Source organism: Williamsia limnetica, assembly GCF_003217475.1.
In the GTDB taxonomy this organism is placed as follows: Bacteria; Actinomycetota; Actinomycetes; order Mycobacteriales; family Mycobacteriaceae; genus Williamsia; species Williamsia limnetica.
Genome location: NZ_QJSP01000007.1, coordinates 1 through 57,671, shown reverse-complemented (window position 1 = coordinate 57,671; position 57,671 = coordinate 1). Strand labels below are relative to the sequence as shown.

The 57,671-nt window shown below is 66.1% G+C and carries 47 protein-coding genes and 1 pseudogene (1 of these 48 running past the window's edge); 25 read left to right on the top strand and 23 right to left on the bottom strand.

Annotated features, from left to right (window positions below):
• Nucleotides 1-41, bottom strand: the start of a protein-coding gene (locus DFR67_RS12775; protein ID WP_110469933.1) for a GNAT family N-acetyltransferase. Its footprint begins 613 nt before the window's first position; 41 of the gene's 654 nt are visible here — the first part of the coding sequence; its start codon is at nucleotides 39-41; its stop codon lies off the left edge, out of view.
• Between the two features lie 101 nt (nucleotides 42-142).
• Between DFR67_RS12775 and DFR67_RS12770 the strand changes: the two genes are divergently transcribed.
• From DFR67_RS12770 to DFR67_RS12735, 7 genes and pseudogenes are all read left to right on the top strand, one after another.
• Nucleotides 143-898: a thioesterase II family protein gene (locus tag DFR67_RS12770; protein ID WP_110469932.1), complete on the top strand. Its 756-nt coding sequence runs from the start codon at nucleotides 143-145 to the stop codon at nucleotides 896-898.
• A 10-nt stretch (nucleotides 899-908) separates the two neighbouring features.
• Nucleotides 909-2,198: pseudogene (locus DFR67_RS12765) on the top strand (beta-ketoacyl [acyl carrier protein] synthase domain-containing protein); the annotation flags it as partial.
• Between the two features lie 91 nt (nucleotides 2,199-2,289).
• Nucleotides 2,290-5,406 (top strand): nocobactin polyketide synthase NbtC, encoded by a 3,117-nt coding sequence (gene nbtC, locus DFR67_RS12760; RefSeq protein ID WP_110469930.1) that lies wholly within the window; start codon nucleotides 2,290-2,292, stop codon nucleotides 5,404-5,406.
• Between the two features lie 145 nt (nucleotides 5,407-5,551).
• On the top strand, nucleotides 5,552-6,262 hold the full coding sequence (locus tag DFR67_RS12755; protein ID WP_110469929.1) for an MTB12 C-terminal domain-containing protein: 711 nt from the start codon (nucleotides 5,552-5,554) through the stop codon (nucleotides 6,260-6,262).
• 76 nt (nucleotides 6,263-6,338) lie between these two features.
• Complete coding sequence (locus tag DFR67_RS12750) at nucleotides 6,339-12,257, top strand: non-ribosomal peptide synthetase (protein ID WP_245937915.1); 5,919 nt, start codon at nucleotides 6,339-6,341, stop codon at nucleotides 12,255-12,257.
• An 8-nt stretch (nucleotides 12,258-12,265) separates the two neighbouring features.
• Nucleotides 12,266-16,918 carry a condensation domain-containing protein gene (locus DFR67_RS12740; RefSeq protein ID WP_110470102.1) on the top strand — a complete coding sequence of 1,551 codons (4,653 nt, stop codon included), beginning with the start codon at nucleotides 12,266-12,268 and terminating at the stop codon, nucleotides 16,916-16,918.
• Nucleotides 16,919-17,143: 225 nt separating this feature from the next.
• Entirely contained in the window at nucleotides 17,144-18,055 is a 912-nt protein-coding gene (locus tag DFR67_RS12735; RefSeq protein WP_110469928.1) for a DMT family protein, read from the top strand.
• 18 nt (nucleotides 18,056-18,073) lie between these two features.
• Here the strand turns inward: DFR67_RS12735 and DFR67_RS12730 are convergent, their stop codons facing one another.
• The 3 genes from DFR67_RS12730 to DFR67_RS12720 are packed head-to-tail and all read right to left on the bottom strand — an operon-like array spanning nucleotide 18,074 to nucleotide 21,131.
• Complete coding sequence (locus DFR67_RS12730; protein WP_211325042.1) at nucleotides 18,074-19,447, bottom strand: SagB family peptide dehydrogenase; 1,374 nt, start codon at nucleotides 19,445-19,447, stop codon at nucleotides 18,074-18,076.
• Nucleotides 19,444-20,418 carry an ABC transporter substrate-binding protein gene (locus DFR67_RS12725; protein ID WP_110470100.1) on the bottom strand — a complete coding sequence of 325 codons (975 nt, stop codon included), beginning with the start codon at nucleotides 20,416-20,418 and terminating at the stop codon, nucleotides 19,444-19,446. Before DFR67_RS12725 ends, DFR67_RS12730 begins: the two co-directional genes overlap by 4 nt.
• 17 nt (nucleotides 20,419-20,435) lie before the next feature.
• A complete protein-coding gene (locus DFR67_RS12720; protein ID WP_110469927.1) occupies nucleotides 20,436-21,131 on the bottom strand; it encodes a siderophore-interacting protein in 696 nt (231 codons plus the stop codon).
• A gap of 99 nt (nucleotides 21,132-21,230) precedes the next feature.
• Between DFR67_RS12720 and DFR67_RS12715 the strand changes: the two genes are divergently transcribed.
• Entirely contained in the window at nucleotides 21,231-21,425 is a 195-nt protein-coding gene (locus DFR67_RS12715; protein ID WP_110469926.1) for a hypothetical protein, read from the top strand.
• Nucleotides 21,426-21,535: 110 nt separating this feature from the next.
• Nucleotides 21,536-21,976, top strand: coding sequence for a MarR family winged helix-turn-helix transcriptional regulator (locus DFR67_RS12710; protein WP_110469925.1), 441 nt, complete (start codon nucleotides 21,536-21,538; stop codon nucleotides 21,974-21,976).
• Between the two features lie 24 nt (nucleotides 21,977-22,000).
• Here the strand turns inward: DFR67_RS12710 and DFR67_RS12705 are convergent, their stop codons facing one another.
• Nucleotides 22,001-22,804 carry an exodeoxyribonuclease III gene (locus tag DFR67_RS12705; protein ID WP_110469924.1) on the bottom strand — a complete coding sequence of 268 codons (804 nt, stop codon included), beginning with the start codon at nucleotides 22,802-22,804 and terminating at the stop codon, nucleotides 22,001-22,003.
• 196 nt (nucleotides 22,805-23,000) lie between these two features.
• On the opposite strand from DFR67_RS12705, the gene eat reads away from it, so the two are divergent.
• From eat to eutC, 3 genes are read left to right on the top strand one after another with little or no spacing between them, the layout of a single operon-like run.
• Nucleotides 23,001-24,401 carry an ethanolamine permease gene (gene eat / locus DFR67_RS12700; RefSeq protein ID WP_110469923.1) on the top strand — a complete coding sequence of 467 codons (1,401 nt, stop codon included), beginning with the start codon at nucleotides 23,001-23,003 and terminating at the stop codon, nucleotides 24,399-24,401.
• 7 nt (nucleotides 24,402-24,408) lie between these two features.
• Entirely contained in the window at nucleotides 24,409-25,830 is a 1,422-nt protein-coding gene (locus tag DFR67_RS12695; RefSeq protein WP_110470099.1) for an ethanolamine ammonia-lyase subunit EutB, read from the top strand.
• Entirely contained in the window at nucleotides 25,830-26,561 is a 732-nt protein-coding gene (gene eutC, locus DFR67_RS12690) for an ethanolamine ammonia-lyase subunit EutC (RefSeq protein ID WP_110469922.1), read from the top strand. The genes DFR67_RS12695 and eutC overlap by 1 nt, the downstream gene beginning before the upstream one ends.
• Before the next feature lie 79 nt (nucleotides 26,562-26,640).
• Here eutC and DFR67_RS12685 read toward each other — a convergent pair whose 3' ends face one another.
• Complete coding sequence (locus DFR67_RS12685) at nucleotides 26,641-27,210, bottom strand: hypothetical protein (protein ID WP_110469921.1); 570 nt, start codon at nucleotides 27,208-27,210, stop codon at nucleotides 26,641-26,643.
• Nucleotides 27,211-27,329: 119 nt separating this feature from the next.
• Between DFR67_RS12685 and DFR67_RS12680 the strand changes: the two genes are divergently transcribed.
• The gene (locus DFR67_RS12680) at nucleotides 27,330-27,752 is read left to right on the top strand and encodes a protein-tyrosine phosphatase family protein (RefSeq protein ID WP_425451275.1); all 423 of its coding nucleotides are present in this window, start codon (nucleotides 27,330-27,332) and stop codon (nucleotides 27,750-27,752) included.
• Nucleotides 27,753-27,781: 29 nt separating this feature from the next.
• Here the strand turns inward: DFR67_RS12680 and DFR67_RS12675 are convergent, their stop codons facing one another.
• Together DFR67_RS12675 and DFR67_RS12670 are read right to left on the bottom strand one after the other, a co-directional pair.
• The gene (locus tag DFR67_RS12675; protein ID WP_110469919.1) at nucleotides 27,782-28,756 is read right to left on the bottom strand and encodes a GNAT family N-acetyltransferase; all 975 of its coding nucleotides are present in this window, start codon (nucleotides 28,754-28,756) and stop codon (nucleotides 27,782-27,784) included.
• 60 nt (nucleotides 28,757-28,816) lie between these two features.
• Nucleotides 28,817-29,428, bottom strand: a complete 612-nt coding sequence (locus DFR67_RS12670) for a peptide deformylase (RefSeq protein WP_110469918.1) — start codon at nucleotides 29,426-29,428, stop codon at nucleotides 28,817-28,819.
• Between the two features lie 152 nt (nucleotides 29,429-29,580).
• On the opposite strand from DFR67_RS12670, the gene napA reads away from it, so the two are divergent.
• From napA to DFR67_RS12650, 4 genes are all read left to right on the top strand, one after another.
• Nucleotides 29,581-29,931 carry a nucleoid-associated protein NapA gene (gene napA, locus DFR67_RS12665; RefSeq protein ID WP_110469917.1) on the top strand — a complete coding sequence of 117 codons (351 nt, stop codon included), beginning with the start codon at nucleotides 29,581-29,583 and terminating at the stop codon, nucleotides 29,929-29,931.
• 67 nt (nucleotides 29,932-29,998) lie between these two features.
• Nucleotides 29,999-30,505, top strand: a complete 507-nt coding sequence (locus tag DFR67_RS12660) for a LytR C-terminal domain-containing protein (RefSeq protein WP_245937913.1) — start codon at nucleotides 29,999-30,001, stop codon at nucleotides 30,503-30,505.
• Between the two features lie 105 nt (nucleotides 30,506-30,610).
• On the top strand, nucleotides 30,611-31,291 hold the full coding sequence (gene sodC, locus DFR67_RS12655) for a superoxide dismutase[Cu-Zn] (RefSeq protein WP_110469915.1): 681 nt from the start codon (nucleotides 30,611-30,613) through the stop codon (nucleotides 31,289-31,291).
• A 27-nt stretch (nucleotides 31,292-31,318) separates the two neighbouring features.
• Complete coding sequence (locus DFR67_RS12650; RefSeq protein ID WP_110469914.1) at nucleotides 31,319-32,455, top strand: glutamate--cysteine ligase; 1,137 nt, start codon at nucleotides 31,319-31,321, stop codon at nucleotides 32,453-32,455.
• 72 nt (nucleotides 32,456-32,527) lie between these two features.
• Here DFR67_RS12650 and DFR67_RS12645 read toward each other — a convergent pair whose 3' ends face one another.
• The 7 genes from DFR67_RS12645 to DFR67_RS12615 are packed head-to-tail and all read right to left on the bottom strand — an operon-like array spanning nucleotide 32,528 to nucleotide 40,386.
• A complete protein-coding gene (locus tag DFR67_RS12645) occupies nucleotides 32,528-33,913 on the bottom strand; it encodes an ABC1 kinase family protein (protein WP_110469913.1) in 1,386 nt (461 codons plus the stop codon).
• 33 nt (nucleotides 33,914-33,946) lie between these two features.
• A complete protein-coding gene (mnhG, locus tag DFR67_RS12640) occupies nucleotides 33,947-34,279 on the bottom strand; it encodes a monovalent cation/H(+) antiporter subunit G (RefSeq protein WP_110469912.1) in 333 nt (110 codons plus the stop codon).
• Nucleotides 34,269-34,550: a monovalent cation/H+ antiporter complex subunit F gene (locus DFR67_RS12635; RefSeq protein ID WP_110469911.1), complete on the bottom strand. Its 282-nt coding sequence runs from the start codon at nucleotides 34,548-34,550 to the stop codon at nucleotides 34,269-34,271. Before DFR67_RS12635 ends, mnhG begins: the two co-directional genes overlap by 11 nt.
• Entirely contained in the window at nucleotides 34,550-35,296 is a 747-nt protein-coding gene (locus DFR67_RS12630) for a Na+/H+ antiporter subunit E (protein WP_211325041.1), read from the bottom strand. Before DFR67_RS12630 ends, DFR67_RS12635 begins: the two co-directional genes overlap by 1 nt.
• A 1-nt stretch (nucleotide 35,297) precedes the next feature.
• Nucleotides 35,298-36,908 (bottom strand): Na+/H+ antiporter subunit D, encoded by a 1,611-nt coding sequence (locus tag DFR67_RS12625; protein WP_110469909.1) that lies wholly within the window; start codon nucleotides 36,906-36,908, stop codon nucleotides 35,298-35,300.
• The gene (locus DFR67_RS12620) at nucleotides 36,905-37,501 is read right to left on the bottom strand and encodes a Na(+)/H(+) antiporter subunit C (RefSeq protein ID WP_110469908.1); all 597 of its coding nucleotides are present in this window, start codon (nucleotides 37,499-37,501) and stop codon (nucleotides 36,905-36,907) included. The genes DFR67_RS12625 and DFR67_RS12620 overlap by 4 nt, the downstream gene beginning before the upstream one ends.
• A complete protein-coding gene (locus tag DFR67_RS12615) occupies nucleotides 37,498-40,386 on the bottom strand; it encodes a Na+/H+ antiporter subunit A (RefSeq protein ID WP_110469907.1) in 2,889 nt (962 codons plus the stop codon). Before DFR67_RS12615 ends, DFR67_RS12620 begins: the two co-directional genes overlap by 4 nt.
• A gap of 292 nt (nucleotides 40,387-40,678) precedes the next feature.
• On the opposite strand from DFR67_RS12615, the gene DFR67_RS12610 reads away from it, so the two are divergent.
• Nucleotides 40,679-41,101 (top strand): hypothetical protein, encoded by a 423-nt coding sequence (locus tag DFR67_RS12610; protein WP_110469906.1) that lies wholly within the window; start codon nucleotides 40,679-40,681, stop codon nucleotides 41,099-41,101.
• A gap of 93 nt (nucleotides 41,102-41,194) precedes the next feature.
• On the opposite strand, the gene DFR67_RS12605 is transcribed toward DFR67_RS12610, so the two are convergent.
• The 5 genes from DFR67_RS12605 to DFR67_RS12585 all read right to left on the bottom strand — a co-directional run bounded on the left by DFR67_RS12605 (nucleotide 41,195) and on the right by DFR67_RS12585 (nucleotide 47,835).
• Nucleotides 41,195-43,420: an AAA family ATPase gene (locus tag DFR67_RS12605; RefSeq protein WP_110469905.1), complete on the bottom strand. Its 2,226-nt coding sequence runs from the start codon at nucleotides 43,418-43,420 to the stop codon at nucleotides 41,195-41,197.
• Between the two features lie 29 nt (nucleotides 43,421-43,449).
• Nucleotides 43,450-44,391 carry a CDP-alcohol phosphatidyltransferase family protein gene (locus DFR67_RS12600; RefSeq protein ID WP_110469904.1) on the bottom strand — a complete coding sequence of 314 codons (942 nt, stop codon included), beginning with the start codon at nucleotides 44,389-44,391 and terminating at the stop codon, nucleotides 43,450-43,452.
• Nucleotides 44,388-45,101 carry a phosphatidylserine decarboxylase gene (locus DFR67_RS12595; protein WP_110470098.1) on the bottom strand — a complete coding sequence of 238 codons (714 nt, stop codon included), beginning with the start codon at nucleotides 45,099-45,101 and terminating at the stop codon, nucleotides 44,388-44,390. Before DFR67_RS12595 ends, DFR67_RS12600 begins: the two co-directional genes overlap by 4 nt.
• A gap of 158 nt (nucleotides 45,102-45,259) precedes the next feature.
• Complete coding sequence (gene moeA / locus DFR67_RS12590; protein ID WP_110469903.1) at nucleotides 45,260-46,486, bottom strand: molybdopterin molybdotransferase MoeA; 1,227 nt, start codon at nucleotides 46,484-46,486, stop codon at nucleotides 45,260-45,262.
• Nucleotides 46,486-47,835 (bottom strand): dipeptidase, encoded by a 1,350-nt coding sequence (locus DFR67_RS12585; protein ID WP_110470097.1) that lies wholly within the window; start codon nucleotides 47,833-47,835, stop codon nucleotides 46,486-46,488. Before DFR67_RS12585 ends, moeA begins: the two co-directional genes overlap by 1 nt.
• Nucleotides 47,836-47,972: 137 nt before the next feature.
• Between DFR67_RS12585 and DFR67_RS12580 the strand changes: the two genes are divergently transcribed.
• A complete protein-coding gene (locus tag DFR67_RS12580; protein ID WP_110469902.1) occupies nucleotides 47,973-48,779 on the top strand; it encodes an HAD-IIA family hydrolase in 807 nt (268 codons plus the stop codon).
• 10 nt (nucleotides 48,780-48,789) lie between these two features.
• Here the strand turns inward: DFR67_RS12580 and DFR67_RS12575 are convergent, their stop codons facing one another.
• Genes DFR67_RS12575 through DFR67_RS12565 form a run of 3 tightly spaced genes read right to left on the bottom strand, consistent with a single transcriptional unit; the run spans nucleotide 48,790 to nucleotide 51,622 of the window.
• Nucleotides 48,790-49,254 (bottom strand): SRPBCC family protein, encoded by a 465-nt coding sequence (locus DFR67_RS12575; RefSeq protein WP_110469901.1) that lies wholly within the window; start codon nucleotides 49,252-49,254, stop codon nucleotides 48,790-48,792.
• A gap of 40 nt (nucleotides 49,255-49,294) precedes the next feature.
• On the bottom strand, nucleotides 49,295-50,419 hold the full coding sequence (locus DFR67_RS12570; RefSeq protein ID WP_110469900.1) for an acyl-CoA dehydrogenase family protein: 1,125 nt from the start codon (nucleotides 50,417-50,419) through the stop codon (nucleotides 49,295-49,297).
• A gap of 30 nt (nucleotides 50,420-50,449) precedes the next feature.
• Complete coding sequence (locus DFR67_RS12565) at nucleotides 50,450-51,622, bottom strand: acyl-CoA dehydrogenase family protein (RefSeq protein WP_110469899.1); 1,173 nt, start codon at nucleotides 51,620-51,622, stop codon at nucleotides 50,450-50,452.
• A 133-nt stretch (nucleotides 51,623-51,755) separates the two neighbouring features.
• Here DFR67_RS12565 and DFR67_RS12560 point away from each other — a divergent pair, with 133 nt between their 5' ends.
• The 6 genes from DFR67_RS12560 to DFR67_RS12535 all read left to right on the top strand — a co-directional run bounded on the left by DFR67_RS12560 (nucleotide 51,756) and on the right by DFR67_RS12535 (nucleotide 57,444).
• Nucleotides 51,756-52,418, top strand: coding sequence for a TetR/AcrR family transcriptional regulator (locus DFR67_RS12560; protein ID WP_110469898.1), 663 nt, complete (start codon nucleotides 51,756-51,758; stop codon nucleotides 52,416-52,418).
• 78 nt (nucleotides 52,419-52,496) lie between these two features.
• A complete protein-coding gene (locus tag DFR67_RS12555; protein ID WP_245937912.1) occupies nucleotides 52,497-53,324 on the top strand; it encodes an AraC family transcriptional regulator in 828 nt (275 codons plus the stop codon).
• A 187-nt stretch (nucleotides 53,325-53,511) separates the two neighbouring features.
• Nucleotides 53,512-54,525: an iron-siderophore ABC transporter substrate-binding protein gene (locus tag DFR67_RS12550; RefSeq protein ID WP_110469897.1), complete on the top strand. Its 1,014-nt coding sequence runs from the start codon at nucleotides 53,512-53,514 to the stop codon at nucleotides 54,523-54,525.
• Nucleotides 54,526-54,581: 56 nt separating this feature from the next.
• On the top strand, nucleotides 54,582-55,583 hold the full coding sequence (locus tag DFR67_RS12545) for a FecCD family ABC transporter permease (protein WP_110470095.1): 1,002 nt from the start codon (nucleotides 54,582-54,584) through the stop codon (nucleotides 55,581-55,583).
• Nucleotides 55,580-56,638, top strand: coding sequence for a FecCD family ABC transporter permease (locus DFR67_RS12540; RefSeq protein ID WP_110469896.1), 1,059 nt, complete (start codon nucleotides 55,580-55,582; stop codon nucleotides 56,636-56,638). Before DFR67_RS12545 ends, DFR67_RS12540 begins: the two co-directional genes overlap by 4 nt.
• Entirely contained in the window at nucleotides 56,635-57,444 is an 810-nt protein-coding gene (locus DFR67_RS12535) for an ABC transporter ATP-binding protein (protein ID WP_110469895.1), read from the top strand. Before DFR67_RS12540 ends, DFR67_RS12535 begins: the two co-directional genes overlap by 4 nt.
• The last annotated feature ends 227 nt before the right edge of the window (nucleotides 57,445-57,671 follow it).

Here is a 57,671-nt window from a genome sequence, read left to right as displayed (position 1 = left end):
CCGACGTCGACTATTTCACGTTTCAGGACGTGCGAGGTCATGGCGGTGGCGCTCCGTTCACGTGCATGCGGTCAGTGAAAGAAAGCCTACGTCAAGGCCTCGCGGCCTCCGCAATACCGCCGAACATGAGGAGCACCACCCAATGTCACGTGATCTCGGATGGATCAGGCAATTCCACAAGCCCACCTCGGCTGACAACTCGCCGCTGCTGATCTTCCCGCACGCGGGCAGCGGTGCCTCGACCTACCGGACGTTCTCCAAGCAACTGAGTGCAGATTTCGATGTCGCAGTCGTCCAGTATCCCGGTCGGCAGGACCGCGCCCTGGTGGCGCCTGCGCACACCCTGCCCGAACTCGCCCGCGGCGCGTTCGATGAGTTTCTGTCGTCTCGCTGGAATCGGCAGGCCCCGATCACGGTCTTCGGCCACAGCATGGGTGCGATCGTGGCGTTCGAGTTCGTCCGGCTCGCCGAGGCGGCCGGCGTGGACGTACGGCTGCTGGGGGTCTCGGCTGCGGTGGCACCGTCACAGGTCGAGAATCTGCCGCCGCACCCCACCGAGGATCAGGAGTTGCTCGCACATCTGTCGGCGCTCAACGGTACCGGCGGTGATGTGCTGGCCAGCGCCGATCTCATGCGGATGGCGCTACCGGTGATGAAGATGGACTACCGCGCCTTCGACGCGTACTCATGCCGGGTCGACGTCACCGTCGGTGCCGAGATCCAGGCCATGGGCGGAGCGCAGGACCCCTTCATCAAACCCCGCGAGTTGTACGGGTGGTCCGCCCACACCACAGGAGAAAGCGGGGTGAGCGTCTTCGACGGTGGTCACTTCTATCTCGACGACAACCGCGAATCGGTCGCCGAACTCCTCGCGCCCCAACCCTCGATACATCGATAGGACCCGCGATATGACCGACGACACAACCGATCCCATCGTCATCTCCGGTATGGCGGTGGAGGCGCCCGGCGGCATCGACGACCTCGGATCGTTCTGGGATGCGCTGCGCGGTGGACACGAGCTGATCGGGGCGTTTCCCCGCAACCGGGACTGGGATATCGAGGAAGTACTGGCACTCGACCGCGTCGAGGGATGGGCGGGTGTCACAGACGCCGGTGGTTTTTTAGATGCTGCAACGGAATTCGATCCGCTTTTCTTCGGGATCAGCCCGCGTGAAGCGATCGCCATGGATCCGCAGCAGCGGGTGGCACTGCGGGTTGCCTGGCGTGCCCTCGAGCACACGGGCATCAATCCCGGTGCACTCGACGGCGCAGAAGTCGGCTGCTACATGGGGGTCTCGATCAGTGAGTACGGACCGCGCGCCGCGGCGGTCAACGAGTTCAGCGGGCACCGCATCGCCGGTACTGCCTTGGGAGCCGCGAGCGGTCGGATCTCACACAGCCTCGGGCTCGTCGGCCCCTCGGTCAGCGTCGACACCGCGTGTGCGTCGTCGCTGACCGCGCTGCACCTGGCCGCGGGCGCGGTCCGAGGTGACGAATGCGACTGGGCGATCGCCGGTGGTGTCTGCGTGATGGGTTCGCCTGCCGCCTTTTACGAGTTCTCGAAGAACAACGGTCTGGCCGCGGACGGGCACTGCCGTTCCTACGCCGCGAATGCCACCGGCACCCTGTGGGGTGAGGGCGCAGGCGTCGTCATCGTCGAGCGCGAATCCCGGGCCCGAGCCATGGGACACCGGGTCTACGGCAGGGTCGAGGCAACCCGCATCAACCACAACGGCAAGGGCATGCCGATCGTGGTGCCCAGCGCCTCCGCACAGGAGAAGCTGATCCGCAAGACGCTCGCGGCAGCTCAGATCGATCCCGCCGACGTGGGTCTGGTCGAAGGACACGGGACCGGGACCCCGCTCGGCGATCCGATGGAATTGACCGCGCTGCAGAACACCTATGGCGCCTCCGGAGCGACCGACGTGAAGCTCGGATCCGTGAAGTCGAACGCCGGGCACGCTCAAGCAGCATCTGGCATGTTGGGCCTGATCAAGGTGCTCCTGTGCGGCGACCACGGCCAGATCGCACCGAGTTTGTTCGCCGACGACCCGACCGACAAGATCGACTGGGACGCCTCGGCCCTGCGACTGGCCGATGGGCTGGATCACTGGACACCCACCAACGGAATGCGTTACGGCGCCATCTCGTCCTTCGGAGTGTCCGGTACCAATGCGCACGCGATCATCGGCATGCCCGTGCCGACCGATGCACGATTTCGCAGTCCGGCCGGCGAGGCGAAAGCCGAATCCAGTGAGCGTGAATCGGCCACTACCGAGGAGGTTTCACATGCCTAGGTACGAACTGCCCGACGGCCGTGCCCCGGTACTGGTGTCGGCTGACACAGCGGAGTTGTTGCGGGCAGAAGCTGCGGCGCTCGCCGCCTATCTGCACGGGCACCAGGACGTGCAGATCCATGACGTCGCGTCGATGCTCATGCGGACCAGGGTCATCCGGCGGCACCGTGCGCTGGTACTGGCCACCGATCACACGCAACTGACCGAGGCGCTGGAATCGCTGGCCGGTGGCGTGGACCACACCGACGTGATCGTGGGACGAGGTGCGGCCGCCAGGCGTACCACCGGATTCGTGTTCCCGGGCCAGGGCAGCCAACGACCGGGTATGGGCTCGTTGTTCTACGAACTCTCGCCGGTGTTCCGGCGATCGGTCGACACCAGCAACGCCCTCTTTCAGGACCTGTATGACATCTCACCCCGCGACTACCTGCTCGGCGCAGAATCCGACGAGCGCGAGGACATCCGAATCGTGCAGCCGGCGTTGCTGATGCAGATGGTTGCGCTCGCGCAGATGTGGCGATCGGTGGGGGTCGAACCGGCGAGCACGGTCGGGCACAGCCAGGGTGAGATCGCCGCAGCGTACATCTCGGGAGCGATGTCGCTGACCGACGCCATTCACGTCGTGACCAGCCGGGCGAACCTGGTGGTCGAGTTCTCGCCGACAGGCTATTCGATGGCCGTGGTCGCGATCGATCGCGATGAGTGTGAAGCGATGCTCGCGACCAACTCGGGTTGGGCTGAACTCTCGGTGGTGAACTCGCCGCACATCCTGTGCATCTCGGGTGACCGCGGCACGGTGATCGAGATGGTGGAGGCCCTCGCCGCGGAAGGAAAATTCGCCAAGGAGATCCGGGTCGACTATCCGGCACACACGTCGATCGTGGCCAAGTTCCGGACGAAGCTCGCGGAGGCGATCGGTGACAAGCTGGAGAACCAGACGTTCCTCGAGACGGACATCGGTTGCCTCGGCGGTACGCTCGGCAAGCCGGTCACGACCGATTACCTGCTCTCCGACTACTGGTTCTGGAACCTTCGTAACCCCGTCCGGTTCGACCTGGCTATCGGGGCGGCCGTCACCGCTGGTGCCGACACCTTCATCGAGGTCGCCGAGCACCCGACCCTGATGCTGGCCATCGGCGAGAACCTCAGCGTGGCCGCCCCCGACGCCACCATTCCGGTGATCGGGACCTCGCGCCGCAGCTCCGTCGACCTCGGCGAGTTCACGAAGAACCTCGCCACGGTCGCCGTCAACGACACCGGATACCGTTGGGAGGCACTGGCTGTCCCGGACGACGGGGCGATCCCTTTGCCACTGAGGGACTTTCCGGCCGTGCAGATGAAGGCAACGTCTCTGTGGGCGTCTCACCGGGCTCCCGGCGAAAAACGGCGTGGTCCGGTGGCGCCGCCCGCGGGTATCCGGGATGAGCCGCGCAGGATCGTAGAGACCTGGACGCGTCTGCAACGACGCAAACTCGGTCCGCCGCGCTCCTTCCTCGTCATCGATCACGCTGGTGAGCGCAGCGACCTCGCTGCCGGCCTCGTGGCGTCGGCGCCCGATCACGGTGCGACCGCCTTCGCATACGGCGCGAATGTCGCTGAGGGAACGTTCGATTCGGTGGTCGTCGTGCTACCGGAACTGGCCGGCATCGACCTTCCCGTCGCGGTCACCGAGTTGGCCAAGTTCTTCGGGAATACGCAGTGGCTGCCCGACGTCGCGACGGGCGCCGCAGAATGCTGGCTGGTCACGACGGGCGGAGAGTTCGTCCTGCCCGATGATGAGATCCCGCAATTGTTCGGAGGCGGGGTGGCCGCAGGATTCCGTTGCCTGTCTGCCGAGTTCCCGACCACGATGTTCCGCCACCTGGATCTGTCTGCAGAGGTGTCCGCGGAAACGGTCGTCGGTGCGCTCCACACGGCAGGTGAGTCGGACCTGGCGCTGCGCGGGGGCAAGATGTACGCCAAGCGTCTGGTCTACGCGGACCCGGATGCGGCCGCCGTCGAACCTGGTCAGGCAACCGAGGATCTGAGTCATGTCGTGATCGTCGGCGGCACCGGCAAACTGGGTCTCGAGTTCTGTGAGCACTACGCGCTGGCGGGCGCCGAGCGGATCACGCTGCTGAGCCGCACCGGTGCGAGCGTGGCGACCGAGCCGCGGCTGCGAGCGATCCGGGCACTCGCCGATACCGATATCGTCGTCGCCTCCTGCGACGTCGGCGAAGAGTCCTCGGTGCTCCAATTCGCGGCGGCACACGAAAACGTTCCGGCGTCGGTACTCGTTCATGCCGCCGTCAACTATGTCGACGCGGGCCTGCGTGACATCACGCCGGCGATGGTCATCGAGGCGGCCGCATCGAAGGTGCTCGGCATCGCCAACGTCCTGCGATCGTTCCCCCTCACTCCTGGTTGCCGGGTGCTGCTGTGTTCGTCGATCGCGGCCTCGCTGGGGGGTCGCGGTCAGATTTTGTACGCGGTCACCAATCGGCTCCTCGACATCCTTGCCCGCACGCTGCGGGTCCAGGGGATCGACGCCTACTCGTTGCAGTGGGGACTGTGGAGTGTGCAGGGGCCACTGGATCAGGCCGCCGTCGACCGTGTCGAGGGTGCCGGGGTCGTGCCGATGAGGCCGGCGGACGCACTTGCGGTCGCTTTCGACGGAACGCAGCGTGACTCGATCATCGCTGCGGCGGATTGGGCGGAGTTGCACGGGCTGGTGTCTGTGTTCGGGCATGGTTCGCTGATCGCGGGGCTCGTCGCGGCGCCACCGCTGACGCATCCTGACCCCGTGGCCGTCCCGGTCGTCGAGACCGCTCCGAGTAGTCCGGTCGTCGGGACCGCTCCGAGTGGCCCGGCCGTCGAGACGTCTGCGCTCTCGTTCTCCGAACTGGTCGTCGCCGAACTCAACCGGGTGATGGGCATCGACGGAGGCGACATCGACCCGTCGACGCCGCTGGTCGCACTGGGACTCGACTCGCTGCAAGCCCTCGACTTCCGAAAACGGGTGAAGGCGGAGCTGGACCGGGATCTTCCGATGGAGGCCATCCTCGGTGGCGCGTCACTCGACGAGGTCGTGGCACTGATGGACGAACAGTCCGGAAGCCGGGTCGGCTGACGGTGCTCAGGCACCCGTCGGTCTTGGTAAGGACAGGCTTACCATTTGAGCAAGCCCCGTGGTTGAATGAGCCGAACCGCAATTGCGAGACAGACATGAGTAGAAGGCAGATGCAGTGACCGGGAAACCAAGTTCAGGTGTCAACATGCCGACAGTGTTCGTCGCTGCCGGCGTGTCGGCGATCATCTCGGCACTGATCGTCTCGATCGGGGTGGTCGGAGTCCTCTTCGCCGTCGACTCCGACAACTCCGGCGCCACTGCTGCGCAGCCCACCGTGGTCAATCTCGGTGCCGCGGCCAACCCGCAGGGCACCGCACCGGTCGCAGGAAACGCACAGGCCACGACTCCGGCGCCCGCCCCCGCGGCGACAACCCAGGCTCCGGCGGCGGCTCCGGCTCCCGTCGTGGGCGGTGGTACGTCAGGTGGCGGCGGTTACGCGGCCCCGCAGTCGCAGGCGCCGGCGGTCACCCAGGCGCCGGCAGCGGAGACGCAGCAGCAGGTCGATGCACCCGCTGCGCTGTCGACCGACGAGTTGAACAGCAAGCTCAAGACCGTCCTGAACGGGTCCTCGGGCCAGAAGGCGGATGAACTCGAGGGCGGCGCCAAGGCTGCCACGGTCGGCGAAGGTATCGGCAACACCCTGCGCGCGTTCGAGCCTGTCGGACTCAAGTGGTGGATCGCGGGCCCCGTGAACGTCAGCGGCAACACCATGACCGCCAATCTGGTGCTTCGCTCACCCGGATTCAACGACGCGACAATGGGTCTGACCTGGGTCTGGAAAGACGGCAAGTGGAAGTTGTCGAACACCAGCGCCTGCGAGATCGCGGGCTACGCGCAGGTCCCCTGCTCCCTGTAACCGTCAGGGACGATGGATCTTCTTGTGGTGGCCCGACTCTGTCCACACCAGCTGAAAGACAAGTGAAGGCCGTCAGATGTCAGAAGATGTGATTGCGCGCCGAAAAGAACTGCTACGCCGCAGGTTGCGCGAGCGCGGACTGAGTGCGCAGACATCCTCGCCGCGACCGGTCCGAGTGCCGGGCGACCGCTCACCGTTGTCCCCCGGACAGCAGCGACTGTGGTTCGTCCAGAACCGTGATCCCGCCGACACCACCCTCAACGTCTGTGTGGCATACCGTCTCAAGGGTGCGCTGAACCCGGAGAAGCTGCGTTCGGCGGTGACCGCGGTCGTCGACCGTCACGAGATCTTGCGCACCTCGTACGGTGTCGACGATTCGGGTCATCCGTATCAGGTTGCCGCGCAGCACGTCGATGTGCCGTGGAGCGAACACGATCTGACCGAGCTCCCCGAGCAGGGCAGAGCCCGACGTCTCGAGGTGCTCGCCCGCAGAGAGTTCTCCCGAGCCTTCGATCTGAGCTCGGACACGCTTCTGCGAATCAGTCTGGTACGCACCGATCCCGATGTTTGGGCGTTCATCTTCGTGGTGCACCACATCTGTTGGGATGACGATTCCTGGGAACTGTTCTTCGGTGAGGTCAATGCCGCCTACAACGCAGGATCCGAGTCCGTGGCCCTGCAGGCACAGTTCGTGGACGTCGAGGTCCTCGGGAGGCGTCCGGGCGAGGTCGAAGACGCGACGGCCATCGAGTACTGGCGTGCGAAGTTGCGGCCACCGCCGGAGTGGCTCGAACTCCCGGCCGAGCATCCAGGCCCCACTGCCAAGACCGCCGGGCGTAGCAGATACGACATCCCACCCGAGGTGATCGACGCCGCCGCCCGCCAGGCGAAGGAGCAGTCGAGTACGCCGTTCGCAGTCCTGCTGGCGGCGTTCAGCGCCTTGATCAATCGCTACACCGGCAGCGACGACTTCCTCGTGGCAGTACCCGTTGTGGATCGCGCCGCCGCGGCGCAATCGCTGATCGGTTACTTCGGCAACAGCCTGCTGTTGCGGTCGACTGTGACGTCCGAGGGCACCTTCGCGGATCTGGTCGCCGCCACCCGGGACGAGGCGCTCGGAAGCTTCGCGCACCAGCACATCGGCGTCGATCGCGTGGTGCGGGAGGTCAACCCCGACCGTGTCAGCGGCGGCGACGGGCTCGAACAACTCGTGCGCCTGAGCTTCTCCACCCGAAAGAGTGCGGTCGGGTTCGCGCTCGACAACGTGCAGGCCGAACAGCTGGAACTGGCGAGTTCGGTGACCCAACTGCCTTTGGGGCTGACCGTTGTGCTCGGCGACGACGGCTCGTACGTGGAGGCCGAGTTCTTCGCCGACGTTCTCGACCGACGGATCGTCGAGAACATGCTCGCCGGCTACGTGAACCTGCTCCGCGAAGCCTTGGCCGAGCCGGGGCGGCGCCTCGGTGAGCTCGACATTCTCGGTGGTGAACGGGCCGACGTGATCGAACGATCATCGGGCGAGCAGATCCCTGCCGCTGCGACGACATTGCCCGCGATGTTCGAAGAACGGGTCGCCGCGCACCCAGACCATCCGGCGGTCACCGACGACCACGTCGAACTGACCTACCGGGACCTCAATATTCGCGCAAACCGCCTGGCGCACTGGTTGATCGATACCTGTGAGATCGGTCCCGAGGACATCGTGGCCCTCTCGGTCACCGCCTCGGTGGAGTTCGTGGTCGCGGCGACGGCCGTCCTCAAAGCAGGTGCGGCGTACCTGCCGATCGACCCGTCCTATCCGGGCGACCGCATCGACTTCATGATCGACGACGCGAAGCCGAAGCTGGTACTGGGCGCTCCTGAACTCGCAGCGGCAGAGAGCGCCGCACGTGACCTCTCGACTGCCGATCCCGTGGACGCGGACAGGGTGGCACCCCTGCTCCCGGAGGCGCTCGCGTACGTCATCTACACATCGGGTTCAACCGGCAAGCCCAAGGGCGTCTCGGTGCCGCACGCGGCCATCGCCGACCATCTGGCAGGTTTCCACGCCCAGTTCGGGATGACCGCGGACGACCGGCTGGTGCAGACGTCATCGGTGAGCTTCGACGCGTCGTTGTTCGAGGTCTTCTGCACCCTGACCCTTGGTGCGACCCTGGTCGTTCCGAAACCGGATGCGCTGCAAGATATTCCGTATATGGCAGATCTGCTGGTGCGTCAGCGGGTGACGGTGATGCATATGGTCCCATCGATGCTGAGCATGTTCCTGCTGCTGCCGGGTGTGAACGAATGGACCACGCTCCGGCAGATCCCGATCGGCGGCGAGGCGTTGCCCGGTGAGGTGGCGGACAAGTTCGCGACGGTGTTCGACGCGCAACTGCGAAACAACTACGGTCCGACCGAAGCCGTCGTGGCCGCAACACATTTCCCGGTCGACGGACCACAGGGTGTTCGGGTTGTCCCCATCGGCGTGCCCAATCGCAACGTGTCGGTGTACCTGCTCGACCGGACCCTGCAACTCGTCCCGACGGGCGTCGTCGGCGAGATCTACATCGGCGGCGACCAGCTCGCCCGCGGCTACCACGGACGTCCGGCACTGACCGCGGAACGGTTCGTCGCAGATCCTCTACGACCCGGTGGCAGGCTGTACCGGACGGGAGATCTGGCCCGGCGCAACATCGAGGGCGATCTGGAGTTCGTCGGCCGCGCGGACGAGCAGGTCAAGATTCGTGGATTCCGGATCGAACTCGGTGAGGTCGAAGCCGCGTTGTCCACCCATCCGGCAGTCGCCCGCGCGCTCGTGATCGTCACCGAGGATCCCAACGTGGGTCCTGCGCTGGCCGGTTATCTCGTCGGCGAACGCGGCACGCTGGTCGACATCGATTCCGTGCGCGAACACGCAACGGCAGTCCTGCCCGACTACATGGTGCCGAGTGCTTTCGCGGTGATCGACGAGGTCCCGCTGACCGCGCACGGCAAACTGGACAGGGACGCGCTCCCGGACCCGGCCGATGCGGCGCCCCGCCTCTACCGCGCGCCGGCCACGAACACCGAGATTCGCGTGGCGGCGTTGTTCACCCAGCTGTTCGGCCGAATTTCCATCGGTGCCGACGATTCGTTCTTCGAACTCGGTGGGCACTCGCTGCTCGCCGCCCGCCTGGTGACGCAGATCCGGACAGAGTTCGGGGTGGACATCGACGTTCGCGCGCCCTTCGAGACCCCGACAGTCGCCGGGCTGGCCTCGTGGCTCGTCGCCCAGGTGCTCGAGGAGTTCGGCATCGACCTCGATGCGACCGATGACGACTTCGAATCAACCGGTGACGGGGCGGCGCTGCAGCGGCCACCGCTGATCAGGCGAGATCGTCCCGAACGTGTCCCGCTGTCGTATTCGCAGCTCGCCATGTGGTTCGCGCGGCGTTTCGAGGGTGCAAGTGCCGTCGGGAACATCCCCATGGCGGTGCGAATCGACGGCCCCGTGGACACCGCCGCACTCACCGACGCCCTGGGTGATGTGGTGGCGCGCCACGAGGCGCTGCGCACCACATTCCCCGAATACGAGGGCATCCCATATCAATCGGTGGGGCCTGTCATGCCGGTGCCGCTGCCGACGACGGTGATCGGCGGCGGCACCGTCGCCGAATCAGAGGCATTGCTGACCGCGCACCTGGAGGCGATCGCGCAGTACAACTTCGCGGTCGAGTCCGAGCCACTGCTGCGTGCACACCTCTTCGCGCTCGGCGACGACGCCCACGTGCTGTCGATCTTGGTGCACCACATGGTCATCGACCACTGGTCGTTCGGTGTGCTGCTGGCAGATCTCGGCAAGGCCTACCGGCACCGCCTGGCGCATCGGGAAGCCCCGAACTGGGAGCCGCACCCGATCGAGTACGCCGATTACGCTCTGTGGCAGCGCGATCTGTTTGACGGAGACGAAGCGCAGCGGAGCTCGACCATTGCATCCGATGGAGCGTCGGTCGAGGTGGGCGCCGGCCAGATCGACTATTGGCGCACGACGCTGGCGGGCGTACCCGACGAGATCACCGTGGCAGCAGACCACCCACGCCCGCCAGTTCTGGGCAAAGAGGGTGAAGTGGTGTCGTTCTCTGTGCCGGCGGAACTGCGTACCCGCCTGCGGGACGTGGCCGACACGATCGGTGTCAGCGAGTTCATGATGCTGCAATCTGCGGTCGCGATCCTGCTGCACAAGCTCGGCGGCGGCGACGACATCGCGATCGGTACGCCCATCGCCGGCCGCACCGACGAGGTGACAGCCGATCTCGTGGGTCTGTTCGCGAACATGGTCGTGTTGCGTAACAGACTCGGGGGTGAGCTCTCGCTGCGTGAGGTCTTGTTGCGGGGACGAGACGTCGCATTGGGTGCCTACAGCAACCAGGATGTACCCATCGAGCGCCTGGTCGAGGCACTCAACCCACGTCGTTCTCGCTCCCGCAATCCGCTGTTCCAGGTCATGATGCACTTCCGGGATGAGTACGGGGCCCCGGACAACCAGGCTTTGACCGAATCCGGCGACACGACGCTCTCGCTGCTGCCGGTGGAGTTCGAGACCTCATTCCTGGACCTGAACATCATCTTCGCCTCGCGCCCGGATGGTGGGCTCGGCGCCCGGCTGGTCGCCGCCGGCGGCCTGTACACGCGCACAGGTGCGGAACTGATCGCCGACCGGTTGGTACGGGTGCTGGCCGCGCTTGCCGACAACGTCGATCAGCAGGTCCGGCGTCTGGACGTGCAGAGTCCGGGCGAACGCGAGCGGGTGCTCGGGAGCTTCGGCCGCGGCGCCGAACTGGACCCCGGGGCTTTCGCTGCGCGACTGAGCGCAGCGGGACGACACAACCTCGATCACGTTGCGGTGGTGCGTGGCTCGCAGTCGTTGACCTATGGGGCGCTGCGATCGGGTGACGTCGCCGGATTCGAAGACGTCCGCGAAATGTTCGCGAGGGCGGGCGGCGGAGACGGACCCGACGCCGCCGATGGTCCGGCAGCGGTCGACGAACCCGTGGGGGTGCGGTTGATCGCCACGCCGTCGACGTCGCCTGCGGGCACCGCGGAACTACTGGCCGGACTTGCCGCGTCGGCGACAGTGGTTGTGGCCACCGATGCGGAGCGACAAGATCCGGCCGCGCTCGCCCGGCTGATCTCCCGACATGCGGTCGAGCGGGTGGTTGCCGAGCCGAATGTGCTTGCGCTCATGGCTCATTCCGGCACCTCCATGATGCCTTCGGTGCGAAGCTGGGTTGCGTCATCGCCGGGTGGTCCGGCATCCCTGGCAGAGGTGCTCGGGGCGCTGTCGGAGGGATCGACGAGTCAGTACCTCTACGCACCTGCAGATTTCGGGTCTGTCGCCGCGGTGGGGGAGTTGCATGGGAAGCGTCCGGGGCGTCCGGCGCCGGGAGCCTCGGTGTTGGTCCTCGACCAATCATTGGCGCCGACGCCGGTTGGTGTGTTCGGTGATGTGTACCTGTCAGGTGCACAGACCGCTGTCGGTGAGTGGGTGGCGGATCCGTATTCACCCGGCTCCCGGTTGTTGCGCACCGGAGATCGCGCCAAGTGGGATCACGACGGCGGCCTGATCTTCGAGACCGGTGACGCAGACGTGGCAGTGGCCGGAATCGGGGGCGGCGGCCAGGCCCCGCAGACAGGGACGGAGAAAGCGATCGCCGATCTACTGGCCGAACTCCTCGAGATCGACGACGTGGGCCGTGACGACAATTTCTTCGCGCTCGGCGGCGACAGCGTGATCTCGATCCAGATGGCCGGGCGTGCGGCGGCGGACGGCCTTCCTCTGACCCCGCAGATGATCTTCGACCACCATTCGATCGCAGATCTCGCGGCCGCCATAGACGAAGCCCTCGCGAATCCGGTGGTCGACGCGGAGGCCACCGCCGAACAAGCGACGGTGAGCCATGCGCCGATGAGCGCGTCCGGGCTCACCGATGACGCCCTGGCCGCGTTGACGGCCAACTGGAAACCCGGATCGTGACCGGCGGCGTGGTCGATCGGTCGACACCGCCCGCGATCGAGGATGTGCTCGCGCTCAGCCCCTTGCAGGAGGGGTTGTTCTCGCTGTCGAAGATCGCCGGTGACGACCTGGACCTGTACTCCATGCAGTTCATCGTGGAGATCGGCGGCCCGGTGGACGTGGCGTTGCTGCGCCGCAGCGTCGAGGTCATCTTCGAGCGGCATCCGAACCTGCGGGTGTCGTTCTACGACCGCGACATCCCCACTCCCGTTCAGATCGTGCCGAGCTGGGTGGACGTCCCTTGGTCAGAGCGCGTCGCCGACCCCGCCGAGTTCGATGCGATCGCAGAGTCCGAGCGGCGTAAGAACTTCGACCTGGCGTCGGGCCCCGCTCTGCGGGTCGTGCTCGTCGAGTTCCCGAACGTTCGACGGCGGTTGCTGATCACGGCGCATCACATCTTGATGGATGGCTGGGCTGTCGCGATCTTCTTCCAAGAATTGCTCGCGGTGTACGAGGCGGGCGGGGAGTCGGCCTCGTTGCCGGTACCGCGACCGTACCGCGATTACATCGGTTGGCTCGCCGCGCAGGATTCGTCGGCGGCGACGGATGCGTGGGCGACCTACCTTGCCGGGTTGAGCGCTCCGCTGATGCTGGCCGAGGGTGCTGTGACCCCGGCGGATGCTGTACCGAGACGTACTCGACTGCAGCTTGATTCGGCCGACACGGCCCGATTGACCACCTGGGCGCGTGCCAACGGGATCACTGTCAACACCGCGGTGCAGTTCGCGTGGGCGGTGGTACTCGGCCGTCTCGCCGATCGGCGCGATGTGGTGTTCGGGACCACGATCTCGGGACGGCCGGATTCGTTGCCCGGTGCCGAGACGATGATCGGGTTGTTCATCAACACGGTGCCGTCGGTCGTCGACATCGACCCGGCCGAGACTGTCCTCGGTCTGTGCAAAGCGCTGCAACGCGAGTCGGCGACGATGCGTGAGCTCGGCTTCCTCAGTCTGTCCGCCGTGCAGCGGGCAGGCCGGCAGGGGAGCTTGTTCGACACCCTTTTCGTGTTCGAGAACGCCCCGATCGGTGCGGTGACCGAACCCATCAGCACCGGCGACGGCGCCCGATTCCTGCCGGTGGCGATGGAGAGTCTCGCCCACTATCCACTCACCATCGCCGCGTATCTTCTCGGGAGCAACCTCGTGGTGATGACCGAGGCCATCGACGACGCTCTGCCCCACCTACCGCCTGCCGAGATCGCCGAGCGAATCCTGCTGGTGCTTCGGCAATTACCCGATGGAGCGGACTCAGGCCCGGATCGCCTCGAGGTCCGACTGCCGGATGAGGTCCTCGCCCTGGAACCGTCGGCAACGCTGCAGGGTGCGGTACCCGACGGCACCATCGCGGACATCTTCGCCCGGCAGGTGGCCGCGACCCCCGATGCGCCTGCCTTGACCAGCACGCACCGCGACTACACCTATGCGGAACTGCACGACGACGCGATGCGTCTGGCCAATGAGTTGGTCGTCCGCGGCGTGGGCCCTGAGTCCGTGGTGGCGGTGGCCCTCGACAGATCTGCCGAGTCGATCGTGGCCATCTTCGCGGCACTGTCCGCCGGTGCCGCCTATGTCCCGATCGACCTGTCACTCCCGGCGGCCAGGATCAGTTCGATTCTGCGGCAATCGGACCCTCGAGTCGTCGTCTGCACCGGCGCCCACATCGAACTGCTCGACCTGTCCGGTGCGGACCGCGCGCGTTACCTCATCCTCGATGACCCGGCGACGTCTGCGGCACTCGGCGTGCAGTCGACCTCACGTCCGAAGATCTGTGCCACACCGGATCTTGCCGCGTATCTCATCTTCACGTCCGGCTCGACCGGCGAGCCCAAGGGTGTCATCGGTACGAACGGCGCGGTCGCCAGCTATTTCGCGGATCATCGCGACCACGTGTATGCCCCGGCCACAGCCCGATTGGGCCGCAAGCTCCGTATCGCGCACGCCTGGTCGCTGAGTTTCGACGCGTCGTGGCAGCCGATGATCGGACTTCTCGATGGGCACAGCGTGCACCTGTTCGACGCAGCGCAGATGCGGGATGCGCAACAACTGGTCTCCGGGCTCATCGACCACCGGATCGACATGATCGACACCTCGCCGTCGATGTTCGGGCAACTGGCCGCGGCGGGCATTGTCGGTGGGCCGGAGGCGGAGCCCGACCATCAGCCGGAGGCGCAGCCCGACCATCAGCCGGAGGCGGAGCTCGACCATCAGCCGGAGGCGGAGCTCGATCGAAGTGGCGGGCGGTTGTCGGTGTTGGCACTCGGTGGAGAAGCGATCAGTCAGGCTCTGTGGCAACAATTGCGGGCCCTGGAAGGTCTCGACGTCTACAACTGCTACGGCCCGACCGAGACCACCGTCGAGGCAGTTGTCGCCCCGGTCGCCTCGTCTGTTGTCCCGACGGTCGGCACCCCGGCTGATCGGATGACCGCCCACGTCCTCGATTCCCGGTTGCGCCCGGTGCCCCGGGGTGTCGTCGGCGAGCTGTACCTCGCCGGAGCGCAGGTCACCAGAGGCTATGTGGGACAACCGGGAGTGACCGCGGGTTGCTTCGTCGCCGATCCATACGCGCGCGGCGGCCGAATGTATCGGACAGGCGATCTGGTCCGACGGCTCCCGGATGGCAACCTCACGTTCCTCGGGCGTGCCGACAGCCAGGTCAAGATCCGCGGGTTCAGGATCGAGATCGGCGAGATCGAAACGGCCATGCGGCAACTGCCCGGTGTCGACACTGCTGCCGTGGTGGTCTTGCGACGCCCGACGGGTGCGACCCTGGTCGGATTCGTGGTCGGTGTGGAGATACCTGCCGCACAGGCACGTGAGGCGCTGGCCGAGAAACTGCCGACGCATATGCTGCCCGCCCGGGTGCTGACAGTGCCCGCGCTACCCATGACGTCGAACGGCAAGCTGGACGAGACAGCGCTGACCGTGCTCGCACGAGAGGCTCTCGCCGGTTCATCGGGGCCCGACGCAGAGCCGACCACAGAGACAGAACGCCTGCTGTGCAGGGTGTTCGGTGAGCTCGTGGATGGCCCGGTTCCCGGTGTCGACGAAGACTTCTTCGACCTGGGGATGGACAGCATCGTGGCGATGTCGCTGGTCAATGCCCTTCGCCGAGAAGATGTTCAGGTCAGCCCGCGACTCGTGCTTGCCAATCCGTCGGTGCGTACCCTGGCTGCCGCGATCGATAGTGGTGAGCTGGTCGGCCCTGACGACGAAGGCGAGCAGGGTGGGCCGGGCGAGGTGGTCGCGCTGCCGGTGGTCCGCTGGATGTACGACTTCGGGCGGTTCCGGCGTTTCACACAGACCACCCTCATCGCCCTTCCTCGAGGGTTGTCCGCATCCGAACTCGAAGCAACGCTGCAGGCGATGCTCGATGCCCACGACATGTTGCGGTCGCAGTTGAACGACACCGGGAGTGGGTATGAGCTGGTCACCAGAAGCGTCGGGTCGGTGCGTGCGTCCGACATCGTGACCACGGCGTTCGTGGGCGACGATCTGTCCGCCGGTGTGGAGCGTGAAGCGCCTGCTGCGATGGACCGTATCGATCCGGCGACCGGCAACATGGTGGCCGCAGTGCGGGTGGTCGCGGATGCCGGCGACGAAGGTGATGTCCTGCTGCTCGCGGTACACCACCTCGCCACCGATGCGGTGTCATGGCATGTGCTGTTCGGAGATCTCGCCGAGTGTGGTCGGCAGGTCGCCTCGGGCATCACTCCAACCCTGGGGACGGAATACACGTCGTACCGGCGTTTCTCTCATCTGCTGGCCGAGCGAAGTGGCACAGCGGAAGTACTCGGACAACGTCCGTACTGGGCAGCACAGGTGAGCGGACAGGATCCGACAATCGGTACCCGACCGGTCGATCCGAACAGTGACACATGGGCGTCGTTGCGCACCACCGCTGCCCACACGTCCGTCGACGACACCGTGTCGATTCTCGGGAAACTCGGCGGACCGGTCGGTATGAGGGAGTTCCTGCTCACCGCACTCACACTGACGATCAACACCTGGCGCACCGTCAACGGCCAGGACAAGTCGACCGGCGCACTCATCGCCCTGGAGGGCCATGGTCGCGAGGACGGCACGGTCGGTGCGGGGGTTGACACGTCCCAGACCGTCGGTTGGTTCACCAGTGTGTTCCCGGTCCGCCTCGGTGCGGGTGCCGATGCCGTGGACCTCGACACCGCGGGCGAACGTCCGGAAACAGTTCGTGCACTGGTTGCTTCGGTGGCCGAGCACATCGGCGGCATCCCCAATCGGGGACTCGACTACGGTCTGTTGCGGCACTTCGAGCGGGTGCCCGAGCTGGTTGCATCCACCGATCCGCAGGTGGAGTTCAACTATCTGGGCCGGTTCGACCTCACCACCACCGGGGCATCCGACACACCCGAGCCGTGGTCACCGATCACCGATCTCGACCTCAACGGCCGGCTTCCGACGGCGCCGGAGCCCGATCTACCGCTGCGCTATGCCCTCGATGTGGTGTCGGTGGTGCGCGGCACACCCGAAGGGCCGCAACTGGTCACGAGCTGGCGGTGGAGCAAAGAGGTGATGGACTCCGCGGACGCGGACCGGTTGGCGCAAATCTGGCAGCAGGCCGTCGCAGTCGTCGCCTCCGCGCTGTAACCCCCGTCGCGGGCCATACAGGGCCCCTGACCCGAAGTCGGAGGATCTGGTTTTCCCTCCGGCTTTGGCGAGGTCCTCCGTCTGCAGCGGGAGGATCTGCACGAAGTCGGAGGATCTGATACTTCCTCCGGCTTTGGCGATTTCCTCCGACTGCTACGGGAGGATGTGTATGGAGTCGGAGGAGATGTCACTTCCTCCGACTTCGGGATCGGTCATACTCAACCCATGGTGTACGGCGTCCTGGCAGCACTTTTCGCGTGTATCGCATACGGCACGTCGTCGGTTCTGCAGGCCTACGGTGCCCGCAAGTCCAAGGACGACGCACTGTCGCGCGGCGAGACCGCAGGTCTGCACACCGCGACGGGTGGACCGACGATGCGCTCGACGATGGCTGCGGTCCTCACCACGGCCTTCATCGCCGGCACCTGCCTCGACGTCGTCGGGTTCGCGGGCAATGCCGTGGGCTCGCGCCTGGCGCCGTTGTTCTTGTCGCAGACCATCGTCAGTGCGTACCTGGTGGTCACGGCGATCCTCGGGATCTTCGTCCTCGGTATCAAGTTGCTGCCACGCGACTGGATCGCCATCGGTGCGGTGGTCGCAGCCCTGTGCGCGATCGGACTGTCGGCGGATCAGGACGGCCATGGCCACGACGGCACCTGGTTCCACTGGGGTGTGCTCATCGCAGCGGTCGTGTTGTTCTCGGTCTCGTCGGCGCTCGTCCGGTGGCTCGGATCCCGCGCCGCCATCGCCGCGGGACTGTGTGCCGGAGCGATGTTCGGTGTGGTCGCGGTATCGGTGCGGATCCTGCACGGAATCTCGGACTTCGACCTCGTAGAGATCATCAGCGACCCGGCGGCCTACGCGATCGCACTGGCCGGGGTCGGAGGCTACTACCTCAACACCGTCGCCCTGCAACTCGGTTCGGTGAACTCGGCAACTGCCGCGGTCGTGGTCGGTGAGACCGTCATCCCGTCGGTCATCGGTATCATCTGGCTCGGCGACGACGCACTACCGGGCCGGACCTGGCTGGCGGTGCTCGGTTTCGTCGTCGCGGTGGCCGGTGCGATGGTCATCGCGTGGTCGGGGGCCGCGCAGGCGGCCAACGAGGCCGAAGCGGGTGCGGACGCAAAGACCTGAGATGTCGTCGAGCGGCGGTCAGAGTTTTGGGGTACCGAGTACGAGACTGCCCAGTGCGCACTCGGTGAGCTCATCGACGCCGGCCAACTCGGCGAAAGCGGCAGTGTCGCAGTAGCCTTGGGCCACCGTGCCGAGTCCCATGTCGGTGGCGACCAGCGACATCGTCTGGGTGAGCACTCCCACGTGTTTGAGCATCACGGCATACGGGATCTGCTCGTAGGTCCACATGATCCGCCCGACGCGGGCCGCGAAGACGAAGAAGATCTGCGGCAGCTGTCCGCCGGAGAGGGTGAGCGATGACGGGGTCAGCAGACGGTCGATCGCGGGGTTGTCGATGTCGGTGACCGGGCGCAGGACGTGGTCGAACGAGTCGTAGTGGTACATGCCGGCAGAAAGTCCCTGGCATTGGCGGACAACGGCATACACCTCGAGTTCGTACAATCCGCCGCCGGATGGATAAGGGCGGGAACCGAACTCCTCGTCGCCGATCACCCGCAACGTCCGGTTTCGGTGGGTCCGGTAGAGGAACTCGCCGAGCTGGTCGAGGGTCGGGGCCGAGGTGGTGTCGAAGTCGCGGCACGATGTGCGGTCCTCGATGGCGCTGGTGAGGGCATCGCCGGTGACGCGCAGTTCGTCGAGGTCGGCCTGCTCGAGTGCGACGGCCGGCCCCGGATACTCGGCTTTGCGCGCCGGTAGGGGTGGATACGATCCCGCTGCCCACTTGGTCGGACCGAACCGACCCCAGTCCTTGGCGCGGACACCGAAAGTGCTCTTGCGGTGAAACCACAACTCGTGGGCGCCCCAGCTGCGCGTGGTGAACTCGGAATCCTCTGTGCCGGGCTGCGCGATGAAACCCGCCCACTTCAGGTCCCGGGCCAGCTCGGCCGACACCTGAGGTGTCAGTGCGGCGCCGCCCGGCAGGCCGGTGAGGACCGCCAACACCCCTGCGTCGTGGATTTCGATGTCGCACCACGACAACGGGTGTTCGGCCACACACCTGCCCTCGACTCGATGGATCACCGCGAACTTCGAGAGTTCGCCCAGCGCGGCGTCGTGCGGCGTTGCCGGAGGCCTGGGTGGGGGAGTGTCGAAGGGACGCAACGTGTACAGATCGCTGCCTGCTGAACGCATCGTGACCGTCAGAAAGCCCTGGCCCACCAGGTCGTTCAGGATCCCGGTCACTGCGGGATCGGCTCCACCTCCGGGTAGGTCGTCCAGGGTGACCTGGCCCCGGCCCAGAGCTTTGAGCGTCTGTATCTGGGCCGGCGTCAGGCCGGTCAGTCGCTGCTTGGCAGGTAGCAGCACCGCGACGCCGCCGGGCGCGGTCATCGCGGATGCTCCGGAGCGGAAGGCGTACGCGAACTCGCGGCCGGCCACCGCTGGAGCGGTCATTTCGCGGCGTTCTCGAATGCGGGGGTCATCTTCTCCAACACGAACGGAAGTGACAGCGGGGACGGCTGATTGATGGCACTGACCTCCGCGACACTGAGTTCGGCGACAGCGTCCTTCTTCACCGAGGTGAGCGCCGAGTAGCCGGGCAACGTCTTCATCTTCTCGTTGAGGGCCGCAGAGTTGGCTGCGAGGATCATCATGTCCGACTGCAGCTCTGGCACGTTCTCGGTGGAGATGGGGAACCGGGGCTGTCCGTCGCGCTGGAAGATCTTCTGCAGTTCGGGTGCCATGGTCATGCCCATCGAGGTGAACACCTCGGCCGCACCGTCAGCAGGGTCACCGAACACCTGGATCTGATCGTTCGTGAGGATCCAGGCCAGCGCGAAGCTCTTGCCCTGCAGTCCCGGGTTGGCTTCCTTGATGCCGTCGATCTTGCTGTTGACGCCGTTGATGATCTCTTGCGCCTTCTCGGGTTCGCGGAGCACCGTGCCCATGAAGACGACCATCTCCTCCCATGGGTCCACCTGCTTGCCGGTGATGGAGGGGATGGTGGGCGCCAGTTTGCTCAGCTTCGCGAACGTCTCTGTCTGGTCGCCGAAGTCGGTGGACACGATGAGGTCCGGATCGACGGCCGCGACCTGGCTTGCGACGTCCCGCGAGGGATCGATCGCCTGGGAGGACTCGAGCCGGTCTCCCACCCAGGGAGTCGGCGCCTTGGTCAGCAATTCGACGTTGTCGAGATACGCCACCGGGGTGACGCCGAAAGCCAGGGCCACATCGGTCCACTGCGTTCCGATGGTGACGATGTTCTTGGGAACGCCGTTGATCGTGACCTGGCCCATCGGGGTGTTCACTTGGATGGGCGCCCCGTTGTCCTCGTCTTCCTCGGGGGAACTGCAGGCGACGAGCACCATGGTCAGCGCCGCGAGAAGTGCGAGCAGTACGGTCGGGCGGTTCGAACGGGCTCGCATGAATCCAACTCTCTTCGTCATTTCCAGTAGGCCTGGGACTTGACCGATGTCTTGGGGAGTTTGCTCTTGAGCGACTTCGTGATGTCTCTGGTGGTGTGGAACTCGCACGCCACCCAACCGAAGGCTCCTGGGGCAAGTGATAGTTGCGCGGCGGTGTCGCGGAGGACCTGGCCCTTTGTGCCACGCTCGACCCACTGCACGGTGGTCGCGGGCGTCGCTTTCAAGGGGAGATTCTTGTCCGACTCGTGCTGCCACTCGAGCCACACCCTGGCCGGGACGTCTCCGATGGCATCGAGCAGGGAGTTGATCGCGGGAACGGCCGCCGGATCGCCGAAGATCACGTATTCCGAGGGCGCAGGGTCGGGGATCGCGAACTTGGAACCCATGACGGTGGCGCCGATCTTCTCGCCGACCTCGGCGGCCACGGCCCAGTTCGCGGCCGGTCCGTCGTGGAGGGCGAACTCGATGTCGAAGGTATCCGCGGCCTCATCGGGGTCGACCAGGGTGTATCCGCGTTGCTGATGCTTGTCACCGTTCGGTATCCACAACCGGATCCACTGGGTCGGATGGCGGTCGTGATGACCGAGCAGGCCGCCTGCGGTGAAGCTGATCCGGAGATAACTGTCGGTGACCTGCTCTTTGGCGGTCACCGTCAGCTCGTAGTCGTCTGCGCCGAGTGCTTTGAGCACCAGCCCCTGTAATCCCCTGCTCATGATGGTGAGCTTAGCCTAAGCTGTCGGGCGCGAGCATCCTCGGAAAGGGTTGACTCCGGGCCACTCACCCGACGTGGTCTGACGTGCTCTAATTGGCCGATGCAGCAGCCAGGCGAGGACGACGTCACCCAGGAGATCGGTCCCTGGGAATCAGGCGAACCGCAGGATGACGACGCGGCGTCCACCGGTATCAACTCCGCCACGGTGCTGGTGGCCGTGGGTGTCTCGGCGATCATCGCCGCTCTCATCGTCACCATCGGGCTGGTCGGGATCCTGTTGCTGCACAGCAACTGATTGCTCCCTGATGTATTGCCGCCGGTAATCTATCTGGACGACGACTTGTCGCAGGCACGGACCGCCGGACGCGGCTCCGTCGCCGCTGTGCAACCGACGGGACAACGGTGATGGATCTGCAGGGCGCTTCGGCCGCTTCGGTGTATCGCGACCTGGCGCGGGTCGTCCGCTCGCTGCGGTCGCGGACCGGTCAGAACTCCCAGCCGCTCAGTTCGTTGTCGGCGCTGTGGGTCCTCATCGATGCCGGCGATCCCATCCGGCTGTCGGAACTCGCCGACCGCGAGAACGTCACGGTGCCGACCATGTCGCGCATCGTGACGGGGCTCGAACGGGACGGACTCATCGCGCGGACCGCTGACCCGGACGACGGTCGCGCCAGTCTCCTCGAGGTGACCGCCGCAGGCGCAGACCTGATCAAGGGGAGCCGCTCCCGCCGGGTCCAGGCCCTGGAGACGGCGCTCGAAGGCCTCGATGAGGCCGAGCGTGAGGTCCTGGGACGTACCCTGCGCAAGGTGGCCGACGAACTGGCTGAGCGTCCCGAGCAGACCTAGCGCCGGATGACGAGCAGGCGAACGTCAGACCACGTCGATGATGACCGGGGCATGATCGCTGGCGCCCTTACCTTTTCGTTCCTGTCGATCGATCTCGGCGCCGCTCACGCGGGTCGCCAGCGCCGGTGAGCACAAGCTGAAGTCGATCCGCAACCCCTCTTTGCGGGGAAAGCGCAGTTGCGTGTAGTCCCAGTAGGTGTAGACCCCTGGTCCCGGGGTGAACGGCCGCACGACGTCGGTGAATCCCGCATCGGTCATTGCCGCGAATGCGGCGCGCTCGGGTTCGGACGTGTGGGTCTTGTCGGCGAACAGGGCTGGATCCCACACGTCGTCGTCGGTGGGTGCGATGTTCCAGTCGCCGCTGAGGACGATCTGGGCGTCGGGGTCGTCGGCGAGCCACTTGGAAGACGTATCACGCAGTGCGGCAAGCCACTCGAGTTTGTAGGTGTAGTGGGGGTCGGAGAGGGTGCGGCCGTTGGGGACGTACAGGCTCCAGACCCGGACGCCGCCGCAGGTGGCTCCGATCGCGCGTGCCTCGATGGCCGGGTCCACCTCGGCGTCTTTGCTGAAACCGGGCTGGTTCTCGAAGCTCAGCTCGATGTCCTCGAGGCCGACCCGGGATGCGATCGCAACGCCGTTCCATTGACTGAATCCGACCGTGGCGAGCTCGTAGCCGGCGGCGGCGAATCCCATCTCGGGGAATTGTTCGTCCTTGCATTTGGTTTCCTGCATCGCCAGCACGTCGATGTTCGCCCTCTCGAGCCAGTCGACGACCCTTTCGCTACGGGCGCGGATGGAGTTGACGTTCCAGGTGGCGATGCGAAGCATGTCACCGAGTTTTCCACACCCGTTGGCGTCCGCGAGCTGCGCCAGGCTCCATCACGTTCTAGACCCTCACCGCACCGATCGTTCGAGAAATTCGTGCGGGTGGTGCGTTTTCATTCGGATTTGCGAACTAAGAGTACGAAACACGTAGGAAAAGTAGTTCTAACACGACGGTTTCAGTTGCTGGCTATCGTTGCGTATGACTGAAACCGCCGCCTCCTCCGAGTACTTGGAGAAACGACAACTCCGTAAGGGCACCGCCGGGTGGGTGCTGCTCGCCGGGCTCGGGGTGAGCTATGTGATCTCGGGGGACTACGCAGGCTGGAACGCAGGCCTACTCGAAGGTGGCTTCGGTGGCCTGCTCATCGCCGCCGTCATCATCGCAGCGATGTATCTCGCGATGGTGCTGGGCATGGCCGAGATGTCCTCGGCGCTTCCGGCGGCGGGAGGCGGCTACACATTTGCCCGGAGGGCGCTGGGTCCGTGGGGTGGTTTCGCCACCGGCACAGCCATCCTCATCGAGTACGCGATCGCTCCGGCCGCCATCGCGACCTTCATCGGTGGCTACGTCGAATCCCTCGATCTGTTCGGGATATCCGACGGCTGGTGGGTGTACCTCGCGGTCTACATCATCTTCATCGGTATCCACCTCGTCGGTGCCGGTGAAGCGCTCAAGGCGATGTTCGTCATCACAGCGATCGCACTCGTCGGGCTGGTCATCTTCGGTATCGCGGCGATCAGTCACTTCGACGCCTCACTGCTGACCGACATCGCACCCGATCCGGACGCCGCGGGCTCGTCGGACTTCCTGCCGTTCGGATACCTCGGGGTGTGGTCGGCCATCCCGTTCGCCATCTGGTTCTTCCTGGCGATCGAAGGTGTGCCACTCGCCGCCGAAGAAGCCGAGAACCCGGAGAAGAACGTGCCGCGCGGAATCATCGCCGCCATGGGCGTCCTCTTGCTCACCGGCGCTCTCGTGCTGTTCATGGCTACCGGCGCCCTCGGCGCGCAGGGTGTGGGCGAATCGGTGAACCCGCTGGTCGACGCCATCGACGGCACGGCAGCCACCGTCGTGAACTACGTCGGTCTGGCCGGACTGATCGCCAGCTTCTTCTCGATCATGTACGCATATTCACGACAACTCTTCGCGCTGTCGCGGGCCGGATACCTGCCGCGGGCGCTGTCGGTCACCAACAGCCGTAAAGCCCCGACCTGGGCCCTGATCATCCCGGGCATCATCGGATTTGCCCTGACCTTCACCGGTGAGGGCGCGATCCTGCTGAACATGGCCGTGTTCGGTGCGGCCCTGAGCTACGTGCTCATGATGGTCAGCCACATCGTGTTGCGCGTTCGTGAGCCCGACATGCATCGGCCGTACCGCACGCCCGGTGGAATCGCGACGACGGGATTCGCGTTGGTCATCGCTGTCGTCTCGGTGATTGCGACGTTCCTCGTGGATACCACCGCGGCACTCTGGTGCCTGGTCGCGTTTGTTGCCTTCATGGCGTACTTCGGCCTCTACAGTCGTAAGCACCTGGTTGCGAACTCGCCCGACGAGGAGTTCGCGATGCTCGCCGCAGCCGAAAGCGATGTGGGATGAACCGACCATGAGCCGTTATCAGCACACCCTGGCCGGGACGACCTACGCCTTCGATGGGCTGGTGGAGTTGATGGCCAAGGCGACGCCGGCGCGCAGCGGTGATGAACTGGCCGGTTGTTCGGCGGAGTCGGATACCGAGCGGGCCGCGGCGCAGTGGGCGTTGGCAGAAGTGCCGTTGACCGTGTTCCTGAACGAGGCGGTTGTCCCGTACGAGAGCGACGAAGTCACCCGGTTGATCATGGATACCCATGATGTGCAGGCTTTTTCGCCGGTCAAGTCGATGACTGTCGGCGGATTGCGGGATTGGTTGCTCGAGGTGGCCTCGGGTCCGGGCGAGGCGGCTGCGGCGACACTGTCCGCACTCTCGCGTGGGTTGACACCGGAGATGGTGGCGGCGGTCTGCAAGTTGATGCGCAATCAGGATCTGATCGCGGTGTCGCGGGCGGTGAGCGTGGTGTCGGCGTTCCGGACGACGATCGGTCTGCCCGGGACTCTTGCGACCCGTTTGCAACCGAATCATCCGACCGACGATCCGACGGGGATCGCGGCGGCGACCCTGGACGGTTTGTTGCTCGGGTGTGGTGATGCGGTGATCGGGATCAACCCCGCAACCGATTCGCCGCATGCCACTTCGGAGCTGCTACATCTGCTCGACGACATCCGCCAGCGGTACGAGATCCCGGTGCAGTCGTGTGTGCTCTCGCATGTGACGACGACGATCGGGTTGATCGAGGCGGGTGCGCCGGTGGATCTGGTGTTCCAGTCGATCGCGGGGACCGAGGGCGCCAACAAGGGCTTCGGCGTCGACATCGCTGTTCTGCGAGAGGGTAACGAGGCGGGTAAGTCGCTGCGCCGCGGTACCGTCGGCGAGAACGTCATGTACCTCGAGACCGGGCAGGGATCGGCGTTGTCGGCGGGCGCGCACTATGGCACCGGTGGTAAGCCGGTGGACCAGCACACGCTGGAAACCCGCGCGTATGCAATTGCGCGCGAGCTGGATCCGTTGCTGATCAACACGGTCGTCGGCTTCATCGGACCGGAGTACCTGTACGACGGCAAGCAGATCCTGCGGGCAGGCCTCGAGGATCATTTCTGCGGCAAATTGCTGGGCCTGCCGATGGGTGTGGACGTCTGCTACACCAATCACGCCGAAGCCGATCAAGACGACATGGACAATCTGTTGACGTTGCTGGGGGTGGCCGGGGTGCCTTTCGTCATCACGGTGCCCGGCGCCGACGATGTGATGCTCGGCTACCAGAGTTTGTCGTTCCACGATGCGCTGTATGCCCGCCGCACACTGGGTTTGAAGCCGGCGCCGGAGTTCGAGGCGTGGCTCGACCGGGTGGGGATGCTCGGCGCCGATGGCCGGGTTCTGGACCTGCAACCCGAGGCGTCTCCGCTGCGGAGCCTCACCGGACCGGTGGCCTGATGAGCGAGTTGTGGGATGCCCTGCGGCTGCGCACCGCAGCCCGAATCGGGTTGGGACGCACCGGTGATTCGTTGCCGACCACCAGGGTCCTGGAGTTCGCCGCCGCCCATGCGGCGGCGCGCGATGCGGTCCACCAACCTCTGGACGCCGATGCGCTCGCCTCGGAGGTCGACCGCGTGGGGTTGGGGACGCCCGTCGTGGTGACGAGCCAGGCCGGCGACCGCAGCGAGTACCTGCGCAGGCCGGATCTCGGGCGGGCGCCGGCTGATCTGAGTGGACTCTGCGAGGTCGACGCAGATGTGGGCTTCGTGCTGGCCGACGGCCTCTCGCCTATTGCGTTGTCCGAACACGCGAGCGGCTTGCTCACCGCACTCAGAGACGTGCTCGACCACAAGTATTCGCTTGCGCCGCCGGTGATTGCGACGCAGGCTCGGGTCGCCCTTGGTGACCACATCGGTGCTGCACAGAAGGTCGGTACGTTGATCGTGATCATCGGGGAACGTCCGGGCTTGTCGGTCGCCGACAGCGTCGGTATCTACCTGACGCACCTGCCGCGGCCGGGGCGTGCTGATTCTGAACGCAACTGCATCTCCAACATTCACCCGCCCGGAGGGCTCGGCTACGCCGATGCCGCCCGGGTCTGTGCGGCCTTGATCGAGGGAGCCCGTCAATTGGGCCGTAGCGGGGTCGATCTCAAAGACAACAGCCGCGCCATCACTGAGGGCGACTGAGAATCCGCGCCACGTCCCCGCGTTCGCGCACGTTGTACCTGGCGCGAACGCAGGCAGGTGGCGCGAATTCCGAGTGCGCCTAGAGTCCTGGGCCCTCGGCACGCAATGCGTCGACGTCGTCCATCGCTGATCGCAGCTTGCCCAGCCACTCCTCGGTGTGTTCGCCGACGAGCTTGACCGACCACGCCAGTGCATCTGCGCGTGAGCGGGCGACGCCGGCGTCGACCAGGGTGTCGAGCACTTGGCGTTCGGGCTGTCGCAGGCGGGTCATTACCGGAACGGCGATGTGCGTGAACAGTATTCGCTGATCGCCCACGCGGACGCCCCATGACACCTTGCGGGCGTACCGGGACTGGGCCTCGTCGGCGATTGCCATGCGCTCACCGCGCGTGTCCTCGCGGAAGCGCGATGCCCGGCCCTCTGCGGCGGCTGATGCGGCGCTCTCGTCGGACTCCGGTGCGGTCAGTGTTCCGATGACCGTGATCTCGTCGCGGTCGACGGTGACTTCCGCTGCTCCGGTGAACCAGTCGTCGGGTAGCCGCCCGGCGAACCAGCCGGACGCGTCTGACGCATCGGGTAGTTCTGCCTGCTGCCAGCCGCCGCGGCGTCCGCCGCCGGGTCCGCGTGTTCCTCGTTGGGTGCTTTTCATGATTACTCCTTTGATCTGATTACATGATTACACCGTTGCAATGATTCGTCACGGGCGTTCGCTGTGGGCGGAGTCCACCTCCGCGGAACCCGCCATCATCTAGAGTTCGAAATGTGCCTATGAGCTGGGACGATTCCGCGGTCGGCCTGCTCCCGCTTCCGTCGGGAAGGGTCGTCCGCGGACGAGGATTACGGGATGGGACGCCTGCGGGAACCGACCCCGAGTTCGGGCTCTACCTCCTCGGCCACCCGCCCCCGCCGCTCGCATGGCAGAGCCGGTGGCTCCGATGGCGAGACTTCTGGCTGCCTGCCGACCGAGATGAGGCGGCCGATGCCTTTCGGGAGGCGTGGTCACGGTCGGAGAGCGAACGAGTCGAGGTGGCGTGCCTCGGAGGACGAGGCCGGACGGGTACCGCGCTGGCCTGCCTCGCGATCATCGATGGGGTGCCGGCCGATGAGGCCGTGGCCTACGTCCGCGCGCACTACTCGCCGAAGGCCGTCGAGATGCCGTGGCAGCGCCGCTACGTCGAACGGTTCACGTAGATGCACACTGCACGGTGTGCATCTGTGGATCAGTGGTACTCGACGTACCCGTAGCTGTGATGGAGACCGAAACCCATGCGGCGGTACCACTCCCGTGCGTGAGTGTTGCCGGTCTCCACCTGTAGATAGGTCTGCGCTGCACCGAGGTCGGCGCCCCAGCGCTCGAGCGCTGAGGTGACAACGCGACCCAGGCCCTCACCGCGGCGATCCGGTGCGGTCCACAACGCTGAAAGACCCAGCCAGACGTCGTTGCCCAGTCCGGTGGTGACGGCGCCCCTGCCGATCGACACCAGTGCGCCATCGGCGTCGCGGACGGTCGCGAAGCCGAGTTTCCCACCGTCGACGGCCGCGACCACGGCAGCGCCGACCGCGTGGTCGGCGTCATCGGCACCACTGCGCTGACCCGCGTATGCGGCGACCCACGTGTCCGACGGCGTCTCGTCGATCGTCACCTCGGCGCTCATGTCCGACGCGGCCGCCCCCACCGGCGCCACCAGGACGTCGACGTTGATCTCGTAGTCGGCGGGGGAGACATGGGCGCCGGGCAGCAGGCGGGTGACAGCGGCGATCTTCACTGGCAGGTCCCGGGCTCCGTACCACTTGCGCAGCCGGTCCATCGTCTGTGAATCGAGTCGCGCGCCCATCTCCAACGGCACCGCGGAGTTCGCCCTGCGAGTGAATCCGCCACCCGCGCGCGCCCGCCAGCCGTCGATCATCTCGGACTCAATCCCGGGCCACCCTCGCGCCGCGGCCACTTCGAGTGACCTGATCTGCGAATTGCGCACAGGTTTGTCGGAGAGCACCTTCACCGCTTCGACGAGCGCTGCGGGTACGACGACCCGCTCGTCGTCGCGGAGGATGACCAGGTCAGGGCTTTCGCTGTCGAGGATGCCGGTGACGTCGCTGAGCGTCGCCGAAGGGTCGCCGCGCCAGTCGGCAGGTGCTCCGGGCCCTTTGCGGAACCGGACCACCACCCGATCACCGCGTGACGGAGTCACCTGCATTCGCCCAACGGAGTCACCTGAATCGCCCGACGGAGTCACTCTTCATCATCCGTGACGGAGTCACTCTTCATCATCATCGTGACCGAACGGGTCTTCGTCCTCACCTGGGAGCCACGTCAGGCCGGGCACGCCCCAGCCGTTGCGTTTGATCGCCTTCTTGGCGGCGCGGGCGTTGCGACCCATCAGGACGTCGACGTACAGGAAGCCGTCGAGGTGACCGGTCTCGTGCTGCAGCATCCGCGCGAAGAAGTCTTTGCCCTCGATCTCGACCTTGTCGCCGTTGCGGTCGACGCCGGTGACTTTCGCCCAGTCCGCTCGGCCGGTCGGGAACTGCTCTCCGGGGACCGACAGGCAGCCCTCGTCGTTGTCGTCGGGGTCGGGCATCGTCTCCGGGATCTCGGAGGTCTCGAGAACCGGGTTGATGACCTCGCCGCGGCGCCGAGCACCGCCTCGCCCGTTGCCTTCGGGGCAGTCGTAGACGAAGAATCGGCGGCCGACACCGACCTGGTTTGCTGCCAGTCCGACGCCGTTGGCGGCGTCCATGGTTTCGTACATGTCGTCGAGGAGCGCCACCACGTCGGCGGGGGGCTTGCCGGCCTCGTCCAATGCGACAGATTCAGTGGGATTGTGCAGCACCGGATCACCGACGATGCAGATGGGGAGAATTGCCATGGGGGTCAGATTACTCGGCAAGCCATCGCGCGAATTCCTTTGGCGGCGTGGTTAGATGTACTGCGAACCACACTGTTGTAATTCACGTCGTTGATATCGACAAGCGACGTGTGGCGATGGGGTGGAGTAGGACCGATTCTCAAGGGAGCGAGATGGACGGCGCAACCGCGCGAGACCAGAAGCAATCCGGGCAGGCGGACAACGCGAACCAAGACCACGCACAGCTCGGTCCAGGCGAGGTTGGGGCCGACGGGTTGACCCGGCGTGAGCATGACATCTTGGCCTTCGAGCGGCAATGGTGGAAGTACGCGGGGGCGAAAGAAGAAGCGATCAAGGAACTGTTCGGTCTGTCGGCGACTCGGTACTACCAGGTTTTGAATGCTCTGGTCGATCGTCCCGAGGCGCTCGCGGCGGATCCGATGCTCGTGAAGCGTCTGCGACGACTGCGGGCCAGCAGGCAGAAGGCGCGGGCTGCCCGGCGTCTCGGATTCGACGTAACCTGAGCTCGACCCGTGATGCTCGCTCGCCGGGAATTGTCGTGCGGTCGTCAAGTTTCGTAAGGTGGGCGCAATGACCAAATCCGAGCCTCCACACCTGCCCTTTCGCGCGGGCGCTATGTTGCTGCTCGCGATCGCGGTGGTCTTCATCGGTTTGGGTTGGCACTCGGCGGCCACGGGGGATTCAGATCCGGAGGCCGGCCTCGAGGCGGCGCAGAGTCGTCAGCCGACGTCGTCGTCGACAGAGGTGTCGGCACCCTCGCGGACATCCACCAGTGCCTCGAGCAGCGCATCGGTCGATCCGGATCGTCCTCAGGTATGCGTGTTCAACGCCGGGGCGATCGGCGGCCTCGGACAGACGTACGCGCGGCAGGTCGAAGGCCTGGGCTGGGACACCGCGGCCCCGACCAACCTGCAGTCGGCCAGCATCACCGAGAACACCGTGTTCTACAGCTCGGGTCAGCGGGAAGCGGCGGAGCAGCTCGCCGACGACCTCGGAGGCGAGGTCTCCGTGGATCCCCGTCCCGCCGCGTTCGACCAGTGCCCACGGGGACTGCCGTTGATCGTGGTCACCAGGTAGGTGGCCATGCGGTCGGCCGGGCACCAAGATCAACCAGTTATGATTTCGCTGACCTACTACCGACGGTAGAACCGGCGACACGCCCGACCACAAGGGAGCCCAACCATGGCGCAGCGCTCGCTCAAGAACTTCACCACCGCGCGGCGGAGTGCCGCGTTCGTGGCACCTGTCGCGGTGGCCGCGTTCCTGTTGGCAGGCTGCAGTCCGGACGAGAATCCGACCGACGCCAAGGGCACGCAGCCCAGCGTCGTCACCGGCGACCGGGCCCCGGTCGATGTCGGTGGCGTCGGGCAACCGAGCGAGGGCGGCGAGGCCACGGCGACACTGCGGCAGCCCAACGGGCAGCCTGCTGGTGAGGCGAGCTTCGAGAGCAGCGAGGGCTCGGTCATCGTCACCGTCAAGGCAGAGAACCTGGCGCCAGGCTTCCACGGGATGCACCTGCACGCGGTGGGCAAGTGTGAGCCCAACTCCACAGCCCCCTCGGGCGGCGCGCCGGGCGACTTCCTGTCCGCGGGCGGCCACCTGCAGGTCGATGGCAACACCAGCCACCCCGCCAGCGGTGATCTCGTGTCGATTTACATCAACGAAGAGGGCAAAGGCGAAACCGTCACCGCCACCGATGGTTTCGACATCGAGCAGATCCTCGAGACCGCCATCGTCATCCACGAGAAGCCCGACAACTTCGGCAACATCCCGACCAAGTACGCCCCGGCGCCGGATGAAGAGACGCTGATGACCGGCGATGCCGGCAAGCGGATCGCCTGCGGTGTGATCGAGAAGAGCTGAGATAAACCGCGATCGAAGAGAGCCGAAATAAATAGCGCCGGGTCGATCGAGTTCAACTCATCACCGACGCCGACCATCGGCGTCGAGTGGGAGTTCGCGCTCGTCGACAAGGAGACTCGCGACTTGTCGAACTCGGCAGCGCGGCTCTTCGAGCGGGTCAGTGAACTCGACAACCCCAGTTCGGGCGATCGCATCCACAAAGAGTTGCTCCGCAACACCGTTGAACTCGTCACAGGTATCTGCCGCAACACGGGCGAGGCGATTGCAGACCTGTCCGAGTCGCTCGGTGTGGTGCGCGGGATCGCCGACGACATCGGCGTCGATCTCTTCGGGGCGGGCACCCATCCTTTCGCTCAGTGGTCCACCCAGCAACTCACGCCCGGGCACCGATACGCCGAGCTGATCGAGCGAACCCAGTGGTGGGGTCGCCAGATGCTCATCTGGGGTGTGCACGTCCATGTCGGGATCAATCACCGCGACAAGGTGTTACCGATTGTGTCGTCGCTGTTGAACCAGTATCCGCATCTGCTGGCGTTGTCTGCCTCGTCGCCGATGTGGTCCGGCCAGGACACCGGGTACGCCAGCAACCGGGCGATGATGTTCCAGCAGCTGCCCACCGCGGGTCTGCCCTTCCAGTTCCAGCAGTGGGGTGAGTTCGAGGCGTTCGTCGGTGACCAGATGCACACCGGCATCATCGAGCACCTCAACGAGATCCGTTGGGACATCCGCCCTTCGCCGAATCTCGGGACCGTGGAGATCAGGGTGTGCGACGGGGTGTCGACCATCGCCGAACTCGCCGGCCTGGTGGCACTGATCCACTGCCTCGTCGTCGATCTGGATCGTCGCCTCGACGCCGGTGAACAACTGCCCGTGATGGCCCCCTGGCTGGTGCAGGAAAACAAGTGGCGGGCAGCACGTTACGGACTCGACGCGATCATCATCACCGACAGCGACTGCAATGAGCGGTTGGTCACCGACGACTTGACGGACATGCTGAACCGGCTCGCGCCGATCGCGAAGGATCTCGACTGTGTCGACGAACTCGCGTCCGTGGCCCAGATCCCGCTTCGCGGCGGGTCCTATCAGCGACAGCGACAGAAGTTCGCCGAGACAGGCGACATGGTCGCGGTGGTGGACGCCGTGGTCGCCGAACTCGCGCGCTGACCCGATCTTGGTGGCTTTCGGCGGGCATTTCCGCAGGTGGCCGTCGCCAGAACCCACCAAGATCGGGGTAGGTCAGTCGCTGAACGTGCGTCTGCGCCACCACTGATCGATCTGTCCCAGTTCGGTTTCCGGCTCGGCGTCGGTCAGCCACTCGGCCTCGATGCGGTACCAGTTCGCTGTCGCGCCCAGTTGGCCTAGCATCGCGCAGGTGTAGAACTCCACGCGGCGGGCCATCAGATGTTCCTCCGGAAAACGTTGCTCACGGGCGTGGCCACCGTAATCGGTCGCCGGGTGGACGGCGGCGATCATCGCGGTGTTCGCGATCTGGGGCGTGATGGTCAACGCCTCGTCGTTCATATGCCACCAGGTGGAGTCGCGGACATAGTCGAGCACGTCCTCGTCGGTGATCGACTCCTCATTGACCAATACACCGCCGCGGCGCAGTATGCTCGCCACCCCCGCCGCATCACCGGCTCGCGCGGCGATCAGAGACTGCTGCTCGAGCCGCAACGAACCCTTGGACATGGTCTTGCTCGAGCCGAAATCCAGGAACGCGACGCGGCCGTCGTCGGCAAGGATGACGTTGCCGGGATGGGGATCGCCGCAAAAGGTGGCGTCGGTGTGGATACTGCCGCAGTAGAACCGGTAGATCACCTCACCGACCTGGTCCCGGGTCTCGGCATCGAGTCCGGCGACCTCGGTGAGCCCGATACCGGTGACCAATTCGGTCGTCAACACTCTGGCAGTACAAAGACTTTCGATCACGTCGGGGATCTGGATGAACGGGTGCCCCGCGTAGCGAACAGATAACCTGCGCTGATTGTCGGCCTCGGCCTCATAGTCGAGTTCGGCCAAGATGTTGCCGGTGATCTCGCGGACAAAGGACTGCGGATCGACCGTGGGGAGCAACTTCTTGTACAACCGCAAGGCGATTGCCAGGTTCTTGAGGTCGGCGCGCACCACCGCGTCGATGCCCGGATACTGCACCTTCACCGCCACCGAGCGGCCATCGACCAGCGTGGCGCGGTAGACCTGCCCGATCGAGGCGGCCGCGAGGGGCTCGGGATCGATGTGGGCGAACTCGGACATCTTCGGGCCCAGCTCGGCGCCGAGCACCCCGAGCATTGTCTCGTTCGAGACGCGGGGAGCGTTGTCGCGCAAGATGGCCAGCTTCTGGTTGAACGCGCCGCGCGCCGACCTGGGCACCATGTCGAGATCGAGAAGGGACAAAAACTGGCCCACCTTCATCGCGGCGCCCTTCATCGACCCGAGGACCGTGATGAGTTCGTCGGCGGCGGCCAGCGCGTCCTGCTCGGCACGTCTGCGTCGCTCGTCGTGGGATCCACCGAGGGTCACCGCCCGTGAGCGAACCCGCCTGATCGCCGAGTGCGCGGCGACTTTACCCAGTTCCCCGCCTCGGCGCAGTTGGGAAGCGGACAACTCGTCGTCGGCACTCACCGTGGGTCGACCTTCATGGGTGGGCGGGTGTCATCAGTCTGTGCGCGGCGATTCGACGTCGTCGGAATCGATCAGGTCGTCGCGGATGCGCTGCTCCTGATACGCCAGCTTGCCGACCCGGTGGGCGATCACCGGCGCCGTGATGAGCGCAAAGATGCCCGACAGCACGAGCATCCCGAAATCGATGGTGTCCCAGAGCCGGACGCCCGCACCCAGCAGAACCAGGATCAGGCCGAGGGTCTGCGGTTTGGTGGCGGCGTGCATCCGCGTCATGGTGTCCGGGAACCGCAGGATACCGATGGACGCGGTGAACGCCATGGTGGCTCCGGTCAGCATGAGAACCGCGACCACGATGTCAGCGATCATGGTCGGCCACACCTTCGTTGTCCCGGACCCGGAATCGGGCGACCGCCACCGATCCGACGAAACTCAACAGCGACAACGCCACGATGCCCGACACCACCGTCGAGTCCTCCGAGTAGGCGGCCCAGACCGCCAGCGAACACATGGCGACGGCCACGGCGGTGTCCAGGGCGACGAGGCGGTCGAGGGTGTTCGGCCCGATCAGCATGCGGGCGGTGGTCAGGACCGACGCCGCCAGCAACAGACCTGCCGCGATCATCCATACGTAGGTCATCAGATACCTCCCCGTGGGTAGTCGCCGGCACTGAGGTCGTCGTCGATGCCGTGGTACGGGCTGGCCCGCCACTCATCGTCCCGCTCGAAGCCTTTGATGAACAACCGCTCGATGGTTTCGATCTGCTTGTAGAAGGCCTTCACCTTCTCCGGTGAGCTGGCGTCGAACAGGTGCACGTAGAGCAACCGGCGGCTGTGGTCGATCTCGACGACCATGGTGCCCGGCACGAGGTTGAGGTAGTCGACCGCGAGGGTCAGCACCATGTCCGACTTGATGGCGAGCCGGGCGCGCAATACTGCGCTCAGCGGCGGTTTCGCCGGCCGGATCGCAGCCCAGGCCACCTGCGCGCTCGAGATGAAGAACGCAGCGATCAGTCGGGCGGCGAGCTCGATCAGCGTCAGGGGATGGATACGTCCCTCGACCGGCACCCGCGGCAACGGCAGCGCGATCAACACCAACAGTGCCACCCCGATACCCGTGAAGACGTTCGCGAGATCGTAGGTGCCCCAGAGCAGAACCCACACGAACGTCAGCCAGGCCACGTTCCAGAGCCGGACCGCGACCTCGCGCCGGTTACCGCCGAACCAGCGCTTGATCTGGATCTTGGCGCGGAACCAGAAGATGGTTCGGGCGATGTACCAAGCCAGGAAGATGACGGAGAAGCGCCAGGCGTTGACCAGCGCTGCTCTGATCGGGCCCCGCGGTGGTGGAGGCTGCGGCCGTGAGTCGGTGGTTGTGCTGCTCATCTCACCGACCACCCCCCAGCACGGCATTGAGATAGATGCTCGAGTCGGTCAGGTCGGCCGCGGCCTGATCGGTGAACTCGAAGATCGGTCCCGCCCACAGGGTCAGGATGATGCCGGCGCCGACCATCGCGATGGTCGGGATCACCATCCCGATGGGCATCCGGCCGACGTCGGCGCGATCGTCGTACGCCACGTCGTCGTCGTCGCCCTCGAGGAGGGCTGCGGGACCGGCGTCGGCGAGGTCGCCTTCAGGGGCGTCGGCGCGGGGACGCCAGAACGCCTTGGTCCAGACGCGGGCGACCACGTACAGCGTCAACAGGCTGGTCACCACCGACCCGGCCACCAGGAGCCAGGCCAGCACGCTGCCATCCTGGACGCCGGCTTCGATGAGTGCGACCTTGCCGATGAAGCCCGAGAACGGCGGTATACCGCCGAGGTTGAGGGCCGGGATGAGGAACAGTGCGGCGAGCAATGGACTGGCAGCCAGGCCACCGAGTCGGCGCAGCGAGGCAGACCCCGCCTGTCTTTCGATCAGACCCACGACCAGGAAGAGGGTGGTCTGCACCAGAATGTGGTGGGCCACGTAGTAGATGGCGCTCGACAGCCCGAACTCCGTGGACAGGGCGATGCCGAAGATCATGTAGCCGATATGGCTGACCAGCGTGAACGACAGCAATCGTTTGATGTCGGACTGGGCGATGGCGCCGAGGATGCCGACCAGCATGGTCAGGAGTCCGGCAACCAGCAGCACCCGATCCATCGCGCCACCGGGGAACAACAACGTGTGCGCCCTGATGATCGCGTAGACACCGACCTTGGTCAGCAATCCCGCGAAGACCGCGGTGACCGGCGCCGGGGCGGTCGGGTAGGAGTCGGGCAACCACGTCGACAGCGGGAACACCGCGGCCTTGATGCCGAAGGCCACCAGCAACACGGCGTACAGCGCGCCCTTTGTCCCGTCGGGGACGTCTTCGAGGCGCACCGCCATCTCGGCGAGGTTCAGGGTCCCGGTGGCAGCGTAGGCGAAGGCGATGCCCGCGAGGAACACCAGCGACGACACCATCGACACCATCACGTAGGACACGCCGGCGCGCACCCGGTCGGCGCTGGCGCCGAGGGTGAGCAGCACAAAACTCGCGGCGAGGAGCACCTCGAACGAGACGAACAGGTTGAACATGTCGCCGGCGAGGAAGGCGTTGCAGACGCCGGTGCACAGCAGCAGGTAGGTCGGCAGGAAGATCGACACCGGTTGTTCGGTGGTGCCGTCTCGGATGCCCTGGCCGACGGCGTAGAGCATGACGCAGAGCAGGACCGCCGTCGACACGACCAGCATCAGGGCCGAGAGCTGGTCGGCGACCAGGGTCACCCCGAGTGGACCGACGTCACCGCCCTTGGAGTCCCAGCCTCCGATGTGCAGGGCGTACGTACCGTCGCGGTTGGTCAGGTACAGCAGCAGGCAGGCCGCGATGAAGGCGACGGTGATGGCCCCGATGGTGACCACGCGTTGGAAGCGGGGATAGCGCCCCATGATCAGGGTGAGCACGGTACCGATCATCGGGACCAGGACAGGGGTGACGATGAGCGTAGGGAACCACGCGTTCGACAGTGTCATCGCGCATCACCCCCTTCGTCGTCCTCGTCGGGATCTCCCAGTTCGTGCCGGTATTCGACTTCGTCGGGTTCATCAGGGTCGGGCAAGACGTCGGTCTCGTAGATCTCCGCGCGGCGGGCCCGGATCTCTTCCTTGGTCAACGGGTTGCCGTCGTCGTCGAACAGGTCGCCGCGGATGGTGTCCGAGCCCGTGACGGGATCGTCGCTGCGGTCGCGATCGGGAGCATCTGCGTTGCGCTGGCGCTTGACCTTCAAATCCTCGGGGTCGTCGTCCACCTCGTCGTCGGTGTTGATCATGAAACTGCGATAGGCGAGGGATAGAACGAAGGCGGCCACGCCCATCGTGATGACGATCGCGGTCAGCACCATGCCCTGCGCCAGAGGGTCGGCGTCGGCGCTGCGCTCGTCCGAGGTGCGCCCGATGATCGGTGGGTTTCCCATCGCGCCGGCGACGGTGACGATGAGCAGGTTGATCGCGTTGCCCACCAACAGCAATCCGAGCAGCATCCTGATGAGGCTGCGTTCGAGGAGCAGGTAGACACCGCAGGCGGCCATGAGGCCGACCACGATCAGCAGGCCGAAGTTGATGCTCACGACGCCGCCTCCTGCGGCTCGCGGCGACGCCGGGGAGCGTCCTCGTCGAGCCGGGCACCGAGGCTGCGCAGCACGTCGAGGACGAGCCCGACGACGATCAGGTACACGCCGAGATCGAAGAAGATCGCGGTCACGAGTTTGACGTCGCCGAAGATCGGCAAGGTGAACTCGAAGGTCGCCGACGACAGCGCGGGCGCGCCGAGCAGGACCGAGGCGACGGCGGTGCCCACCGAGAACCCGAGGCCCACACCGAGGATGCGGCCCGCGTCGATGGGCAGCGCCTCACCCAGCTCGTACCGGCCGCCGGCGAGGTAACGAAGGACGAGGGCGAGGCCCATCGTCAACCCGCCGGCGAAGCCGCCGCCGGGCGCATTGTGACCTGCGTAGAAGAAGTACAGCGAGAGGACGATCATCGTCGGGAAGATGATCCGGGTGGTCGCTTCGAGCACCATCGAGCGATGCCGGGGGTCGCGGAAGTCGCTGCCGCGCAACCACGTGGTGCGCTCACCGAACTGCTTGACGCCCTCGGAGTCGGGGCGCGGGGTACGGGCGCGGGTGGCGTCGGCCACCCGCGGCGCCGCGCCGAAGCGGCGGTGCCGGAAGACCATCGACGCCACCCCGGTCGCCGCGACCAGCAGAACCGACACCTCGCCGAGGGTGTCCCAGGCGCGAATGTCGACGAGCAGGACGTTGACGGCGTTGGAGCCATTGCCGTACTTGTACGCCGCATAAGGCAATTCAGATGCTGTGGGCACCGTGGTACGGGCCGCGGCAGCGAAGAGCCCGACCAGGACGAGCACGGCTCCGAATGCGAGACCCAACAGGGCTCGCAGCGGTTTGAAGCCGGTGGCGTGGCGCCTTTCCGCCTCTGCGGGCAACTTGCGTAGGACCAGCACGAAGATGACGAGGGTCAGTGTCTCCACGAGAAATTGGGTCAGGGCCAGGTCGGGGGCGCCGTGCAGGGCGAACAACACGCCGCAGCTGTACCCCGTGACACCGACCACGATGACGGCGGCCAGGCGGTTGCGAAGCACCGCCGCAGCGATCGCCGACGCGATCATGATGCCACCGATCACCAACTGCACCGGTGACTCGAATCCGTTGAGTTCCAATCGGTTGCGGGCGCCGGTGAACAGCACGATCGTCGGCAGCAACACCAGGGTCCCGATGATGATCCCCTGGGTCAGGGGCAGCGAACCACGCTGGGTGTTGCGGGTCAGGTTGATGGAGATGGTGTCGGCGCCGCGCAGCACGGCGTCGTAGATCCGGTCGGCATTGCCGAGCGCCGGTTTGACGAATCCGAGGCGGCCGAGTTCGCGGACCAGGGCGAACAATGCGGTGCCGAACACGATCGCGATGGCGCTGAGCAGGAGCGGCAGGTTGAAGCCGTGCCACAGCGCGAGATGGACGAGTTCTTCGGAGCCGTAGCTGGTGACGGTGTCGGCGTACGGCTCGAACCGTTTACCGATCAAACCGGACAGCGGGCCGGAGGCGACGCCCGCCACGGCGAGGAGGAGGGCGGGCACCTGGAACGCCAGGCTCGGTCTGTGCATCTTTGCCACGGCGGGGCTGGGTTCGGCCTTGCGCTTCCGCCCGAATGCACCCCAGATGAACCGGAGCGAATACGCGACCGTGAGTATCGATCCGACGACCAATACGATCACGACGATCGGCCCCTGCCAGTCGCTGAGCGCACCGGTGTCCCAGATCTCCGCGAAGGCGGTCTCCTTGCCGACGAATCCGAGCGTGAGCGGTATCCCGGCCATACTGGCGGCGGCGAGGGTGGCTATGACGGCGAGCAGCGGGGTCTTCTCCCCGAGGCGGGCGAGTTTGCGCAGGTCGCGGGTGCCGGTCGAGTGGTCGATGACGCCGACCACCATGAACAGGGCTGCCTTGAAGAAGGCGTGGGCGACAAGCATCGCGAGGGCGGCCATCGCCACGTCGGCGTCGCCGATACCCACCAGCACCATCAGGAAACCGAGCTGCGAGACGGTGCCGAAGGCCAGGACGAGCTTCAGGTCGTACTCGCGTAGGGAACGGAATCCCCCGAGCAGCATCGTCGCCATACCAAGCCCGACGACCAGGACATGCCACGAGACCAGGTCGGAGAAGCCGGGCGCGAGGCGGGCCACCAGGAAGATGCCGGCCTTGACCATCGCGGCGGCATGCAGGTAGGCGCTGACGGGTGTCGGCGCTGCCATGGCACCGGGCAGCCAGAAGTGGAAGGGGAAGATCGCCGACTTGCTCAACGCTCCGACGAGGATCAGTACGATCGCGACCGTCACCGACCAGCCGACGGGCGGGTTCGCGACGATCTCCGACAGCGAGTACGTCCCGGCGGTCTCGCCGAGCATGATGACGCCGACCAGCATGGCCAGGCCACCGGCAGTGGTCACGAGCAGGGCCTGGGTCGCCGCGCGGCGACTGGTCGCACGGACCGCGTAGAAGCCGACGAGCAGGAACGACAGGACCGTCGTCAATTCCCAGAAGATGTAGAGCACGAGCATGTTGTCGCTGCACACGAGCCCGAACATGGCGCCCGCGAAGGCGACCATCTGCGCGGAGAAACCGCGCACCCGGCGCTGCGTCTCGCCGAAGTACTCGGCGCAGTAACAGAGAACCAGCGCACCGACCCCGAGAACCAGCACCGACATGATCGCGGCCAGGGTGTCGAACCGCAGGTCGATGTTCATCTGGAGTTCGGGGACCCAGGTGATGGACTCGGTCCGGATGCCGTCGGCCTCGTCGGGCCAGTTGGCGAACACCCAGACAAGTCCGCCGAACGGCGCGAGGGCGAGCACGTAGAAACCGCGTCGGCCGAGCCAGGTGATGATCGCAGGCGCCAGCGCAGCCGTGATGGCCAGGGCGGCCAGTACTGCGATCAAGTGGCACTCCGTCGATCAGGTGGGCGGGGTGTCGGGCGCGGAGAGAGGTGGCGGCGAACTACGCACCGACCATTGGCCGCGAGAAGTCGCACTGAGTGGTTTCGCCTCACTCTCCAGGTGTCCAGTCTACCGTTAGCGCTGCTAGGTGCCGTATTCGGGTGAGGACGGCCCTGGCCGCACAAGTGGCCGACGGCGGGTCGAACGCTGTCGGCGGAGCCCTCCGCACCAGGTCAACTGCAGCAACCGGCAGGTGTTCCGCGCGGACGTCGAGGCCACCACTTAGGCTGTCCTCATGAATCGGCTGCAGGTCTTCGCGATCCTCTTGTTCGCGGGTGCGATGTTGTTCGTGGGTGCGTGTGGCAGCGACGATGAGAAGCCGGCGTCGAACGATTCCGGGTCGGTGGCGCTGCCCGGTGATTTCCCCGAGCAGGTCCCGCTGATCGAGGGCTCGGTGCTCGCGGCCGGGGGAACCGCCCAGGAGGGCTGGAACCTCACGGTGGCGGGTGCCGCCGATGCGGGCAACCCGTTCGACAACGCCTCCACCCGGCTCACCGACGGTGGCTTCACCGAGGAGTTCGCGCGCGAAGAGGGTGGGCAGACGGTGAAGGGCTACTCCGCCGACAAGGACGGGAAGATCTACACCGTCGTGATCGGCACCACTGCCGGATCGGCGGTCGGACCGAACTCCATCACGTACCTGGTGTCTGTCCGCTGACCTGTCCCCGACAGCAGACCCAGGTCGTTCAGGCAGACCCAGTTGCTGCAGCACCTGGGTGTGCCTGCAACGGCTGGGTCTGTGCCGCGAGGGTCAGCTGCCGCGCTTGTCCGCGTACTGGCGGAGGTTCTCCACCTGCTCCGGATCCAGCGACGGACGGACCTTGTCACGCGCCGCGGCGACGTCGTCGGCCGTGACGGTGGCGGCGTCGATGTTGCGGCGCATGGCCGCGAGCGCGGCCTCACGCAGTAGCGCCGCGCAATCGGCGGCGGAATAGCCGTCGAGGGTGAGGGCGAGCTCGTCGAGACTGATGCCCTCGGCCAGGGGGACCGACTTGCTCGACGTGCGCAAGATGTCTCCTCTGGCCGCGGCGTCGGGCGGCGGGACGAACACGAGACGTTCCAGCCTGCCCGGCCGCAGCAACGCCGGATCGATGAGGTCTGGCCGGTTGGTCGCTCCCAACACCACCACATCGCGCAGCGGTTCGACCCCGTCGAGTTCGGTGAGCAGGGCGGCCACCACGCGGTCACCGACGCCGGAGTCCGACGACTGGCCGCGGCGCGGCGCCAGGGCGTCGATCTCGTCGAGGAAGATCAGGGACGGGGCCGATTCGCGCGCACGGTCGAACAGGTCGCGTACCGCTTTCTCCGACGACCCGACCCATTTGTCCATCAGCTCGGCACCCTTGACGCTGTGCACACTGAGCTGTCCGGACGCCGCGAGGGCACGGACCACGAACGTCTTGCCGCAGCCCGGGGGTCCGTAGAGCAGCACCCCACGCGGCGGGTCGACGCCGAGGCGGGTGAAGGTGTCGGGATGCCGCAGCGGCCAGAGGACGGCCTCGGTGAGTGCCTGCTTCGTCTCCACCATGTCGCCGACGTCTTCGAGGGTCAGGCTGCCGACGGCCACCTCCGGCGACGCCGAACGGGAGACCGGCCGGATCACCTCCAGTGCCCCGGTCAGATCGGATCCGATGAGCTTGGGCGGTTCGCCGTCTCTGGCGCTGCGGGCGGCCGCTCTCAACGCGGCTTCGCGGGTCAGGGCGGCGAGGTCGGCGGCGACGAAGCCCGGCGTCCTCGAGGCTATCTCGGCCAGGTCGAGGGTCTCGGTCGGGACCTTGTCGAGCAGTGCGGACAGTAGTCCACGGCGGATCTTGTTGTCGGGCAGCCCGATCGACAGCTCGCGATCGCAGAGGTCCGGATCGCGTAGTCGCGGGTCGAGATTCTCCGGGGCGGAGCTGGTGCAGATCAACGCCACCCGGGGCGCGGTGATCGCCACCCGCAGGGCATCGAGGATGAGCGCCGAGACGGGATCGGCCTCAGCGGGTAGCAAGGCCTCGACGTCGCTGATGAGCAGTACTGCGCCGTTTTCTGTCGGGCGCGAGACCAATTGCGCTGCCGCGGCTTTCACGGCAGCGAGCCGGGCCGACGACTCGACGGCGCCGGTGACCGGACCGTCGAGGTAGATGAGTTCGCGACCCGCGCACACCGCCCTGGCCACAGTGGCCTTGCCGACGCCCGGCGGACCTGTGAGCACGACTCCGAGGCGGGCCTGCGCGCCGAGGGTGGTGAGCAGTTCGGGGTTGTCGAGGGCGAGTCCGAGCCATTCGGTGAGTTTGTCGACCTGGGTGTCGACGCCCACGAGTTCATCGACCGTCCGTGCTGGTGGAGGTGGCGGGGGCGCCACCGTGGTGGCAGTGGCGGCGGGCGCAGAGGCGGGTTGGTCGGCGGTGGAGGGCGCGGGCAGCGCGCCGTTCTTGTCGGCCCAGAGCACTGCGGTGTTCGGCTGCACGCTCACCGGACCCGCGGGTTCCGCGCCGACCACGGTCAGCAGTTCGTTCGTCCAGGTGATGCCGACCGAGCGAGCCAGGGTGCGTGTGGCGCCGGACGTCGCGAAGTCGGGTCCGAGGTCGCGGGGGAGCAGGGAGACCACGTCGGCGACGGAGACGACCTTGCCGAGCAGTGCGCGGCGCAGGGTCGGTTCGTCGACGGACTCGGAGGTCAGTGCTGACCCCCGGACCACCACGCGGGTGGCCCCGTGCACGACCGCGGGCGAAAGAACCACGGGAGCATCGGCTTTGAGCCCCGCGTTCGACAGGGTCAGCTCGTCGAGCAGAGCGATCCCGGTGGGCGCCGAGTCGCTGGTGGCGGCGATCACCGCCGCTGTGGTGCGGGATCCGATGACGGCGACACCGTCCCACTCGCGCAGGGCCAGTGCCGCCAAGACCTCCGGATGCACCCGGACGATTCCGCGACGGGCCTCGGCCGCGGAGAGGTTGAGTCGTGCGGTCAGCGTCAGTTGCGGCGATGCGGCGGTCACCTCAGCAAAACTACCTGCACACCGGCGAACTACCGGTGTGGCCCACCAGGGCGACGTAGGCCCAGACGTGCCGACGACTTGGTCGGACGACCGCGACGGACCTGACGGATCGCCCGGCGCTCGGCGCGCCGCTCCCGGGGATGGAAGTCCCAGGTCTCCGGCCTGCTCGCCACCCAGCGTTTGGTGCGCCAGGCGAACGGTATGTGGATCAGGTAGGCACCGATGGCCACGCACATCAGCGCGTATGGGTAGGTCAACAGGGCTGCGGCGAAGAGTGCGACCCCGATCAGCACCAGCACCAGGGCATTGGGTGGCACCGCGTAGGACTTCAGGGACGCGGTCGGCAGGCGGCTGACCGCGAGTAGCGCCGTGAACGTCATCCAGCCGCCGACGAATGCGTCGGAGGTCCACCAGCCTTCTCCGAACTGCTGCTCGAGGCCGATTGGCAGTATGGCGATGAGGGCCGCCGCAGGCGCGGGCACGCCGACGAAGAAGTCCTTGGTGTACTGGGGTGAATCGTCGTCGTCGATCAGTGTGTTGAACCGCGCCAGTCGCAAAACGATTGCACAGCAGTAGATCAGCGACAGCAACCAGCCGACGTCGTTGCCTTGGAGCAGCAGGACGTACAGCGTCAGGGCCGGTGCGACGCCGAAGTTGATCGCATCGGCGAGTGAGTCGAGTTCGGCACCGATTTTGGTGGTGGCGCCGAGCAGACGGGCCACCCGGCCATCGAGACCGTCGAGCAGGGCTGCGGCCGCGATCATGGCGACGCACAGATGCACCCGGCCGTCGAGCGCGAACTTCGCTGCCGACAGTCCGGCACAGATGGCGAGCACGGTCAGCGCGGACGGGACGAGCAGCTTGCCGGTGTTCAGCGTGCCGGAGCGACTGGGTCTGGAGCGGCGCCTCGGCGCCTGCGGTACCCGGTAGGTGGTGCGGCGGACCGGTTCTTTGCGGACGGGCTCTTTCATGCCAGGCGAGCCAGCACGGTTTCGGCGCCGACGGCCCGCTGCCCGACGGCGACGAGGGGTGTGGTGCCCTCGGGGAAGTAGACGTCGACGCGGGAGCCGAAGCGGATCAGTCCGTAGGTGTCGCCGAGGGTGACCGCGTCACCCGGGCGGGCGTCGCAGACGATCCGGCGAGCGATGAGACCGGCGATCTGGACGACGGCGATCTCGGCGCCGTCGTCGGTGCGGATCAGCATCGCGTTGCGTTCGTTGGCTTCGCTGGCCTCGGGCAGGTCGGCGCTCACGAAGGTGCCGGGCCGGTACTCGACGGCCTCGACCTTCCCCGCTGCGGGAACGCGCTGGACGTGGACGTCGAAGATCGACAAGAAGATCGACACCCGTGGTCGGGGCGTGGCGGGTAGACCGAGTTCGGCCGGTGGCGCGGCGTGATCGACCAGGGCGACCTGTCCGTCGGCAGGGGCCACCACCACCCCTGGGGCGTTCGGCGGCACCCGGTGGGGATGCCGGAAGAACGCCGCTGTCGCAAGTGTCGCGACGGTCGCGGGGGTACGGATCCACCCGTGCCTGCGGCCGATGACGGCCACGGCCGCCGGTACGGCGACAAAGGGGATCCCGCCGCGGTGCAGCGGCGGTACGGTCTCTCGGACCAGGTCGGCAAAGTGTGCCAGGCGGGTCGTCGGCTCTGATTCGGTCGGCTTGGGGCGTCTGGCCATGGTTCCCATTGTCGCAGGCGGTGCGTTCGATTCGACCGTTGCGATCACGTCTTGTCCGAATTCGGCCGCGTCTTGTCCTAATTCGGCACCGTGAGCTGCAACGGAGGGCATATTTCCCTCGCCGGACGCGTGTGGGGACGAATGTGGTGGGTGCCGGTTCAGTCCTCGAGCAGCAGGGCCTCGATGATGCTCCCGGCCTCGACACGCTCGACGTCGGCGGCGATGTCGAGCAGCGCATTGGCCGACGCCATGAACGCCAGGTGGTGAGAACCTGGCGGGCCGATCGGTGCGACGGTCGGCTCACCGCCGACGATCTCGAGCTCTCCGCGCCGGAACTGCCGTTTACCCGGAGGCGAGGTGAAGGATTCGGTGACCCGGGCGTGCGCCGTCCGGCGCCTGCGGGGCAAGCCCATCGCGGCGCGCAGTGGAGGCCGGACGAAGACCTCGAACGACACCTGGGCGCTGACCGGATTGCCGGGCAACGTGATGATGGGAACCGCGGTACCCGCCGCGCTCGTGTAGTGCCCGCACCCTTGCGGCATACCCGGTTGCATCGCGACTTTCGTGAACTCGACACCGTGGCCGGTGAGTGCGTCTTTGACGACCTCGTAGGCGCCGGCACTGACCCCGCCGGAGGTGATGATGAGGTCTGCGCCCTGCTCGCGATCGACGTAGTCGTCGAGCCTGGCCCGGAACTCGTCGACGCTGTCGGGAACGAAGTGCACCTGCTCTGCGACTGCTCCCGCCTCGGCGGCTGCGGCGGTCAGCATCGCGCCGTTGGATTCATAGATCTGACCGTGGTCGAGCGGGGTGCCGGCGGGGACGAGCTCGCTACCGGTCGAGAGCACCAGAACCCGTAGCGGTGCGAAAACCTGGACGTGCGCCAGACCCAGCGCTGCCAGCAGTCCCAACTGCGGAGCGTGCAGCACCCGGCCGGCGGTCAGGGCGATCCGGCCCGGGGCGATGTCGGAGCCTGCAGATCGGATCGCGGCACCCTTGCTCACTGCGGAGTAGATGCGCACCTCGTCGACCCCGCCGTCGGTCTTTTCCACCTGGATCACCGCGTCGGCCCCGGCAGGCAGGGGAGCGCCGGTCATGATCCGGTGCGCGGTACCCGCCGACAGGGTGAGGTGATCGGTGCGACCGGCCGGGATGTCTTCGACCACCGGCAGGATCACCGGCTCGTCGTCGGTCGCGGCGGCGATGTCTGCGGCCTGCACGGCGTAACCGTCCATCGCGGAGTTGTCGAAGCCGGGCAGGGCCACGGTCGCGGTGATGTCCTCGGCGAGCACCCGCCCCAAGGCCTCGTTCGCGGGCAGGGTGACGGTTCGGGGCGACGCGAACAGTGCGTTCACGTGCTCCTGGTGTTCGGGAACGCTGCGCATCAGGCCTTCACTTGGTAGGTCGACAGGAACAGCGCCAGGGACAGCGCGGTCTTGGAGATCTCGCCGGGATCGACACTCTCGTTGGGCGCGTGGATCCGGCAGTTCGGTTCTTCGACGCCGAGCAACGCGATCTCGGCGCGTGGGGAGATCTCGGACAGGACGGTGCACAGGGGGATGGAGCCGCCCTGTCCCGAGAACACCACCTGCGAACCGTATGCCTTGCCCATGGCGGTGGTCAGGGCGGTGTAACCGGGGCCGTCGGTGGTGGCCGAGAACGGTGCGCCGGTGGCCAGCACCTCGACGTCCACCCGCGCGTGCCACGGGATGTGCCGGTGCAGGTGGGCTTCGAGGGCAGCGGCGCCGGCCTTCGGGTCTGTCCCGGGCGGCACCCGCAGGTTCAGCAGAGCCGCTGCGCGAGGGTTGATGGCGGCAGGGGCGTCGGAGGTAGGTGGAGCGTCGAGACCGATCACCGTCACCGCAGGGCGGGCCCACACCATCTCGGCGGGTGTGCCCGAGCCCAGCAGATCGACGCCGTCCAGCGTGGTCGAGTCCGCGCGGAACTCGCGCGATTCGTACGGCGCTCCCGGCCAGGCCTGATCACTCCGCAGACCGTCGACGGTGGTGTTGCCGTCGGCGTCGCGCAAGGTCGCCAACCCGGCGATGAGCGCGGCGAGGGCGTCCGGCGCGGCACCGCCGAACTGACCCGAATGCACCTCGGAGCCAAGGGTCTGCACCGACACCCGTACCGCGGCCATCCCGCGCAGGCTGGTGGTGAGGGTGGGTACACCGGGGGCGACGTTGCCGGTGTCGCAGATGAGGATCATGTCCGCGTCGAAGAGTTCCGGACGCGAGCGGGCCAGCCGGTCGAGGCCTTCGCCGCCTGCCTCTTCCGACCCTTCGATCACCACCCGGATCCCGATGGGTGGCAACGTGGACAGTGCTCGGAGCGCGGTCAGCAGGGCCACCACGTTGCCCTTGCAGTCCGCGGCGCCGCGGCCGTACCACCGTCCGTCGCGTTCGGTGAGGGCGAAGGGCGTGGTCTCCCATAGTTCATCCGGACCGGCCGGCTGGACGTCGTGGTGCGAGTACAACAACACGGTGGGCGAGCCGGGCGGGCCGGGCTGGTAGCCGAGAATGGTCTGGCTGCCGTCGGAGGTGTCCATCACCAGGGAGTCGATGCCGGCGTCGGAGAAGGCGCCGCGGACCCACGCCGCGCTGGCCCGGCAGTCATCGCGTTTGTCCGGGTCGTCGTGCACCGATGGCAGGGCAACCAGATCCGCGAGATCTGAGTGCGCGCGGGACATCAAACCGTTGACGCGCTTGGACAGGGTCGAGAGCTGGTCGGCCATGGTCCCCAGCATGCCGCAGTGACTCTGCGACGACCAGCTTCGCGTGAGGTGTTTCGGGCCCCGCGCCGGGCGCCCGGCGCTTTGAGCCCGGCGGCCCATCGTGCAACGACGCCGCGGCAGGACTAGGTTTCTCAGGTATGGCTGAAGGGTTGCTACTCGACATCGACGGGGTGATCGTCACCTCGTGGAAGCCGCTGCCCGGTGCCGTCGAGGCCCTCGAAGCCATCGCCGACTCCGGTCTGCCGCGGATGTTCCTCACCAACACGACGTCGCGTTCTCGGGGTCAGATAGCAGACACCCTCACCGATGTCGGGTTCACGGTGCGAGCAGACGAAATCCTCACCGCAGCGGTCCTGACCGCCGAATATCTTCGGTCGCGCCATGCGGGCAAACGGGTCGTGGTCCTCAACGAGGGGCCGGTGACCGAGGACATGGACGGCGTGGACCTGGTCGACGACGACCCCGAGGTCGTCGTCTTCGGTGGCGCGGGGCCGTCGTTCACACACGAGGTCCTCTCGCGCGCCCTCGCGTGGATGCTGGAGGGGGTCCCGGCCATCTCGATGCACCGTTCGCTGACCTGGGCGACAACGGGCGGCCCGAAGATCGATACCGGCGTCTACCTGGAGGGTCTGCAGAAGGCGACGGGCATCAAGATCCCGGCGATCGGGAAGCCCTCGCCGCTGGGTTTCCGGTCGGCGGTCGAGATGCTCGATGTGGGGGATCCGTCCGGCGTGGTCATGGTCGGCGACGACATGTACAGCGACGTGCTCGGGGCTCAGAAGACCGCGATGACCGGCGTCCTGGTGAGGACGGGCAAGTTCGTGCCGGAACAGCTCGACGCGCTGCACAGAGACGAGTTCGGGCAGGTACCCGACCATGTCATCGACTCGGTCGCGGACCTGCCCGAACTGCTGGAGAAACTCTCCACGCGCAGACCTGCCTAGTCGGGCCTGGTCACTGCGTCTGGGCCAGCTCGGCCTTGATCTTGCCCAGCGTCTGATTCATCCCGTCCACGAGTTCGGCGTCGAATGGCTTTTCGCCACCCATCGCCACGTTGATCAGCACCTGTGAGACCTTCTTCGTGTTGTTGGGTGCCTCACGCCGTTCGGTCAGCTTCACACCGTTTTCGCTCGGGGTGATGGTGAAGCTCCAGATGCTGCCGTTCTCCGTGATCCGGTACGCGATCTCTTTGTTTTCCTCGAAGCGAATCACCTTGGCCGTGGTCGGCCACACCAGGAGGCCACGCTTGTTCACGTTGATGGTCTTGGTTCCGAGGGTGACCGGTCCGCCGCCGCGGACGATGACCTTGCGGCATTGCGGGCTCCACTCACCCATCCGCTGGAGGTCGGAGACCACTGCCCAGACCTTCTCGGGGGTGGCCTTGATCTCGGTGGATGCTTCGAGCAGTGGGGCAGCCATGAATCTCCTGTCGGGTTCTATTCGTCAATGAGTGTTGTCATTATCCGATCAGGATCTTGTCATAGTCGCCGATCTGCTCGGACAGGGTTCGCAGATGATCTGCAGAACCACCGAGCGTGTGCTCGATGGCGAGCAGGCGGCTGACGTAGTGCCCGACCGGGTACTCGGCGGTGATCCCGATGCCGCCGTGCATCTGGATCGCCTCCTGACCGACCTTGCGGGCCGACCGGCAGATCTGGAGCTTCGCCCGAGAGGCGACGATGGGGTCGACGTCGCCCTCGGCGAGGCTGACCGTGGCGTACAGGCTCATGCTGCGGGCCAATTCGACCAACACGTACATGTCCGCGGCGCGGTGGGTCAGCGTCTGGAACGTGGCCAGCGGTACCCCGAACTGCTTGCGCTGCTTGAGGTATTCGGTGGTCAGGCGCAGCGCTTCCTCCATGGCGCCGACGGCCTCGGCGCAGAGGGCGACCTGCGCCACAACCTCGGCCTTGACGATCGAGGCGGCCGCATCACCTGCATCGAGAAGCGTCGCAGGAGCGTTCTGGAGATCGAGCTGGGCGCCCCGACGCGAGTCGTGAGTCCGAAAGTTGGTGCGCTGCACGCCGGTGGCGTCCGTCTCCACCAGGAACAGTCGGATGTCGCCGTCCAGGCGGGCGGTGACGACCAGGACATCCGCGCAATCACCATGCAGGACAGGGTTTTTACGACCCGTCAGCGTGTAGCCTTCGCCGGACTCCGTGGCGGTGGTGGCGACGGCAGCATTCGGCCACCGGTCACCGGGCTCATTGTGGGCGTACGCGGCCAGCAGCTCTCCCGAGGCCAGGGCAGGCAGATACTTGGCCTTCTGTTCCGCGCTGCCGGTGTCGGCGATGAGGCCGCCGGGGATCAGGACCGAATCGAGCAGCGGTTCAGGAGCCAGGGCTCGCCCGAACTCGCCGAGCACGGCCGAGATCTCTTCGGGTCCCGCACCCATCCCGCCGTCGTCCTCGCTGAACGAGAGACCGAGTATCCCGATCTCTCCCAGTGACTTCCACACATCACGGCTCCAGCCGAGATCGGTGTCGGTGACGTCGCGCAGTTTCTCGAGGTCGTACGACTTCGACAGGACATCGCGCGTGGTGTCGCGCAGCATCGTCTGCTCTTCGTTGTATTCGAAATCCATGGTGATTCCTTCGTGGAGTGAGAGGCGGTTCTACAGCCCGAGGATGGAGGAGGCGATGATGGTGCGCTGGACCTCGGAGGATCCGCTGTAGATCGACACCTTGCGGAAGTTGAGGTAGGTCGGCACCGACTCCTGCGCCCACCCGGGTGACGCGATGTCCGCAGCGTTCACCGCGAGGGAGTCCACACCCGCCAGGTCTGCCAGGATCTCGGTCGCGGCCTGCTGCAGTTCACTGCCACGTAATTTGAGGACTGACGAGACCGGATCCGGTTTGCCGTCGGCTGACGACGCGACGACGCGCAGCTGGGTCAATTCCAGTGCGAGAAGCTCGTTTTCGAGTTCGGCCAGGCGCGCGGCGAACAGTGGATCCTGCAGGAGTGTGCCGTCGCCCACTGGTGTCTTGGCTGCGAGTTCCTTGGCGGCGGTGAGGCGGTTCTTGGTGATGCCCGCACGCGTGACACCTGCGCGCTCGTTGCCGAGGAGGAACTTCGCGTAGCCCCAGCCGGCGTTCTCCTCGCCGACGAGATTTTCGACCGGGACCCGGACGTTTTCGAAGAAGACCTCGTTGACCTCGAAGCCGCCGTCGATCAGTTTGATCGGCCGGACCGTGACACCCTCAGATTTCATGTCGATGAGCAGGAAGCTGATGCCCGCCTGCCGCTTCGGCGCGTCGGGGTTGGTTCGGACGAGAGCGAAGATCCAGTCGGCGTACTGCGCCATCGTGGTCCAGGTCTTCTGACCGTTCACGACGTAGTGGTCGCCGTCGCGTACTGCTTTGGTCTTGAGCGACGCGAGGTCCGAGCCTGCTTCGGGCTCGGAGAACCCCTGGCACCACCAGATGTCGAGGTTGGCGGTCGGGGGCAGAAAACGCTCCTTGAGCTCCTGCGAACCGAAGTTGGCGATGACCGGGCCGACCATGTCGACGTTGAAGGCCAGCGGCTCCAGGACCGAGGCGAGGTTCATCTCGTTCTGCCAGATGTGCTTCTGCACCGGAGTCCAGTCACGCCCCCCGAACTCGGCGGGCCACTTGGGTACGGCGAGGCCGTGCTCGTTGAGCTTGCGTTGCACGGCCACCATGTCGTCCGGCCAGATCGACGTGCCGGCGGCGGCGCGCTCACGGATTTCCTTGGGGATTTCTGTGGTGAAGAACGTGCGCATTTCCTCGCGGAAGGCGACGTCGGAGTCGCTGAGTTTGAGATGCATGGTTCCTTGATACTCCCGTTCGTCTACCCGCGTATGACACTGATCACATAGAGCCGTCTGCTCATCGAAACAGAGTTTTACTCTTCGGTCAAACTTTGGTCTACCCGCCGGTCCGATGTCATAAACTGCGCGGATGGCAGGAGTCCGGCACGCTTCGGTGGGAAAGTCTGCGCGTCGCAGCAACGGCAATCGTCCGAGTGACGAGACGTTGCTCGACGCCGCGCGGGATGTGTTCGACGGGGCCGGCTATCACGCGACGTCGATGGAGGCGATCGCCCACCAGGCGAACTCGACGAAACCAACGCTCTACGCACATTTCGGTAGCAAGGAACAGCTCTATCGCGCAGCCCTGGAACGGGAGGCCTCGCAACTACGCGGTTGGCTTTTCGAGGCGTACGAGTCGGTGGCCGGGCTGACCATGGAAGAGCAGGTGCGGGCCGACATGCTGGCGTTCTTCCGCTACGCGACCACGCACCCTTCCGGCTTCGGGCTGCTGTTCGGTGACACCGGATCGGGCCCGGCCGCCGAGGTGCGCGACAACCTGGTCCATGCCATCACCGACCAGATCGCGGTGCGGATCCGGGCGTACTACATCCAGCGCTCACTGCCGCCGCCCGCGCAGAGCGCCGAACTGCTCGCGTCGATGCTGGTCGGCATTGCCATACACGGTGGAAGGCAGGCGTTGCTGCTCTCGTTGCCGCCCGCCGATGTAGGGGTGTTCGCGACAGCGCTCGCTCACGCCGGGTTGCAGCATCTTGCCCCGGCCCACATGGAGGCCATCGACGACCTCGGTTGACCGGCTTCTTCCGACCGGCGATTCCGTCGTGTGTAGGCGTTCGACGGGCTCTTCCGCGCGACCACTAGCGTGTGCACCGTGAGTATCGACAATCATCGTCCGCAAACGGCGTCTCGTCGCGCCGAGCCGGGCGGCGACGTCGACACCCGGAGCCTGCCGATCTACGAGGCCGGCGCGATCGACGTGCCCTTCGTCATCGCGGGAATGTACGAGAACGTCTCGCGCGACACCCTGTGGGAAGAGCACTCGCACCCGACCCACGAACTGTTGTGGAGTGAGCGTGGCGCGTCGTCGGCGAACATCGGACCGCGGATCTGGACGATCACCCCTGCGATCGCTCTGTGGATACCCGCGGGGGTGCGGCATTCGGGCTGGACGCCGGCTGGAACACTCTTGCGCGCTGCACAATTCAGTATCCGGCACGTGCCATCGATCTCCTCGGGGCCCGTCGCGGTGGAGGCTTCTCCCTTGCTGCGGTTGCTCCTCGACCGACTGACGGTCGCGGACATCGACGACGCTTCGCGGGCGATGACCGAGACGATGGTGCTCGACATCCTGGCCCCGGCCCCGAACGAGCTCCTGCTACGAGTCCCCGAATCGCCGCTGCTGGCGCCCATCGTGGCCGCGGTCGGTGCCGACCCGGCGGACGCAACGCCGTTGGCCGAGTGGTCCAGGCGGCTCGGGGTGAGCGCCCGCACGATCACGCGTGCCTTTCTCGCCGAGACCGGGGTCGGTTTCGCGCGCTGGATCGCCACTGCCCGCGTGCAGCACGCGATCACACTGCTCGCCGAGGGGCAGGGCATCGACGACATCGCCTTCACCGTCGGGTTCCGCTCGGCCAGCGCGTTCGGAACGGCTTTTCGCCGGGTCACCGGAATGAGCCCGGGCCGCTTCCGGGAGCAGTGAGGGGCAACGTCCCACACGCTGCACCTTGTCCGTTTCGCTAAGAAGTGTGTCCCAAATGCTTGATTGCAAACTCTTTAAGGAGTGCCTAGCCTTCTGTTAGGTAATCCTTACCGACCTTGCCGCAGGCCCGGATCAGCGTCCGCGCCCGGCACGTCAACACCCTGAGTTCTTTGATCGAAAGGCAACCATGTCTCGCGCACCGAAGTTGGTGGCACTGGCAGCAGCCGCACTACTCACCGTCGGAATATCGGCATGCTCGTCGAACGACGACAACGGCGGTGGCGGCGGCTTCGAAACGATCACCATCGAGCACGCGCTCGGCACCACGGTGATCAACGAGAAGCCCGAGCGGATCGCCACTGTGAACTGGGCAAACCAGGAGGTGCCTCTGGCCCTCGGAGTGGTGCCGGTGGGTATGGCCGCCGCGAACTTCGGTGATGACGACGGCGACGGCCTCCTGCCGTGGGTGGACGAACGTCTGCAGGAGCTCGGTGGAGAGCCGCCGGTGCTCTTCGACGAGACGGACGGTGTCGACTTCGAAGCGGTCGCCAACACCAATCCCGATGTGATCCTGGCCGCGTACTCCGGGCTGACGCAAGAGGACTACGACACCCTCAGCGAGATCGCACCCGTCGTCGCATTCCCCGAGACCGCGTGGGGCACCCCGTGGCGCGAGATGATCCAGTTGAACAGCCAGGCCATGGGCATGGCGGCCGAGGGTGACGAACTCATCGCCTCGCTCGAGACCGAAATCGACGCAGCAGTCGCGAAGTTCCCTCAGTTGCAGGGCAAGTCGGCCATGTTCCTCACCCACGTCGACCCGTCCGACCTGAGTGAGGTCAGCTTCTACACCACGCACGACACGCGCCCGATGTTCTTCGAAGACCTGACCCTGACCACCCCGGCCAGCATCGAAACGGCTTCGGCAGAGACCGACAAGTTCTCGCTGACCCGCAGCGCCGAGCAGGTCGACGGCATCAGCGACGTCGACATCATCGTCACCTACGGCTCCGACGAGATCATCGCCGCACTCAAGGCTGACCCGCTGCTGGCCCAGATCCCCGCGGTGGCCAACAACGCGATCGTGAGCCTTCCGAGCACCCCGCTGGGTACCGCCGCGAATCCCACTCCGCTGTCGATCTCGTTCGTGCTCAACGACTACTTGACGATGCTCGCGCAGGCCGCCGACAACGCCAAGTGACGAGTAGTAATCCCGGTTCGATCACCAAGTCCCCGGCCCTCCCGGGTGTCGCCGCCGTGCGACGCCCGCGGAGGGTCCGGGCAGTGGGTCTGCTCGCCGTCACCGCGGGCCTGCTTGTCCTCGGGATCATCTCGATAAAGATCGGATCCAGGGACGTCGACTGGTCCGACGTGTTCACCGTGCTCGGCGGAGACAGTTCCGGACTCGATCAGGCTGCCGTCGAAAAGCGCATCCCGCGAACGCTTCTGGCGATGCTCGCCGGCGCAGCACTAGGTGTGTCCGGCGCCGTGATGCAGGGGGTGACCAGGAATCCACTGGCAGATCCGGGAATTCTCGGAGTCAACATGGGTGCGTCTCTCGCCGTGGTCGTCGGCATCGCCTATTTCGGCCTCGACACCCCGTCGGGGTTCATCTGGGTCGCCATCATCGGGGCCGGTGTCGCGGCGGTTTTCGTGTACTGCGTCGGATCCCTCGGCCGCGGTGGCGCGACCCCTCTCAAACTGGCCCTTGCCGGTGCCGCGACCTCGGCCGCCCTGGTGTCGTTTGTCACCGCTGTAGTGCTCGGACGCAACGATATCGCCGACACCGCGCAGTCGTGGCGCATCGGCGGGGTCGGTGGTGCGACCTATCCCAGTATCGAGCAGGTACTGCCCTTTCTGATCGTGGGATTCGCCGTCTCGCTGTTGTCGGCGCGCGGACTGAACTCCCTGGCCCTCGGCGACGATCTTGCGGCCGGACTGGGTGAGCGAGTTGCACTGGTACGCGGGGCATCCGCGTTCGGCGCCGTGATCCTGTGCGGCGCCGCCACCGCGGTCTGTGGACCCATCGCCTTTGTCGGACTGGTGGTCCCGCACGCCTGTCGCCTGATCGTCGGTGTCGACCACCGCTGGCTACTGCCGTTCTCGGCGATCACCGGCGCCGCCTTGCTGACTGCCGCCGACGTCCTCGGCCGCATCATCGCGCGCCCCGCAGAGATCGACGTCGGAATCCTGACTGCCCTGATCGGCGCCCCGTTCTTCATCTACATCGTCCGCCGGCAGAAGGTGAGTGCACTGTGACGGCAGAAGTGCTGAAACCGGTAACCGTCCTCACTGCCGACGACATCGCATCGCGGCGCCGCGGTCGGGGAGTCCGGCGGCGCGTTGTCATCGCAGTGCTCGCCACGCTTGTCGTTGCAGCCTTCGCGATCTCACTGATGTTCGGTCAGACGTTCTATCCGCCCGGCGACGTTCTGCGGGTGATCTTCGGGGAGCAGGTGCAGGGGGCGACCTTCACCGTCGGCCGACTGCGACTTCCGCGCGCTGTGTTGGCGTTGACCACGGGGGTGTGCTTCGGTCTCGCGGGAGTGACCTTCCAGACTATGCTCCGCAACCCGCTGGCCAGCCCGGACATCATCGGTATCAGTGCCGGTGCCAGTGCCGCAGCGACATTCGCGATCGTGACGCTGTCGCTCGGTGCCACGCAGGTTTCGATCTTCGCGATCGCCTCCGGCCTGGCGATCGCGCTGCTCATCTATGTGCTCTCGTTCAAGAACGGTGTCGGCGGCACCCGCCTGATCCTGATCGGTATCGGTATCGCGGCGATGCTGCACAGCGTCACCGACTATCTCCTCGATCAGGCCTCCGAGTGGGACCAGCAGGCAGCCATGCGCTGGCTGACCGGCAGTCTCAACGGGGCGTCGTGGACCCAGGTCATCCCCGTCGTGGTCGCTCTGGTGGTCTTGACGCCCGTATTGCTCGGCCAGACCCGCAATCTGGACGTCTCGAGGCTCGGTGACGACACCGCCTCGGCACTCGGTGTCCGGGTCAACCGGCTGCGCCTCATCGTCATCGTCGCCGCAGTGGGGGTCCTGGCCTTCGCCACCGCTGCCGCCGGGCCCATCGCCTTCGTCGCGTTCCTGGCCGGGCCCATCGCAGCGAGGCTGGTCGGGCCCAACGGGTCGCTGGTCATCCCGTCGGCTCTGGTCGGCGCCCTATTGGTCTTGGTCGCCGATTTCGCAGGCCAGTACGCCTTCGACACCCGCTTTCCCGTCGGCGTGGTCACCGGTGTCCTCGGTGCCCCCTACCTCATCTATCTGATCGTTCGCACCAACCGTGCCGGAGGCTCGCTGTGACCACCGACCATCAGCTCGTCGTCGAGAATCTCACCCTCGGCTACGGCGACCACACCGTCATCGAAGGACTCGATCTCCTGGTACCGCCGGGGAAGGTCACGGCGATCGTCGGGGCCAACGCCTGCGGTAAATCGACTCTCCTGCGGTCGATGTCGCGACTGCTCTCTCCGCGCGGCGGACGGGTGTTGCTCGACGGCAGGGAAGTTCATCGCACTCCGGCGAAACAGCTGGCCCGCACCCTGGGGCTGCTGCCGCAATCGCCGATCTCGCCCGAAGGCATCACAGTGGCCGACCTGGTGGGTCGGGGGCGGCATCCCCATCAGGGGATCTTCGCCCGCTGGAGCCGGGAGGACGACGAGGCCGTCGCCGACGCGCTGACGGTCACCGAGACGGCTGTTCTGGCTGATCGTCCCGTCGACGAATTGTCCGGTGGTCAGCGCCAACGTGTCTGGATCGCAATGGCTCTGGCCCAGCAGACGGATCTGCTGCTGCTGGACGAACCGACCACGTTTCTCGATGTCAGTCATCAGATCGAGGTCCTGGATCTGCTCACCGATCTCAACCGCGAACGTGGCACCACCATCGTCATGGTGCTCCACGATCTGAACATGGCCGCCCGGTACTCGGACCATCTGGTGGCGCTGGCAGGCGGAAAGATCCATGCCACAGGTGATCCCGCGGAGGTGCTGACCGAGGTGAACGTGCGTGCGGTCTTCGGCCTCGACAGCCAGGTGATCATCGACCCGACGTCCGGAAAACCCTTGATGCTCCCGCTCGGTCGTCATCACGTGCTGTCCGAGCGCTAGCCGACCGCCACAAAAGCACACTCTCGAGTCATTTGCACACGTTCAAGAGGCTGTTGCCTAATCCCCGCGGGCGTGTTTGATCGTGGGGGCGTGGCCCGATCGGGGATTGGCCCGGGGCCTTGGCCCGGGGTTAGATGGTGGCGAGGTTGTTGACTTTCACGTAGCGCAGGAAGTTGGTGGCTGCGGCGGAGAGGATGAGTTCAGATTGTGCGGCTGCGAGGCCGCGT

Bases quoted from the DNA above. Each gene is read 5' to 3' on its own strand.
- DFR67_RS12770 (WP_110469932.1), top strand. From the start codon at position 143: ATGTCACGTGATCTCGGATGGATCAGGCAATTCCACAAGCCCACCTCG.
- nbtC (WP_110469930.1), top strand. From the start codon at position 2,290: ATGCCTAGGTACGAACTGCCCGACGGCCGTGCCCCGGTACTGGTGTCG.
- DFR67_RS12755 (WP_110469929.1), top strand. From the start codon at position 5,552: ATGCCGACAGTGTTCGTCGCTGCCGGCGTGTCGGCGATCATCTCGGCA.
- DFR67_RS12750 (WP_245937915.1), top strand. From the start codon at position 6,339: ATGTCAGAAGATGTGATTGCGCGCCGAAAAGAACTGCTACGCCGCAGG.
- DFR67_RS12735 (WP_110469928.1), top strand. From the start codon at position 17,144: ATGGTGTACGGCGTCCTGGCAGCACTTTTCGCGTGTATCGCATACGGC.
- DFR67_RS12730 (WP_211325042.1), bottom strand. From the start codon at position 19,447: ATGACCGCTCCAGCGGTGGCCGGCCGCGAGTTCGCGTACGCCTTCCGC.
- DFR67_RS12725 (WP_110470100.1), bottom strand. From the start codon at position 20,418: ATGCGAGCCCGTTCGAACCGCCCGACCGTACTGCTCGCACTTCTCGCG.
- DFR67_RS12720 (WP_110469927.1), bottom strand. From the start codon at position 21,131: ATGAGCAGGGGATTACAGGGGCTGGTGCTCAAAGCACTCGGCGCAGAC.
- DFR67_RS12715 (WP_110469926.1), top strand. From the start codon at position 21,231: ATGCAGCAGCCAGGCGAGGACGACGTCACCCAGGAGATCGGTCCCTGG.
- DFR67_RS12710 (WP_110469925.1), top strand. From the start codon at position 21,536: ATGGATCTGCAGGGCGCTTCGGCCGCTTCGGTGTATCGCGACCTGGCG.
- DFR67_RS12705 (WP_110469924.1), bottom strand. From the start codon at position 22,804: ATGCTTCGCATCGCCACCTGGAACGTCAACTCCATCCGCGCCCGTAGC.
- eat (WP_110469923.1), top strand. From the start codon at position 23,001: ATGACTGAAACCGCCGCCTCCTCCGAGTACTTGGAGAAACGACAACTC.
- DFR67_RS12695 (WP_110470099.1), top strand. From the start codon at position 24,409: ATGAGCCGTTATCAGCACACCCTGGCCGGGACGACCTACGCCTTCGAT.
- eutC (WP_110469922.1), top strand. From the start codon at position 25,830: ATGAGCGAGTTGTGGGATGCCCTGCGGCTGCGCACCGCAGCCCGAATC.
- DFR67_RS12685 (WP_110469921.1), bottom strand. From the start codon at position 27,210: ATGAAAAGCACCCAACGAGGAACACGCGGACCCGGCGGCGGACGCCGC.
- DFR67_RS12680 (WP_425451275.1), top strand. From the start codon at position 27,330: ATGAGCTGGGACGATTCCGCGGTCGGCCTGCTCCCGCTTCCGTCGGGA.
- DFR67_RS12675 (WP_110469919.1), bottom strand. From the start codon at position 28,756: ATGCAGGTGACTCCGTCACGCGGTGATCGGGTGGTGGTCCGGTTCCGC.
- DFR67_RS12670 (WP_110469918.1), bottom strand. From the start codon at position 29,428: ATGGCAATTCTCCCCATCTGCATCGTCGGTGATCCGGTGCTGCACAAT.
- napA (WP_110469917.1), top strand. From the start codon at position 29,581: ATGGACGGCGCAACCGCGCGAGACCAGAAGCAATCCGGGCAGGCGGAC.
- DFR67_RS12660 (WP_245937913.1), top strand. From the start codon at position 29,999: ATGACCAAATCCGAGCCTCCACACCTGCCCTTTCGCGCGGGCGCTATG.
- sodC (WP_110469915.1), top strand. From the start codon at position 30,611: ATGGCGCAGCGCTCGCTCAAGAACTTCACCACCGCGCGGCGGAGTGCC.
- mnhG (WP_110469912.1), bottom strand. From the start codon at position 34,279: ATGATCGCTGACATCGTGGTCGCGGTTCTCATGCTGACCGGAGCCACC.
- DFR67_RS12635 (WP_110469911.1), bottom strand. From the start codon at position 34,550: ATGACCTACGTATGGATGATCGCGGCAGGTCTGTTGCTGGCGGCGTCG.
- DFR67_RS12630 (WP_211325041.1), bottom strand. From the start codon at position 35,296: ATGAGCAGCACAACCACCGACTCACGGCCGCAGCCTCCACCACCGCGG.
- DFR67_RS12625 (WP_110469909.1), bottom strand. From the start codon at position 36,908: ATGACACTGTCGAACGCGTGGTTCCCTACGCTCATCGTCACCCCTGTC.
- DFR67_RS12610 (WP_110469906.1), top strand. From the start codon at position 40,679: ATGAATCGGCTGCAGGTCTTCGCGATCCTCTTGTTCGCGGGTGCGATG.
- DFR67_RS12600 (WP_110469904.1), bottom strand. From the start codon at position 44,391: ATGAAAGAGCCCGTCCGCAAAGAACCGGTCCGCCGCACCACCTACCGG.
- DFR67_RS12595 (WP_110470098.1), bottom strand. From the start codon at position 45,101: ATGGCCAGACGCCCCAAGCCGACCGAATCAGAGCCGACGACCCGCCTG.
- moeA (WP_110469903.1), bottom strand. From the start codon at position 46,486: ATGCGCAGCGTTCCCGAACACCAGGAGCACGTGAACGCACTGTTCGCG.
- DFR67_RS12585 (WP_110470097.1), bottom strand. From the start codon at position 47,835: ATGGCCGACCAGCTCTCGACCCTGTCCAAGCGCGTCAACGGTTTGATG.
- DFR67_RS12580 (WP_110469902.1), top strand. From the start codon at position 47,973: ATGGCTGAAGGGTTGCTACTCGACATCGACGGGGTGATCGTCACCTCG.
- DFR67_RS12575 (WP_110469901.1), bottom strand. From the start codon at position 49,254: ATGGCTGCCCCACTGCTCGAAGCATCCACCGAGATCAAGGCCACCCCC.
- DFR67_RS12570 (WP_110469900.1), bottom strand. From the start codon at position 50,419: ATGGATTTCGAATACAACGAAGAGCAGACGATGCTGCGCGACACCACG.
- DFR67_RS12565 (WP_110469899.1), bottom strand. From the start codon at position 51,622: ATGCATCTCAAACTCAGCGACTCCGACGTCGCCTTCCGCGAGGAAATG.
- DFR67_RS12560 (WP_110469898.1), top strand. From the start codon at position 51,756: ATGGCAGGAGTCCGGCACGCTTCGGTGGGAAAGTCTGCGCGTCGCAGC.
- DFR67_RS12550 (WP_110469897.1), top strand. From the start codon at position 53,512: ATGTCTCGCGCACCGAAGTTGGTGGCACTGGCAGCAGCCGCACTACTC.